Consider the following 56,379-nt stretch of genomic DNA (forward strand, 5'->3'; position numbering starts at 1 on the left):
GGAAATCTGCGAATTAGCCAGTGCTCCTTACTATTATGATGTTCAACAGCATCGTTTTATCTCCACAGGCGTAGTGGGGCAGCCACTGCAAGAGCCAGGTTTGGCCTACATTATGTTTACTTCGGGAAGTACCGGTACACCTAAAGGTGTCCAGATTGGCCGTGAAAGCGTCTGGAATTTTATGCAGTGGATTCGCAGTGATTTTTGTTTGCCCGCAACACCGGTACTCATGAATCATGCGGTATTCAGTTTTGATTTATCGCTGATCCCGCTACTGGGAAATCTGGCCACTGGCGGACATATCGTTCTTAATGCCAAAGAGGATATTACTGCGGATAGCTGGCTTGCCCATCTGAAGCAGCAAAAAATTTCCGTGTGGGTTTCTACCCCTTCATTCGCCTATCAGAAACTGCTCCTCGCTGAATTCCGTGCAGAATGTCTGCCTGATTTAAAGGTATTTATTTTTATCGGTGAAGTTCTGAGTAAAACGCTGGTAAAACATCTGCGCCGTTTGTTCCCTGATGCAAAAATACTCAACTCATATGGCCCAACGGAGGCAACGATTGCCACCACGGTGATTGAGATAAGCGACGAGATTTTGCAGGAAGAGGGCGATCTTTTGCCTATTGGCCAAATGATGCCACATTCAGAAATGGAAATTACCCCCAATAATGAATTAATCATCTGGGGAAAAAACGTTATGCGTGGCTATCTTGGCCTGGCTAAAGAAAATGCTGAAAAACTGTTGTGGGATGAAGATAAACAATGGCGTGGCTATAAAACCGGCGATTTAGGCCGTGCCACAAATGATGTTTTATACTGCCAGGGCCGAAACGACAGCCAGATTAAACTCAATGGCTACCGCATCGAAATTCATGAAATTGAAAACCGGTTGCTGGCGCTTTCTGGGGTCAGTGAAGCGGTTGTTTTACCGCTAACGAAGAAAGACGGTGCAGTTTTACGTCTGGCAGCTTTTTGCACATCAAAACTCTCTGAAAAAGAGATTAAAGCCAATCTCACACAAACTTTACCCTCTTACATGGTGCCTTCGCAGATTGTCATCATGGATACCTTACCGCTTAACACCAACGGCAAAATTGACCGTAAATTACTCGATGTCCAGGCTCGGACCTGCTGATAATCAAAGGGCATAAATATGGAACAGAAAGTCTTAGCGATATTTGAAAATGTGTTGTCACGCAAAGTAGCGATGAACGATGAGCTAATTGAATCAGATATTCTCGATTCAATTACTGCAGTCGATATCGTTCTGGAGGTGCAGGCAGAATTTGGCTGTGCTATTCCACCGACTGACATTGCAAATATTCTGAAAACACCAGCAATGTTAACGGCATGGCTTGAAGAAAACGTCTAAAAATTAGATTTTTTAAGTTTTGGCCCCGGTAATAACCGGGGTTTTTTATTTAATAAATTAAACGTGTTAGGCTCCCTCTAAATAACGGAGGGCAAAATGAATATCACTGACAAAGAGCTTTACGATGAGATGTGCCGTGTTGTCGGGAAGGTTGTGCTTGAAATGCGCGACCTGGGTCAGGAGCCGAAACATGTGGTGATAGCGGGCGTGATCAGAACGATGTCAGCTAACAGTAAAATTCAGCGTTCAGAACTGACAAGTGCGGCAATGGAAGAAGTGATTCGTGCTTTGGGCTTTGCAGCGAAGTAAAGAAGGCCACCCACGGTGGCCTTGCTAACTATTTACGGCTTACGCGCGACTAAAACGGCGCGGAGCGGGGCGGGGTAGCCTTCGATGGTTTTGGTCGGGTCGTTCGGGTCGAGGAAATCGGCCAGCGACTCGGTCGTCAGCCAACTGGTTTTGCGCTGTTCTTCGCTGGTGGTATAGCAATGGTCAACGATGCGAACATCGACAAAACCACATTTCTCAAGCCAGTTTTTCAACGCCAATGCTGACGGGATGTAATAGACGTTGCGCATTTGCGCGTAACGCTCACCCGGCACCAGCACGGTATTTTCGTCACCTTCTACGACCAACGTTTCCAGAACCAGCTCACCCTCTTTCACTAGTTGGTTTTTCAACTGATAAAGGTGATCGAGCGGAGAACGGCGGTGGTACAACACGCCCATCGAAAACACGGTATCGAAGATATTCAGCTCCGGGAGTTGCTCAATACCTAACGGCAGCACATGCGCACGTTGATCGTTACCCAGCAGTTTACGCACCGCTTCAAACTGGCAAACGAACAGTTGCATGGGGTCGATGCCTACCGCAAGGTGCGCGCCCGCGCCAATCATGCGCCATAAGTGATAACCGCTACCACAGCCGACATCCAGAATAGTGCGCCCGGCGAGCGGGGAGATGTGCGGCAATACGCGGTCCCACTTCAGATCAGAACGCCACTCAGTATCGATGTCTACGCCATAAAGGGAGTATGGCCCTTTGCGCCATGGCATCAGGTTGCGCAACAGTTTTTCGATACCCAGCTTTTGGCCTTCACTCAATGACTCTTGCGATTGCGCCGTCACGCTGTGCAATAAATCCAGGTGATGTGGCGTGAGTTCCGGCAAATACTCAACCGTGTTGTACCAGTGTTTGAACTGGCCGTGGAGGTTTTCTCGCTGCCAGGTCGCAATTTGTGCAGGCAGTGTTTCCAGCCATGGGGCCAAAGGGCTTTTCGCAATAAGCTGATAAAAATTACCAAAGTCGATCATGCAGATGTTCCTGATTTCAGTGCGACTAAAGAGCCAAAGTTAAAGCACTGGAACCATAATTCTGCGTGGTCAAATCCGGCTTGTTTGAGGCGTTTTTTATGTGTTTCGACAGAGTCGGTGAGCATGACATTTTCCAGCATGCTGCGCTTTTGGCTGATTTCCAGCTCGCTATAACCGTTTGCACGTTTAAAATCGTGGTGCATGTTGAACAGCAATTCACCCACTTCACCATCTTCGAAGCTGAATTTTTCCGACAGCACTAACGCACCACCAGGATTCAGGCCGCGATAGATTTTCTCAAGCAGCAACTGGCGGTCTTCGGGCTCCAGGAATTGTAGAGTGAAGTTCAGCACCACCATTGAGGCATTTTCGATAACGATATTGCGAATATCGCCTTCAATAACGTCGACCGGCGTTTGCGCTTTAAATGCATCTAAATGGCGGCGGCAGCGTTCGACCATCGCGGGGGAGTTATCTACCGCGATAATTTTGCAGTTCTCGTGATGAATATTACGACGTACAGATAATGTTGCCGCACCCAGTGAGCAGCCGAGATCGTAAACCTGGCTACCGGGTGCCACAAAGCGCTCTGCCAGCATGCCAATCATCGAAATAATATTGGAGTAGCCTGGCACCGATCGTTGAATCATATCGGGGAACACTTCAGCCACGCGTTCATCAAAGGTCCAGTCACCTAATTTGGCGATCGGGGCGGAAAACAATGTATCGCGGTCAGACATTACGTTAAATCCGGAATTTCGAAAGGGTGATATTTTGCGTTAATGCAAAGAGAAAACCAACTCCCATGGCATATACCATAGGTTAGCCAGCACCATCAGGATTAAAGAAGCCCAGGTGGCACTCATGCCAGAACGACGCCAACTGACTAAACGATGATGGAAACCATAAGAGTGCATCAGGCGTCCGGCAATCAGCAACAGCCCACAAACATGCACCATCCATGTTTCGGCACCGTTCATTTCCATCAGTAATAAAAGCAGTAACGCGATGGGAATATATTCTACTGCATTACCGTGAATTCGAATTGCGCTCTGAAGTTCGCTAAAACCGCCATCGCCATAAGAGACGCGGTATTGCAAACGCATACGAACAACATCAAACGAAAACTTAATCAGCAACAAAGCACCCAAAACGGCGTAGAGCGCGCTTACCATACCCACATCCTTTAGAGATAGTTCCAGCGCCGCCTATGATAGCAGCGCAACCTATCCGCTGTCGCTACCCCTAAAATAGGGAGTTTTGTTTGGGAATGGCCGGCTCGTTGCCTATTTCCGGGAATGCCTGTTGCAAACCAGGCCACAGGGTATGCACTAAATCCTGCACTTCTCCAATATCCGGCGTGTGCAAGAACAGATAAGGGACGGATTTAAGTTCCCATTTGGGCAGGGTTTTAAGCCAAACCTCGAAGAGCGCGAGGTTTTGTTGCATGTCGTCGCTGCCGATAAACCGCACCAGTGGATTGCTGGCTGTCATCAACGCATGAACCGGTACTTTAGGCTTTTTGCGTTGCGCATCGCGGATGGCTTCATTGTGAGGTTTCGCGCTATGCACCGGGCGGCTATCGAGAATGACGCGGTTGACACCGCGTTGATGCAGGCCGCGATTGAGTGTTTGTTCATCGACACTTTTATCGAAGAAAGAAGGGTGGCGAACTTCAACGCCGTAGGTGAAATCCTTTGGCAACGTATCGAGAAAATTCCACAGCGCGGGTAAATCTGCAGGCCCAAATGTGGCCGGAAGCTGCAGCCAATATTGCCCGATGCGGTTTGCCAGCGGAGACATTCTGTCGAGAAATTCGGCAGTCAGGTCTTTACACTGTCGCAGTGCGGCATTGTGCGAAATCGTTGCCGGGAATTTGAAACAGAAGCGGAAGTCATCGTCAGTTTGCTCGCGCCAGCGTTGCACAATTTCCGCTTTTGGCAGGGCGTAAAGCGTCGTGTTGCCTTCCACACAATTGAAGTGTCGAGCGTAATCTTCAAGGGAAGTAATACCCAGTCGCACCCATTTAGGGTGTGACCATTGGGGAAGGCCAATATAAGTCATCCTACCCGTCATCCTTCAAGTTGTAGGGGTGTTGGCTACGCTCGATTACCCGAGTCACTTACTTTAGTAAGCTCATCGGGATAATCTCCCTTGCCGCCTACCTACAACCTGAATGATATAGGGTAGGCAGTGGTTTACTTAGAGCGAGGAGAGAATCTCTTCGGTGCGACGAACGCGTCCAATACGCGGGAAGATATTCGTCATGCTTCCCTGATGTTGTTCACTGCTGGCAGCGCTGCAGGCATCTTCCGCGATGATCAGGTTAAAGCCCAACTCCCAGGCATTACGCGCGGTGGATTCCACGCCGATATTGGTGGAAATACCGCACAGCACAATGGTGTCGATCCCACGACGGCGCAACTGGAGTTCTAAATCGGTGCCGTAAAATGCGCCCCACTGGCGTTTAGTGACTTCAATGTCGCTCTCTTTTTTACCCAAGGCTTCCGGGTAAACCCACCAATTTTCCGGTAAAGCATGTGCGCCAGCTTGCGCATCGACCGGTTGTTTTAGGGCTTCAGCAAAATCTTTTGACCAGCCAACACGCACCATAATGACCGGCGCATTGTGAGCGCGGAATTTTTCAGCCAGTTTGGCCGAACGAGCCACCACATCCTGTGCACTATACGGACCGCCCGCAAACGGCAAAATGCCTTCTTGTAAATCAATGATGACGAGTGCGGTTCGGGAAGTATTCAGATCTAACATTGGGTGACTCCGGGTCAAAATGAGGTTATCGCGTAGTACCTTACGACGGAACGAGAGCACCACTGTTTACAAATTTTGTTAATTTTTGTGAGTTTTGCGCAAACAAGGGACTTTGAAACGCTTCATGCAGGTGTATCGGGCTTATCGCCGGGCATTATTTCCAGTATAATAGCCCCCTTTTTTCAACTATATCTGACATAGAAAATAGTGGCCACCGTTGCAGTGTGCGGCTAATTTAAGGGATATCTCATGCGTACAGTATATTGCGGGCAGCTCAATCAATCCCATGTGGGACAACAAGTAACACTATGTGGTTGGGTCAATCGTCGTCGTGACCTCGGTAGCCTTATCTTTATTGATATGCGCGATCGCGAAGGCATCGTGCAGGTGTTTTTCGACCCGGACCGTCAGGACGCGTTCCAGCTTGCTTCCGAACTGCGTAATGAGTTCTGCATTCAAATCACCGGCACCGTTCGCCCGCGTGATGAGAAAAATATCAACAAAGATATGGCAACGGGTGCTGTGGAAGTTTTCGCAACCGATCTGACCATCATCAACCGCTCTGAAGCGCTGCCGCTGGATTCTAACCACGTCAACACTGAAGAAGCGCGTCTGAAATTCCGTTATCTGGACCTGCGTCGCCCGGAAATGGCGAATCGCCTGAAGACTCGCGCTAAAATCACCAGCTTCGTGCGTCGCTTTATGGATGACCAGGGTTTCCTGGATATCGAAACGCCAATGCTGACCAAAGCCACGCCAGAAGGCGCGCGTGACTATCTGGTACCGAGCCGTGTTCACAAAGGCAAATTCTACGCACTGCCGCAGTCTCCACAGCTGTTCAAGCAGTTGCTGATGATGTCAGGCTTTGATCGCTACTATCAGATTGTTAAATGCTTCCGCGACGAAGATTTGCGTGCAGACCGTCAGCCTGAATTTACTCAGATCGACGTCGAAACCTCTTTCATGACTGCACCGCAAGTGCGTGAAGTGATGGAAAAACTGGTTCGCGAACTGTGGCTCGATGTGAAAAACGTTGATTTGGGCGATTTCCCAATCATGACTTTCGCAGAAGCAGAGCGCCGTTACGGCTCTGACAAACCAGACCTGCGTAACCCAATGGAGCTGGTGGATGTTGCTGACCTGCTCAAAGACATCGAATTCAAAGTCTTCTCCGGCCCAGCAAACGATGCTAAAGGCCGTGTTGCGGCACTGCGTGTGCCGGGTGGCGCACAGATTAGCCGCAAACAGATTGACGACTACGGCAAGTTCATTGAGATTTACGGCGCGAAAGGGCTGGCATACATCAAAGTGAACGAACGTGCGAAAGGCATTGAAGGCATTACCAGCCCAGTGGCGAAGTTCCTGAATGCAGACATCGTAGAAGCCATTCTGGCCCGTACCGGCGCACAAGACGGCGACATGATTTTCTTCGGCGCAGACAACAAGAAAGTGGTTGCCGATGCACTTGGCGCACTGCGTCTCAAAATCGGTAAAGACCTGAGCATCACCAATGAAAATGCGTGGGCACCATTGTGGGTTATCGACTTCCCAATGTTTGAAGACAATGGCGAAGGCGGCCTGACCGCAATGCACCACCCGTTCACCGCGCCTAAAGATATGTCTCCAGAACAACTGGCGGCAGACCCGGAATCTGCGGTTGCTAACGCATACGACATGGTCATCAATGGCTACGAAGTGGGTGGCGGTTCTGTTCGTATTCACAACGGCCAGATGCAGCAGACTGTGTTTGGTATCCTGGGGATTACCGAAGAAGATCAACGTGAGAAGTTCGGCTTCCTGCTTGATGCCCTGAAGTACGGCACACCACCGCATGCAGGCCTGGCGTTTGGTCTGGACCGTCTGACCATGCTGCTGACCGGTACCGACAACATCCGTGATGTTATCGCATTCCCGAAAACAACCGCAGCGGCGTGTCTGATGACTGAAGCACCAAGCTTTGCTAACCCGCAGGCTCTGGCTGAGCTGGGTGTGGCAGTGATTAAAAAGGCTGAGAAAGAATAAATGGCCTTTAAGCGTCCCGTCTCAGTGTTAGTGGTTATTTTTGCACAAGATACCGGACGGGTGCTCATGTTACAGCGGCGCGACGATCCTGAATTCTGGCAGTCGGTTACCGGCAGTATAGAAGAGGGTGAAACCGCGCTGTATGCCGCGCAGCGTGAAGTAAAGGAAGAGGTCGATATAGATGTTGTCTCAGAGCAACTGACCTTGATGGACTGCCAACGTTGTGTGGAGTTTGAGATTTTTACACATTTGCGTCATCGCTATGCACCGGGGATTACGCGCAACACGGAATATTGGTTCTGTCTTGCGCTGCCTCACGAACGCCAGATAACCATTTCGGAACATCTGGCCTGGGAATGGGCGGACGCACAAGCTGCGGCGGCTATGACCAAATCGTGGAGCAACCGGCAAGCGATAGAAGAGTTTGTAATTTAACTTAATGAGTTTTCCCAAGAATTTTAGTTCTCAGGAAGGCGGCAAGACCGAGAGTCACCCTGAGCTGACTTGAGTCAGTGATGGGTCTGAGCGGGTGCCGCCAACGCACCTGAGAGCTAAAAGACGAAGGGAATTGGAGATAATTTTATGGCAGGTCATAGTAAGTGGGCCAACACGAAACACCGCAAAGCAGCACAAGATTCTAAACGCGGCAAAATCTTTACCAAAATCATTCGCGAGCTGGTCACAGCAGCCCGTCTGGGTGGCGGAGATCCAGGTTCTAACCCGCGTCTGCGTGCTGCGATTGATAAAGCATTATCCAACAACATGACGCGTGACACCTTAAACCGTGCCATTGCGCGTGGTGTGGGTGGTGATGAAGACACCAACATGGAAACCATCATTTATGAAGGTTACGGTCCTGGTGGTTCAGCGGTCATGGTTGAGTGCCTGAGCGACAACCGCAACCGTACCGTGGCTGAAGTGCGCCATGCGTTCAACAAATGTGGTGGGAACCTGGGGACAGACGGCTCTGTAGCCTATCTGTTCACCAAAAAAGGCGTTATCTCCTATGCACCGGGCAAAGATGAAGACACCGTGATGGAAGCCGCTCTTGAAGCCGGTGCCGAAGACGTTGTTTCTTACGACGATGGTGCAATTGACGTGTTTACTGCCTGGGAAGAAATGGGTGCTGTTCGTGACGCACTGGAAGCCGCAGGTCTGAAAGCCGACGAAGCAGAAATCTCCATGATCCCATCCACCAAAGCGGATATGGACGCGGAAACGGCACCGAAGCTGATGCGCCTTATCGACATGTTGGAAGACTGCGATGACGTGCAAGAGGTTTATCACAACGGTGAGATCTCTGACGAGGTTGCGGCAACTTTATAATGAAGTTGTCTGAAACCGTAAACCTGTTTATGGGCGACGCGTGATGGCAATTATTCTCGGCATCGATCCGGGGTCACGCGTTACCGGTTATGGCGTGATTCGTCAGACCGGTCGGCAGCTAACTTATTTGGGTAGTGGCTGTATTCGTACTCAGGTTACCGACTTACCCTCGCGTTTGAAGCTTATCTACGCGGGGGTGAGCGAAATCATCACCCAGTTCCAGCCTGAATATTTCGCTATCGAATCCGTATTTATGGCTAAGAATGCCGATTCTGCACTTAAACTCGGACAGGCTCGAGGTGCTGCAATTGTTGCAGCGGTAAACCATGATCTTCCCGTTTTTGAATACGCAGCCCGTCAGGTAAAACAGACGGTGGTCGGTATCGGAAGCGCGGAGAAAAGCCAGGTGCAACACATGGTGCGCACCTTGCTGAAACTCTCAGCCAACCCGCAGGCGGATGCGGCGGATGCGTTAGCGATTGCCATCACGCATTGCCATGTCACGCAAAACTCGATGCAAATGAGTGATTCGCGATTAAATTTATCGCGAGGGCGATTAAAATAAATAGGGCTGGATATTCATCCAGCCTTTTTTATATGATAGACAAAATTTTTAGCGCAACCGTAGGAGCAGTATTGTGATTGGACGACTCAGAGGCATCATTCTGGAAAAACAGCCGCCGCTGGTACTCATGGAAGTCGGTGGCGTAGGGTATGAAGTCCATATGCCAATGACCTGTTTCTATGAACTCCCAGAAATCGGTAAAGAGGCGATTGTCTTTACTCAATTTGTGGTGCGTGAAGACGCGCAATTGCTCTACGGTTTCAACAATAAACAAGAACGCACGCTGTTCCGCGAGCTGATTAAAGTGAATGGTGTGGGCCCGAAACTGGCGCTGGCGATCCTCTCTGGTATGTCTGCACAACAGTTTGTAAATGCTGTTGAACGTGAAGAAATCGGTTCGCTGGTCAAGCTGCCGGGCGTGGGTAAAAAGACCGCAGAACGCTTGATTGTCGAAATGAAAGACCGCTTTAAAGGAATGCATGGCGATCTGTTCACGCCTGCAACTGATCTCGTTCTGACAGCACCTGACAGCGGTGTAACAGATGATGCAGAAGCGGAAGCGGTTGCTGCACTGGTCTCGCTGGGCTATAAACCACAGGAAGCGAGTCGGATGATCAGCAAAGTAGGGCGTGCCGGTGCTGATTGTGAAACGCTGATTCGCGAAGCACTCCGCGCAGCACTTTGAAGTCCTTAGAGGTAGAGTAACGGATGATTGAAGCAGACCGTCTGGTATCGCCAGACACCATCACCCCGGACGAATTAATTGACCGAGCGATCCGCCCGCGTTTTCTGGCGGATTACGTCGGCCAACCGCAGGTGCGTTCGCAAATGGAGATTTTTATCCAGGCGGCAAAACTGCGTGGGGATGCGCTCGATCATCTGTTAATTTTCGGCCCGCCAGGGTTGGGTAAAACCACGCTTGCCAATATCGTGGCCAATGAAATGGGCGTAAACCTGCGCACCACATCCGGCCCGGTACTGGAAAAAGCCGGGGATTTGGCCGCGATGCTGACCAACCTCGAACCTCACGACGTGTTGTTTATTGATGAAATCCATCGCCTTTCACCTGTGGTAGAAGAAGTTCTCTATCCGGCGATGGAAGATTACCAACTCGATATCATGATTGGTGAAGGTCCGGCTGCACGCTCAATTAAAATTGACTTGCCTCCTTTCACTCTGATCGGCGCGACAACGCGCGCGGGCTCTCTGACTTCCCCTCTGCGTGACCGTTTCGGTATTGTTCAGCGTCTCGAGTTTTATCAGGTCGCTGATTTGCAGCACATTGTTGGTCGTAGTGCCAGCGTGCTGGGGCTTGAGATGAGCGAAGAGGGCGCGTTGGAAGTGGCCCGACGTGCGCGTGGTACACCGCGTATCGCCAACCGTTTATTGCGCCGTGTGCGTGATTTTGCGGAAGTGCGTCATGACGGTACCATCAGTGCGGACATCGCCTCGCAAGCGCTGGATATGCTGAATGTGGATACCGAAGGGTTCGATTATATGGACCGCAAATTGCTTCTGGCGGTGATTGATAAATTCCTTGGTGGCCCGGTTGGGCTGGATAACCTTGCCGCAGCTATCGGTGAGGAACGTGAAACTATTGAAGACGTTCTGGAACCTTTCTTGATCCAGCAGGGATTCTTACAGCGAACCCCGCGTGGACGTATTGCGACCCCAAGAGCCTGGACTCACTTCGGGATTGTGCCACCTGACGCCTAATCGGAGATGGCGCTGCTGCGCCATCCAGGGACATTAAGCGGCTTGCTTCTTAGCCATACTTAAAACAAACAAAACCGCCGAACTCAGCACCACTGAAGGCCCCGCAGGCGTGTCATAAAACGCCGAAAACGTCAGCCCGCCAGTCACAGAAAGCATCCCGATAAGCACCGCAAAACCCGCCATCTGCTCAGGCGTGCGCGCAAAACGACGCGCGGTCGCGGCCGGGATAATCAACAGCGAAGTTATAATCAAAGCTCCAACGAATTTCATCGCCACGCCGATAGTCAATGCTGTCACCAGCATCAGCAACATCTTCACCCGTTGAAGGTTAACGCCATCAACATGGGCAAGATCCGGGCTAATGGTCATCGATAACAGGTTGCGCCATTGCCAAAGCAGTACGCCAACGACCACAGCAACGCCAAGGCCGATAGAGATAATATCCGGCATGGTCACTGAGAGAAGATCGCCAAACAGATACGCCATCAAATCGACGCGCACATTAGACATCAAACTCACGACCACGAGGCCGAGCGATAACGCACTGTGCGCCATAATGCCTAACAAGGTATCCAGCGCCAGATGTGGACGCTTCTCAAGCCATACCAGGCCTAACGCAAGCAACAGCGTTACCGCAATGACGGCATAAAACGGATTAATATTAAGCAATAACCCGAACGCAACGCCTAACAAAGAGGCGTGGGCGAGGGTATCGCCAAAGTAGGACATCCGACGCCAGACGACAAACGAGCCAAGCGGGCCCGCAGCGCATGCAAGCAAAATCCCGGCAAGCCAGCCGGGTAACAACAATTCAATCATGACTGGCCGTTCCCTCTGCGCAGAACAATACGTCCGGTAAGATCGTGACGATGATTATGATGATGACGATAAATTCCTAGTTGCTCAGCCCCACGCTGGCCGAACATTGAAATGAATTCCGGATGCATCGATACCACTTCTGGCGTACCCGAGCAGCAAATATGATGGTTGAGACACAACACATCATCGGTTTTTGCCATCACTAAGTGCAGGTCGTGGGAAACCATCATTACCGCGCAGTCGAGTTCATGACGCAATTGATCAATCAGGTTATACAGCGCCAGTTGCCCATTAACATCAACGCCTTGCGTCGGTTCATCAAGTACCAATAATTGCGGTTGATTAAGTAACGCCCGCGCCAGCAGAACGCGTTGATTTTCGCCGCCGGACAGTTTTTGCATCGGGGCTTCAATCAAGTGAGCGGCCTGAACGCGTTTGAGTGCGGGTAAGATATCCGCTTTTTTTACGCCAGGGCGCAGACGCATAAAGCGGCTTACCGTAAGGGGCAGGGTGGCATCCAGATGCAACTTTTGTGGCACATAACCGATACGCAAATCGCGGTCTCGCTTGATAACACCTTCATCAGGTGCTACCAGACCGAGCACCACGCGAACCAGCGTTGATTTTCCTGCGCCGTTTGGACCCAGCAGCGTCAGAATTCGGCCAGGCTTGAGGTCGAGTGAAATATCAGACAGCACACGTCGTTGTCCGAAAGAAACAGAGATATTTTCCAGTGATACCAGATTTGTCATGACGATTTCAGGGGTTGCAGAAGTTAGCGGATGTTATAATATCACACATCCAATATTCATAACGATGATAAGTCGCATTATGTTACATAAAAACGCATTTCTTTGCGCAGCTTTAACAACTGCTTTGACGGCCGCTGCAGCCGTGCCCGCGCAGGCGGCGGTTGTTGCCTCTATCAAGCCATTAGGTTTTATTGCCGCCGCGATCGCAGACGGCGTCACGCCAACGGAAATTTTACTCCCAGATGGTGCCTCAGAGCATGATTATGCACTTCGTCCATCTGATGTAAAACGCTTACAAAGCGCGGACTTAGTCGTATGGGTGGGCCCAGAAATGGAAGCCTTCATGCAGAAGTCGGTAAATCAATTAGCTGAACAAAAACAAGTGCAACTAGCGGCTTTGCCGGGTGTGCAACCGTTGCTCATGAAAGGCGATGATGATGATGATCATGGGCATGAAGGACATGACCATTCAGACGAAAATAGTGACGCAAATCACCATCATGGTGAATACAACATGCATATTTGGCTCTCACCAGAGGTAGCGCGGCTGTCAGCGGTTGCAATCCACGATAAATTAGTGGAACTTATGCCCCAAAATAAGGCCAAACTTGACGCCAACTTGCAATCTTTCGAGTTAGGATTAGCCAACATCGATAAGCAAGTTGGTAGCGTGCTCGCGCCGCTCAAAGGTAAAGGGTATTTCGTTTTTCACGACGCTTATGGCTACTTTGAAAAACATTACGGTCTGACGCCGCTTGGCCATTTTACCGTGAACCCTGAAATCCAACCCGGTGCGCAGCGTTTACATGACATCAGAACACAGTTGGTTGAGCAAAAAGCCGTGTGCGTTTTTGCTGAACCACAATTCAGGCCAGCAGTGATCAATGCCGTTGCCCGTGGTACTAACGTCCGTTCCGGAACGCTGGACCCACTGGGGATTGAGGTTAAGCTCGGCAAAGACAGCTACATGCAGTTTTTGAACGGGCTTGCGAACCAATATGCGAGCTGCCTGAAAGGAGATTAATGAGGAAGTGAATACGTGCAACAGATAGCCCGCTCTGTCGCCCTGGCATTCGACAATTTGTCCCGGCCCCACCGCGTTATGCTGGGGTCTCTTACAGTTCTTACACTTGCGGTCGCTGTTTGGCGACCGTACGTCTATCATCCTGAAGCCAGCCCTGTTATCAAAACCATTGAGCTTGAGAAAAACGATATTCGTTCGTTACTTCCAGAAGCCAGTGAACCGTTAGACCAGTCTCCGGACGCAGAAGACGATACCATTCCCCAAGATGAGCTGGACGATAAAACCGCCGGTGAAAAGGGTGTCCATGAGTATGACGTCTCTACCGGAGATACGCTGAGCAGCATCCTAAACCAGTACGGCATTGATATGGGTGATATCAGCCAGCTTGCTGCCGTGGATAAAGACCTGCGTAACCTGAAAATCGGTCAGCAACTTTCCTGGACGTTAAATGACGATGGTGAGCTACAGCGTCTGACGTGGGAAATGTCACGCCGTGAAACACGCACCTACGATCGTTCAGGTAGTACCTTTAAGCTCAGCAGCGAAATGCAGCAAGGCGAATGGGTTAACAATGTCCTGAAAGGCACTGTCGGTAATAGTTTCGTGAGTAGTGCGAAAGACGCAGGATTAACCAGCGCGGAAATCAGCGGGGTTATCAAGGCCATGCAGTGGCAAATGGACTTCCGTAAACTGAAGAAAGGCGATCAGTTCGCCGTGCTGATGTCACGTGAAATGCTTGATGGTAAACGCGAGCAAAGCCATTTGGTCGGCGTGCGTCTGCGCAGTAGCGGTAAAGATTACTATGCTATTCGCGCAGAAGACGGCAAGTTCTACGACAGAAGCGGTTCAGGGCTGGCGAAAGGTTTTATGCGTTTCCCTACGGCCAAACAGTTCCGTATTTCGTCAAACTTTAACCCTCGTCGCCTTAACCCGGTAACGGGCCGCGTGGCACCGCATAAAGGTGTCGATTTTGCGATGCCGCAAGGTACTCCTGTGTTGGCCGTCGGTGATGGTGAAGTGGTGATGGCAAAACGTAGTGGTGCGGCAGGTTATTTTGTTGCTATCCGCCACGGACGTTCGTATACCACTCGTTACATGCATCTGAAGAAACTGTTAGTGACTCCGGGGCAGAAAGTGAAGCGCGGTGACCGTATCGCACTGTCAGGGAATACTGGCCGTTCTACCGGTCCACATTTGCATTATGAAGTGTGGGTCAACCAGCAAGCGGTGAATCCGTTGACGGCGAAACTGCCACGTACCGAAGGGCTGACAGGCTCGGATCGTAACGAATATCTGGCTCAGGTTCGTGAAGTCACACCACAGCTTAGCCTGAATTAATCCGACGCTGTGAACGAAGCCGGTACTCAGTGACCGGCTTTTTCTTTGTCTGAAAGGCATTACCCCGCTAAGATACTTACAAATTCATGTCATCAATGATTTGGTGCTGTACTGAGAATATGCATGGAAAAAGCAAAAAAAAGTCACAGTGAGTTCATTCCTGAATTTCAAAAGGCCTTCTTGCACCCGAAATTTTGGGGCGCCTGGCTAGGCGTTGGCGCTTTCGCAGGACTGGCCATGTTACCGCCGTCTCTTCGCGATCCTCTTTTGGGTAAAGTAGGACGTATTGCGGGACGCTTTGGTAAAAGTGCCCGCCGCCGCGCGCAAATTAACTTGCTGTATTGTTTCCCTGAGATGTCGGAAGCCGCTCGTGAAGCAGTTATCGACGAAATGTTTGCCACCGCCCCTCAGGCGATGGTGATGATGGCGGAGTTGGCGCTTAAAGATCCGAAAAAGGTCATGCAGCGCGTTGACTGGCACGGCAAAGAGATTATCGACGGGCTTAAGCAACGTGAAGAAAATGTGATTTTCCTGGTGCCGCACGGATGGGGAGTGGATATTCCCGCGATGTTACTTGCGTCGCAGGGGCAAAAAATGGCCGCCATGTTCCATAACCAGGGCAATCCATTATTTGACTACATGTGGAACACAGTACGTCGCCGTTTCGGTGGCCGGTTGCATGCGCGTAACGATGGAATTAAGCCGTTTATCAGCTCTGTGCGTCAGGGGTACTGGGGATATTATCTGCCAGATCAGGATCACGGTGCTGAACACAGCGAGTTCGTCGATTTCTTCGGAACGTATAAAGCGACGCTGCCCGCAATCGGTCGTTTGATGAAGGTAGCACGCGCACGAGTTGTGCCTTTGTTCCCGGTGTATAACAGCAAAACTCACCGTCTGGATATTCATATTCGTCCACCGATGGACGATTTAGTCGATGCGGACGACAACACCATTGCGCGCCGTATGAATGAAGAGGTCGAGATTTTGGTGGGGCCGAATCTGGAACAATACACCTGGATTTTAAAATTGCTCAAAACTCGCAAGGAAGGGGAGACTGAACCCTATCGCCGCAAAGAACTTTATCCGAAGAAATAAAAAAGGGGCCATTTGGCCCCTTTTTTCATACTGAGGTTGAATTACTCAACACACAGGATGCGCGTTGTGTTGGTTGTACCAATGGTACTCATCACATCGCCTTGGGTAACGATAACCAGATCACCAGAAATCAGGTAGCCTTTATCGCGCAGCAGATTGACCGCATCGTTTGCTGCAGCAACGCCATCGCTTGGGCTATCGAAATGCACTGGGGTCACACCACGGTACAACGAGGTGAGGTTCAGCGTACGCTCATGACGAGACATGGCGAAAATAGGCAAACCGGAGCTGATACGGGACGTCATCAACGCCGTGCGGCCTGATTCTGTCATGGTGATAATTGCAGTCACACCTTTCAGGTGGTTTGCCGCATACATGGCAGACATCGCAATCGCTTCTTCAACGTTGTCGAACTGCACGTCCAGACGGTGTTTAGAGACGTTGATGCTTGGGATTTTTTCAGCACCCAGGCAAACACGCGCCATCGCCGCAACGGTTTCAGCCGGGTATTGGCCCGCTGCTGTTTCCGCAGACAACATAACCGCATCAGTACCATCGAGAACGGCGTTTGCAACGTCCATCACTTCGGCGCGCGTTGGCATTGGGTTGGTGATCATCGACTCCATCATCTGAGTTGCTGTGATCACCGCGCGGTTCAGTTTACGGGCACGGCGAATCAGGGTCTTTTGAATACCGACCAACTCAGGATCGCCGATTTCAACACCCAGGTCACCACGAGCAACCATGACCACATCAGATGCCAGGATAACGTCGTCCATCGCCGCTTCGTCGCATACGGCTTCAGCACGTTCAACTTTTGCGACAATCTTCGCGTCACAACCCGCATCACGCGCCAGGCGGCGTGCGTAGTTCAGGTCTTCGCCACAACGCGGGAAGGATACGGCCAGGTAATCAACACCGATTTTAGCTGCGGTAATAATGTCGGCTTTGTCTTTATCGGTCAGTGCTTCGGCTGACAGGCCGCCACCCAGTTTGTTGATACCTTTGTTATTCGACAGCGGGCCACCCACGGTGACTTCGGTGAAGACTTTCATACCCTGAACGTCGAGGACTTTTAACTGCACACGACCATCATCAAGAAGCAGAATGTCACCTGTGACGACGTCAGCAGGCAGGCCTTTATAGTCGATACCCACTTTTTCTTTGTCGCCTTCACCTTTACCCAGGTTGGCATCAAGCAGGAATTTGTCACCGATATTCAGGAAAACTTTACCTTCTTTAAAGGTAGAGACGCGAATCTTTGGCCCTTGCAAATCGCCCAGAATAGCGACATGGCGACCCAGTTTCGCAGCAATCTCACGAACTTTATCAGCACGGATCTGATGATCTTCTGCGGTGCCGTGGGAAAAGTTCATACGCACCACGTTTGCGCCAGCTGCAATAATCTTTTCCAGATTATTGTCGCGATCGGTAGCCGGGCCTAAGGTGGTAACGATTTTGGTTCTACGTAGCCGTCTGGACATGTATTACTCCGTTGACTGAAACAACTTTGGTGTTGCGTTAACAAAAGATTCGGTAAATCGGAATGCGTGGAAAAACGCAATGCAACAACTTAACCGAATGACCTAAAAAGTTACAGCTTTGTTATAAAATCTTACGTGCTTTCGCCAGAGACGAACATTCCCTTATCAAAACGCGATTCCTTGAGCGCTTCTTTGACTCGCTTCAAGTTATCTCTGAATTTCGCGCCGCGGCGTAAAGTAAAACCGGTCGCCAGTACGTCAATCACCGTCAATTGAGCCAGGCGGGACACCATCGGCATATAAATGTCGGTATCTTCCGGTACGTCCAGCAGCAAGGAGAGGGTTGCCTCGCGAGCCAGTGGAGAACCCTCTGAGGTGATTGCCAGCACAATGGCATCGTTTTCACGCGCCAGTTGCGCCAGCTCAACCAGATTTTTTGTGCGTCCGGTATGTGAAATCAGCACGACTACGTCTTCTTCACTGCAATTCATGCAGCTCATACGTTGTAAAACGACATCGTCGGAATAGATAACCGGCACATTAAAACGAAAGAATTTATTCATCGCATCATGTGCGACGGCGGCTGAAGAACCCAAACCAAAGAACGCTATTTTCTTGGCTTGCGTGAGCAAATCCACGGCGCGATTGACTGCAGCCATATCCAGTGATTGCCGCACCTGGTCAAGGCTTGCCATGGCAGATTCGAAGATTTTCCCGGTATACGCCTCAACGCTATCGTCTTCGTCAACATTCCGGTTTACATAAGGAGTGCCATTCGCCAGACTTTGCGCTAAATGTAATTTAAAATCCGGGAAGCCTTTCGTTTCAAGGCGGCGGCAAAAGCGGTTGACTGTCGGTTCGCTCACTTCAGCAATGCGGGCGAGAGTGGCGATGCTTGAATGAATGGCATCTTGCGGTGCGGTTATAATCACTTCTGCGACTTTACGTTCTGATTTGCTAAGGTGTTCCAGTTGGGACTGGATTTTGTCCAGCATATTCATAGGTGTCCGACACTCATGGATTTTGTCGATTTCTATAAAAGGAGAAATCGTGGCACGATTTAGCAAGAATATACGCCTGCCCTTCAGTGAAGGGGCAAGTTAATCGGTGTAATGATGTTGTTTTTTTTCATTACATGATCAGTGTCTAACTTTAGATATGTTCACCATCAACCATTAAACGTCATAAAATTCGGTTTAATCGTGGGAATAAGGCACTGATGAGCAAATTTCGCCCACTAATGCGATCAAATAATGGGCAAAGGTTTACCTGCATTCATTAAAAGCAGTACATTGCTCTGTAATAAAATTACAAGAGAATCTGGTACAAAATACCTGAATCGAGGAGATAAGACATGGCGGTAACACAGACAGCTCAGGCATGTGACCTGGTGATTTTCGGTGCAAAAGGCGACCTTGCGCGTCGGAAACTGCTGCCATCCCTATATCAGTTGGAAAAGGCGGGGCAGATCCACCCAGATACACGTATCCTGGGCGTGGGCCGCGCAGAGTGGGATAAAGAGGCGTATACCAAAGTGGTGCGTGAGGCGATCGAAACCTTTATGAAGGAAAAGATCGACGAAAGCCTCTGGGATAAATTGAGCGGACGTCTTGATTTTTGCAACCTGGATGTCAATGACACAGCAGCATTTACCCGTCTCGGTAAGATGCTCGATCAGCAAAACCGCGTCACTATCAACTACTTTGCAATGCCGCCAAGTACTTTTGGCGCAATCTGTAAAGGTTTGGGTAAGGCGAAACTCAATGCCAAACCTGCTCGCGTAGTGATGGAAAAACCCCTTGGCACCTCGCTTGTCACCTCTCAGCAAATCAACGACCAGGTCGGTGAATACTTTGAAGAGTGCCAGGTCTACCGTATCGACCACTATTTAGGCAAAGAAACGGTACTGAACTTGCTGGCGCTGCGTTTTGCTAACTCCCTGTTTGCGAATAATTGGGATAACAAAACAATCGACCACGTAGAAATCACGGTTGCTGAAGAAGTCGGTATTGAAGGGCGTTGGGGTTACTTTGATCAAGCCGGGCAGATGCGCGACATGATTCAAAACCACTTGCTGCAAATCCTGTGCATGATTGCCATGTCACCGCCGTCAGACCTTACGGCCGACCATATCCGCGACGAAAAAGTGAAAGTTCTGCAATCACTACGTCGCATCGATCGCAGCAATGTGCGTGAGAAAACAGTTCGTGGCCAGTACACATCAGGTTTTGTGCAGGGTAAAAAAGTCCCTGGCTATCTGGAAGAAGAGGGCGCGAACAAATCCAGCGGTACCGAAACGTTTGTGGCTATCCGCGTGGATATCGACAACTGGCGTTGGGCTGGCGTGCCGTTCTACCTGCGTACGGGGAAACGTCTGCCAACCAAATGCTCTGAAGTCGTGGTCTACTTCAAGAGCCCGGCGTTGAACCTGTTTAAAGATTCCTGGCAAGATTTGCCGCAGAACAAACTCACCATTCGTCTGCAGCCAGATGAAGGCGTGGATATTCAGGTGCTCAACAAAGTGCCAGGACTTGATCACAAGCACAACCTGCAAACCACCAAACTGGATCTGAGCTACTCCGAAACCTTCAACGAGTCTCATCTGGCAGATGCGTACGAGCGCCTGCTGCTGGAAACCATGCGGGGTATTCAGGCACTGTTCGTGCGTCGCGATGAAGTCGAAGAAGCGTGGAAGTGGGTCGACTCAATCACGGAAGCGTGGGCTGCTGATAACGATGCGCCTAAACCTTACCAGGCAGGTACCTGGGGGCCGGTAGCATCGGTGGCGATGATTACGCGTGATGGGCGTTCATGGAACGAGTTCGAGTAATACCCGTCGCCCTTCAAGTTGCAGGTGTGTTGGCTGCTCTCACTCACCCGAATCACTTACTAATGTAAGCTCATCGGGATTTGTTCGTTTGCCGCCTTCCTGCAACTCGAAGATGCTCGGGTATTAAAATGGTCAGGTTTCGTAAATAACGTGTAACAAAGAATTTGTATTTTACCGGTAACATGATCTAACACCAAAGAGGTGTAATTTTTTTAATATAAAAGCCCTGACTGGATTCACCAGCGGGGCTTTTTTATTTACACTAGCTGAAGCGATTTTGCCCTGATGGTGCGGATAGCCGCCTCACACAACGAAAATGAGCCGGTAATGTCGACCACCTGCCCAAAGCGACGGCAGCCACTTTAAAGAGGATCTGTTATGAATCCAATTTTGTTACGCGTAACAAAACGTATCGTTGAACGCTCTCTCCAGACCCGCGAAAACTATCTGGCCCGCATCGAAAAAGCGAAGTCCAACACCGTCCATCGTTCTGAGTTGGCGTGCGGGAATTTGGCTCATGGTTTTGCGGCTTGCCAGCCGGATGATAAAGCTGCGCTGAAGAGCATGTTGCGTAACAACATTGCGATCATTACCTCCTATAACGACATGCTTTCAGCTCATCAACCGTATGAGTATTACCCTGACCAGATCCGTAAAGCGCTGCATTCTGTTGGTGCTGTTGGTCAGGTTGCGGGCGGCGTGCCAGCCATGTGCGATGGCGTGACTCAAGGCCAGGATGGTATGGAATTGTCACTGCTCAGCCGCGAAGTTATCGCGATGTCTACGGCGATTGGTCTGTCACACAATATGTTCGACGGCGCGCTGTACCTTGGCGTATGCGACAAAATCGTCCCGGGTTTGACCATGGCTGCACTCTCATTTGGCCATTTACCTGCAGTATTTGTACCGTCAGGCCCAATGGCCAGCGGTTTAGCGAATAAAGAGAAAGTACGTATTCGCCAGCTTTATGCTGAAGGCAAAGTAGACCGTCTGGCATTACTCGAGTCTGAGGCTGCGTCTTATCATGCGCCAGGTACCTGTACATTTTACGGTACCGCCAACACCAACCAAATGGTGGTTGAGTTCATGGGGATGCAGTTGCCGGGCTCTTCATTCGTTCATCCAGATGCCCCATTGCGTCATGAGTTAACGGCGGCCGCGGCGCGCCAGGTGACACGTCTTACCGGTAATGGCAACGAGTGGATGCCTATCGGCAAAATGATTGACGAAAAAGTGGTCGTCAACGGGATTGTTGCTCTGCTGGCGACCGGTGGTTCCACTAACCACACCATGCATCTGGTCGCGATGGCGCGTGCGGCGGGTATCATCATTAACTGGGATGATTTCTCTGATCTTTCTGATGTTGTGCCGTTACTGGCGCGTTTGTACCCGAATGGTCCGGCTGACATCAACCACTTCCAGGCGGCGGGCGGTGTGCCTGTGCTGATGCGCGAATTGCTCAAGGGCGGTTTACTGCATGAAGATGTCAATACCGTCGCGGGTTATGGTCTGCATCATTACACCATGGAACCGTGGCTGGATAACGGGCAGCTTGCGTGGCGTGAAGGTGCGACAACGGCACTGGATACCGATGTTATCGCGGCCTTTGAAAAACCTTTCTCTAAACACGGCGGCACCAAAGTGCTGAGCGGTAATCTCGGTCGCGCCGTCATGAAAACGTCTGCGATCCCGGTGGAAAACCAAATTGTTGAAGCGCCAGCGGTCATCTTTGAAAGCCAGCATGATGTTTTACCTGCGTTTGAAGCGGGACTTCTTGACCGTGATTGCGTGGTGGTTGTACGTCATCAAGGGCCAAAAGCGAATGGCATGCCAGAATTACATAAACTTATGCCGCCACTTGGGGTATTATTGGACCGCTGTTTCAAAATTGCGTTGGTCACTGATGGACGGCTATCGGGCGCGTCAGGCAAGGTGCCCTCTGCCATCCATGTTACCCCAGAAGCTTATGATGGTGGGCTGCTGGCAAAAGTCCGCGATGGCGATATGATTCGCGTCAACGGTCAAACGGGTGAACTGACATTGCTGGTCGATGATGCCGAGTTGGAAAAACGCACTGCATACCATCCCGATCTCAGCGCGGATCGCGTTGGAACCGGGCGTGAATTATTTAGCGCGTTACGCGAACAGTTATCTGGCGCGGAACAGGGCGCGACCTGCATTAAATTTTAAGGACCAGATGCAGCAACTGCTGCACTGGAAATGAATGATAAAGTTGGTTGAAGAGGCTTTTAGATGAAAAATTGGAAAACTACTGCGGAACAGATCCTGAAAACAGGGCCAGTCGTTCCGGTTATCGTAGTAAACAAACTGGAACACGCAGTACCAATGGCTAAAGCATTAGTGGCTGGCGGCGTACGCGTTCTGGAAGTGACTCTGCGTACTCCATGTGCAATGGATGCTATCCGTGCTATCGCGAAAGAAGTACCAGAAGCGATTATCGGTGCGGGTACTGTTCTGAACCCACAACAACTGGCAGAAGTGACCGAAGCTGGCGCGCAGTTTGCTATCAGCCCAGGCCTGACTGAGCCGTTGCTGAAAGCAGCAACTGAAGGCACCATCCCATTAATCCCGGGTATCAGTACTGTTTCTGAACTGATGCTGGGTCTGGACTACGGCTTGAAAGAATTCAAATTCTTCCCGGCTGAAGCGAACGGCGGCACCAAAGCGCTACAAGCTATCGCAGGTCCATTCTCTCAGGTTCGTTTCTGCCCAACTGGCGGTATCTCTCCGGCCAACTACCGTGACTATCTGGCGCTGAAAAGCGTTCTGTGTATCGGTGGTTCATGGTTGGTTCCGGCTGATGCGCTGGAAGCGGGTGATTACGACAGAATCACCCAGCTTGCTCGCGAAGCCGTTGAAGGTGCAAAACTGTAATATGAAACGGCTCCCTGTAAAGGGAGCGTTTTTTTTACCCTTTAACGCTCACGGCTTTGGTTGCCGCAATGGCTCGCGCAATGGCATCTTCCACGCTCGTTCCTGTTGCCAGAGTGACACCCATACGACGTTTGCCGTTTATCTCCGGTTTGCCAAACAGACGCACCTGCAAGCCTGCACCGAGTGCTGCCCCCACGTTGCCGTACTGCACATTATCGCTGGTTAATTCTGGAAGGATCACCGCAGACGCAGCAGGACCATACTGGCGGATATCGCCAACCGGCAAGCCGAGGAAGGCACGCACATGCAAGGCGAACTCTGACAGATCCTGAGAAATCAGTGTCACCATGCCGGTATCGTGTGGGCGAGGGGAGACTTCGCTGAAAATAACCTCATCACCGCAAACGAATAGTTCAACGCCAAATAGCCCATAACCCCCTAGCGCGTTCACCACTTTCTCGGCGATTTCTTGCGCACGAGCGAGGGCGATATCGCTCATTTTCTGCGGCTGCCAGGATTCACGATAGTCACCGTCTTCCTGGCGATGACCAATCGGGGCACAAAAATGTACGCCATCGATTGCGCTGATGGTCAAGAGCGTGATTTCAAAATCAAAATTTACCACGCCTTCAACTATCACACGCCCTTTACCGGCACGGCCGCCAAGTTGCGCGTACTCCCAGGCTTGGGTTAACTGATCGGCGGTGCGGATAAAGCTTTGCCCTTTACCGGAAGAACTCATTACGGGTTTCACGATACAAGGCAGGCCAATCTCTTCGACGGCTTGTAAGAACCCGGTTTCGGTATCGGCAAAACGATAACTGGAGGTAGGAATCGCCAGTTCTTCTGCCGCCAGACGGCGAATGCCTTCGCGGTTCATGGTGAGTTGGGTGGCCCTTGCACACGGCACGACGTTCTGGCCTTGCTTCTCAAGCTCAACCAGCATGTCTGTGGCAATGGCTTCAATTTCGGGAACAATAAAATCGGGCATTTCTGCGGCAACTAGCTTTTTAAGCTCGGCACCATCCAGCATATTGATGACATGGCTACGGTGCGCGACATGCATCGCTGGGGCATCGGCGTAACGATCAACTGCTATGACTTCCAAACCCAGGCGCTGGCACTCAATGGCCACTTCTTTTCCTAATTCGCCTGAACCCAACAACATGACACGAGTAGCTGAAGGACGAAGCGCTGTTCCCAACATTGACATAATCTGTATACCCAAACGGAGAAAATAGACCGCAGAATTATAAACGAAAACGTTTGCGTACGCAGCGACTTTCCCACTTGCGATGAAAGGGTAATATTATTATACTGTTTAAATAAACAGTTAAACCGGAGCTGCAAAATGGCGGTTGAAATCAAATACGTTGTTGTACGAGAGGGGCAAGAAAAAATGTCATTTGCCAGTAAAAAGGACGCAGACGCCTATGACAAAATGCTCGATCTGGCGGAAGTGCTGAGTGACTGGCTTACGCACAGCCCCATTGCTCTGGAAGAAGGCCAAAATGACGTGCTGGCGATGTGGATGGCTGAAAACAAAGACGTGCTTTCTACCGTTCTGAAAAGCGGCAAATTGCCAGAGCTGGAAACCGTGACACCAGTGGAAGAGGTGTCTGAAGAGAAAATCGGGGAAGACGTCACAGATGATAAGGTGACCGAGCATCCGCGTAAGCGCACTAAAGCTGCCTGAGTTTTATCGCGTCGGGATACCGGCGCGTTTCTTTTCTCATCTTTAGTCTGATCAGACACTTCTTGACAGCCTTTCGCTTAACCTCAGTTGTTAAGTTCCGTTAAAAGGGTGTCTCTCATGAGCAATTGGTTACAGCAGCTTCAGTCGATGCTGGGACAAGCGACCCAACCCAGCCAGAATCAATCCGCACAGAATTCATTATCATCATCACAATCACCTCAAGGGCTGAGTAAATTACTGGTGCCTGGCGCACTGGGTGGTTTAGCTGGACTACTGCTGGCAAGTAAATCATCACGTAAACTACTGACAAAATACGGAACCAGCGCATTACTGGTCGGCGGTGGCGCTGTCGCCGGAAGCGTGTTGTGGAGCAAGTATAAAGATCGCGTCCGTGAAGCCCACCAGGGGGAACCTCATTTTGGGCAGCAACAATCGCCAATTGATGTGCGCACGCAACGCCTGGTGATGGCACTGGTATTCGCCGCCAAAAGTGATGGTCACATTGATGACAAAGAGCGTCAGATAATCGAACAGCAGTTACGTGATGCCGGTGTTGAAGAGGCAGGACGAACTCTGATCCAACAGGCCATCGATCAACCGCTTGATCCTCAGCGCTTGATACAAGGCGTTAATAACGAAGAAGAAGCGCTGGAACTGTATTTCCTTAGCTGTGCTGCAATCGACATCGACCACTTTATGGAACGCAGTTATCTCAATGCGTTGGGCGATGCCCTAAAAATTCCACAAGATGTGCGTGATGGCATCGAACAGGATATTCAGCAGCAGAAACTCAATCTGCCGGGTTAATCCCGGCATTTTCCTCAAAATCCCACGTTACGCTTGCAAGCCTGCCTGAATTTGCCACCCTTACAGGGTGTTAACTCAAAAATGAATACCGACATGCCACCTAAAGCTAAAAAAATACCGCATACCCTAACCACGCACGGTGATACTCGCATCGACAACTATTATTGGTTACGCGACGACGATCGCACCGATGAACAGGTACTTGATTATCTGCATCAGGAGAATGATTACGGTCGACAGGTAATGAGCTCGCAACAGGCGTTACAGGATAGCCTGCTCAAAGAGATGATTGACCGTATTCCGCAGCGCGATGCTTCCGCGCCCTATACGCAAAATGGTTATCGTTATCGTCAGGTTTTTGAAACCGGCAATGAGTATGCCATTTATCAACGCCAGTCAGTGATGCTAAGCGAATGGGACGAGTGGAGCGTGCTGGTCGATGGTAATCGCCGCGCCGCCCATAGCGAGTTTTACACCATGGGTGGTATGAGCATCACGCCAGATAATACCGTAATGGCGTTGGCCGAAGATTTTCTCTCACGTCGCCAGTACGGTTTACGTTTCCGCAACCTCGAAACCGGGAACTGGTATCCCGAAGTGCTGGATAATGTCTCGAGTAGTTTTGTCTGGGCGAATGATTCCGCCACGCTCTACTACGTCCGCAAGCACCCTAAAACGCTGCTGCCTTATCAGGTGTGGCGGCATACGGTGGGGCATCCTTCCACCGATGATGAATTGGTTTACGAAGAAAAAGACGAAATGTTTTATGTCAGCGTGCATAAAACCACCTCCAAGCACTTCGTCTTGATTTATCTGAGCAGCGCGACGACCAGTGAAGTCCTGTTGCTGGATGCGGAACTGGTGGATGCGCAGCCGCAGAGTTTTGCCCCGCGCCGAAAAGATCATGAATACACGCTCGATCATTTCCAACACAACTTCTACCTGCGCTCAAATCGCGAAGGTAAAAATTTCGGTTTGTATCGCACGAAAGTGCGTGATGAAAACCAATGGGAAGTGCTTATTCCGGCGCGCGAGCAGGTAATGCTGGAAGGGTTCACCCTGTTTACCGATTGGTTAGTTGTCGAAGAACGCCAGCAAGGGCTGACCAGCCTGCGCCAAATCAACCGTAAAACACGAGAAGTGACCGGTATTGCCTTTGATGACCCAGCCTATGTGACGTGGGTGGGCCATAATCCCGAACCGGAGTCCTCGCGTCTGCGTTACGGCTACTCATCCATGACCACGCCAGATACGTTGTTTGAGCTGGATATGGATACCGGTGAGAGGCGTGTGATTAAGCAAACTGAAGTTGCAGGATTTGATGCCAGCCACTATCGCAGTGAACATCTGTGGATAACGGTTCGTGATGGTGTACAGGTGCCCGTTTCTCTGGTTTATCACTGCGAACATTTCAAACGTGGGAAAAATCCGCTACTGGTTTATGGTTACGGTTCGTACGGCAGCAGCATGGACGCCGATTTTAGTAGCAGCCGTTTGAGTCTGTTAGACCGTGGCTTTGTATATGCGATAGCGCATGTGCGGGGAGGGGGGGAGTTGGGCCAGCAATGGTACGAAGATGGCAAGTACCTGAAGAAAATGAACACATTCAATGATTATCTTGATGTGTGTGATGCCTTACTCAAACTGGGCTATGGGGACGAAAACTTGCTGTATGCGATGGGCGGGAGTGCGGGTGGCTTACTCGTTGGTGCGGCAATCAATATGCGGCCCGAGTTGTTTCATGGCGTTGTCGCACAGGTGCCTTTTGTGGACGTATTGACCACGATGCTTGATGAGTCGATTCCACTAACAACTGGTGAATTTGAGGAGTGGGGGAATCCGCAGGATCCTGAGTATTACCACTACATCAAACAGTACAGCCCGTACGACCAGATAGCCCAGCAGGCGTATCCTCATTTACTGGTGACCACCGGTTTGCATGATTCACAGGTGCAATATTGGGAACCTGCGAAATGGGTAGCAAAACTTCGCGATACCCGTACCGACGATAATTTGTTACTGCTATGTACCGATATGGACGCAGGTCATGGCGGGAAGTCAGGACGCTTTAAATCTTACGAAGGTGTGGCACTTGAATTTGCTTTCTTGATTGCCCTGGCGCAAGGCACCTTACCAGGGCGTTCACACTAACTTTCGAGGTAATGCTTCAACGTCATGCGCAGGTCCGGAGCTAATTCTTTGATATTGCTTAACATCCAACGTAAATAGCCCGGATCTTGCTCTGCGATTTCAGCAATCGGTTTACCGCGATATTTTCCAAACGCCATGGTGGATACCAGTGCCGGACGGCCTGTTATGGTCACCATTTGGTCCGGTGTCCAGCCTGATTCATTCATGATCCGTAACAGTAAGGCGGCGGTAATGTAGCAATCAAACAGGGCGCGGTGATGATAAAGACCGGCAGGCGTTTCAACTTCCAGTTTGAGCGATTTATACAAACCCATGTTGCTATATTTGATGCCAGGCCATAAACGACGGGCCAGTTTTACGGTACAAATCCATTCGCTGTCAGGCATTTCAGGTAACATGCGTTGGTCAAAACTGGCATTATGGGCGACATAATACGGGCTACCGTAATAGCGCGGAATGACATCTTCAATCCACGGCTTGTCCGCCACCATCTCTTCGGTAATCTTGTGAATGGCCATCGCCTGGTGGCTGATTGGGCGATCCGGGCGCACCAGATCGCTCATGGGGTTAACAATCTCACCATTGACGATATCGACGGATGCCACTTCCACCACGCCACCCTGCAAACCACAGGTTTCCGTATCAATAATGCGCAGCATACTCACTCCATCAGAACTTCGCAGGTTTCGTTAACGCGCTAGCGTAATGGAATGATTTCGCCATGCCAACCTTTCTCGTCACGTCGACCAACAGCAAGTAATTCGCCATGATCGGCACGAACCACTAATTCCCCGCGATCGTCCCAACAGGCACTGCGCCCAGCGGAACGGTATTTTCCGGTTGAAAAAGCGTGATTCGCCAGCAATACGGGCAAATTGTATTTTCGCGCCCAGCGTTGCAGATACATCTCGTCATGTTGATAACTGATTTCGTTGATGAACTTACCGGTGGCGTATAGGCTCGCGCCCATTTCAGCAGCACTTCGCGGCCAGGTTTCTTCATCGCTGCCGGTACTAAATCCCATCGCAACGCTACGATTATGCAAACCAACCAGTGGTGTGTGCTGGTCTGGCAGATCAATATCGTTAGAAACGGGTTTGCAGCATGCAACACGTGAACCATCAGGCAAAAAGCCCACAGAACCGGGAGAAACACCTTTTTCACAACGCAGCGGTAAACCCACGACAATGGTCATTTTGTGTTCAATGGCAGCATTTTGTAGAGGATTGAGACATTCATCGGTGAAGGGTAGGGCACAGTCGGAAAGATTTTCTAGTTTGAAACCGGTGAGGGATAGTTCGGGAAAAATAAGGAGATCAATCTGTTCACGAACGGCACAACGAATAAAGTCTAAGTGATGTGAGATATTCGATTCGAGGTCATCGGGTGTGGCGCCGTACTGCGCCGCAGCAACATTCCAGACAGGCATATGGTCTTCCTTAATCAATCTACCCAACGGCCATCATCCTATGGCCGCAACAGGTAATTCCTGTGTATGTAGGTCGTATAAACAAGAAAAATCTTAACACCATTTGTGTAAGGAAATTTATGGGTGTGTATATTTATTTCACTTTGGGTTCATAGGGAAGTCGTGACAGATTAACTGACGCCAGGCGATGCGCAATTAAGCGTTCTCTGAACCAATCGCGCAGATGGGCAGGTTGTTCACGTTCGACCACTTCGGCAATCACCGGCATATTGTAGCGTTCCTTAAATGCCACGCCAGCCGCTGCAAGATCCACATTGATCTTATCCATTTCGTCCTGGGGTAACTCAGCAAGATTGTGATTCATATTGGTCTCCTGTTTTGTGTCGCAAAGGTACTTGCAGACGAAGTTGATGACAAGTCTTTACATTTATTGATAGCCGTTCTCATCTCGACTTAACCAGGGCTCGAGGTTATCCTTTCGCCGTCTGGAATAAGAAAAAGGAATAGTTGATATGGCTTTCACTCGATCTCGTCTCTTTACCCTCGCTACACTTCTCACGGCGCTTACCGTTTCCGGTTCAGTTTTTGCCCATGCGCATTTACAACATCAATACCCTGCGGCTGATGCTGCGGTAACCGCTTCACCACAGGCGATTACCCTCAATTTCTCGGAAGGTGTTGAGGCCAATTTTAGCGGAATCGCGCTGACCGGGCCACAGCAAGCCACGGTTAAAACCGGTAAAGCGAAGCGTAACGAAAAAGACGATAAGCAACTTATTATCCCGATTGAGGAAGCACTGAAACCGGGCGACTATCTGGTTGACTGGCATGTCGTGTCGGTCGATGGACATAAGACTAAAGGGAAATATCAGTTCTCGGTGAAATAACCCGGATGCTGCCTTCTCTCTATATCGCGCTGCGATTTATTCATTTTTCCGCCCTAATGGTGCTGCTTGGCAGCACCATTTCATGTTCAGTTCTGGCGCCACAGCCATTTCAGCCCGTCCTCATACGCCGCCTGAAATGGCTGTGGCAATCTGCTGTCTGGTTGGCAATGCTCAGTGCTGTATTGCTGCTTTGCGCTCAGGCAGGAATGATGGGCAGTGGATGGCCGGACACCATTAATCCGGAGATTTGGCTGGCCGTGCTTGGCACGCGTTTTGGTTCAGTCTGGATATGGCAAATTTTACTTGGCGTGGTGACGGTTGTCGTTCTGCTCTTAAAACCGCGCAACTTACAATCAATGATGCTGCTTTTTGCTGCCGCTCAACTTATTTTACTGGCAGGTGTTGGGCATGCAGCGATGCGCGAAGGATTCTACGGTGGTGTGCAGCGACTGAACCATGCCGTGCATTTATTGGGCGCGGGCTGGTGGGTGGGGGGGTTACTTCCGCTGATTATGTGCATGCGCATGGCAAGAAAACCCCGCTGGCGGGGAGCTGCTATTATCGCGATGATGCGTTTTTCCCGTTATGGGCATCTGGCGGTTGCTGCGGTGTTACTGAGCGGATTAATCAACAGCCTGATGATTTTGGGATGGTCATTACCGCTGGAAAGCGCCTATGTACGCTTCTTGTTGGTGAAGGTTGTCTTTGTAGCCGTGATGGTTATCATCGCATTGTATAACCGCTATTTTTTGGTGCCGCGATTTAATCGCTCACCAACGGCAACAAAACAGTTTATCCAGTTAACCTGGCTGGAAATCATTTTGTCTGTGGCGGTCATCCTTGCTGTTAGCATTTTCGCTACCTGGGAACCGTACTGAAGACATTATTAGCTCAAGAGATATTCATGAAAAAAAGCATTTTGACGTTGTTGTTGCTGGCTTGTGCGAGCAGTGCGTTTGCCGCACCGCAAATTATCACCGTGAGCCGTTTTGAAATAGGCAAAGATAACTGGGCATTTAATCGAGAAGAGGTGATGTTGAGTTGTCGCGTGGGCCATGCGCTATTTGCGATCAACCCAAGCACACTGATGCAATACCCACTCAATGATATTGCCCAGCAGCAAGTGGCGAGTGGCAAAACGACCGGGCAGCCAATCTCTGTGATTCAGATAGATGATCCGAAAACTCCGGGGCAAAAAATGAGTCTTTCTCCATTTATTGAGCGCGCCGCGAAGTTATGTGACTAAACTTTCTAACATATTCATATGTAATAAAAAACCGCAATCCCCGAGGCCCGGGCATTGCGGTTTTTGTCTTAAACGTCACCTGTAACACAGTTTTTTTTCGAACACTTTAGCGCCCGACTGGAAAAGCTGCGCCGGTAATCTATTCTTAGAAGGCAAGGCGAAGTCTGCCTGCATTAATGCCAACTTTTAGCGCACGGCTCTCTCCCAAGAGCCATTTCCCTGGACCGAATATAGGAATCGTATTCGGTCTTTTTTTATCTGTCATACAAACAACCACTTAGACAGCCATGTCCGAAAAAGACTGAAAATTGTTCGAAAACTAAATTTTGGTCTTTGGGGTTTCGCGTAACAGACTCATAACAACATAAACTCCTTTTTCCTCGAATCCAAATACTTTTCAGTCATTTTTTGGGACTGAAGGCCTAAAAGTTTCTGAGTAAATTCCTTCACTCGTCCAGCTTCATAAAATTTATTCCTCAATACATCCTCGCGCCACGGTCCGGTAACGAGGATCGGAACCATTGCGAGAGTAAACCATGCTGGTTGGTGCATAGGGTGTTAACGGTTCCCATTAAAGGGAGCCGTTAACTTGTCGGATGAAACATTTACATGGTGATTAAAAGTTATTTGTAGAGAGTTGCCGTTCCGTACACACCCTCGTGATTATCTATAGCAGAAGTGACGGTATAGGCCGTTGCGCCTTTTTGAGTGGCTGCGGCGGCTAGGTTGGCGTCCAGCTCATCAATGGTGCTACCCCTGGCTGAAACTGAGCCCATTTCTTGCTTTAGCGTGGTCCCGTTTGGCAACTCCTGGGCTGGAGCTGCTTGGGTGATTAAAGGGAGTGCTGCAAGGGTGACTACCGCAGAAAAAAACAATAATTTTTTCATCATCACGTCCTCAAAAACTTAAAAACAGATTAACCATTAAAAGTGTAGGTGCTATGGGGTGAGAGGAGGTTAGTTGGAAAGATAAGATTGAAAATAAATGCTCTTCAGATAGGACGAAGCACTCAGAAAACCCCTGTCCACGCGGTATCACGGTGTAGTAATGAGCCCTGAGCGAAGCTAATAGCAACGAGTATCAATTGTAAGTATCCGTTTAAACGAACCATACACTTTTAGATATTATCCGACATACTGATTATATTCCCGGGATAACCTGTTTACCGACCCTTTCAATGCAGGAGACGACCATTAGCGACTTAGTCTCTTTTGCAGTAATGCTTGCAACATTACTTATCTTTAGCTTGAACGATACTGCGTACGGAGCGGGCAAGAGCGCTGTGCCATCTGCTTTTTCGCAGAATTCAACCACTACGGATCCAGTTATTCTCTCCTTGCAACATTTCGAACAAATTCAATCTTACCAGGTGACGGTGCGTTCCGTGTCATCTCAGGATGGAACTAAAATCATCCGCTATAGCTACCGGAAACCTGGTTATGTACGGATGGATTTTACCACTCCACATTCCGGTGCGGTCTTAATCTATAACCCGGTCAATGGCAAAGTTAAATTGTGGCCATTCGGAGTGGGAACAATTCCTGTTTTGAACCTGTCGCCAACAGATTCATTGATACAAGATGGGAATGGTCATCGGGTGGATCGTTCAGATTTTAGCGTTTTGTTGAATAATATCCGTAGCCTGCAACATGGCGGGACAACAACCCGCATCGGTGAAGAGGTTATTGTGGGGAAATCGACATTACATTTATCCGTGGTTGGCCCCGCGGGAAAGGCAGTCGATGGTGTTCATCAATATGAAATTTGGTTAGATAAGCAATACGGATTTCCTGCCAAAGTAATCAGTTACGCACTGCATGGAAATATGTTGGAAACCGTTTTAATGGATGGAATGGTTATCAACATCCATTTTCCTCCTGATTTTTTCGCACCTTAATGGGAGCCTTGCTCTATGGCCGAGTATAAGTTTTCCACTATCTGGCGGGTTGAAGCTTCTATCCAGGAGGTGTGGGATATTTTATGCCATCCAGATCTTTGGCCCGAATGGTGGGGAAGTCTTGAGCAGATTATTGAGTTAAAGAAAGGTGATATTCAGGGGATTGGTGCCTTGCATCGTTATACGTGGAAAGGCGTACTCCCTTATCGAATAACCTTTGATATTCATGTATTAAATATTACGCCTTTTTGCCTTTTGGAAGGGGAAGCCAGTGGTGAGGTGGAAGGTCGGGGAGTGTGGTCTTTTTCAAACAATGGGGTGGATACTATCGTTAGGTATGATTGGAATATCCGGACTAACACCCGATGGATGAACTACCTCGCTCCGCTGGCAGCACCTGTTTTCCGTTGGAACCACCATATGGTGATGCGTGATGGAGCGAAAGGTTTAGCCCGAAAATTAGGTACACATGTCGAAGTGTATTGATTCGGTAAACCTGCGCCAACCTTTAACGTACTTAAAGCATATCAATGAGATGAGCCAACTCACTATTTAATGCTCAGTTTTGATAGCGAAGCTTATCATTGAGAAGATGCTGGGACATCGGCAATTGCACGTTGTCCTCAGGAGAGGTGAGTGGTGACATAAACCACTTGTTATAGAGTTCATCAAATCGCTTTGAAGCAAACAGGGATTTTATTTTACTATTGATGATCTCTTCCATTTCATCTGCATTTTTGGCTACAACTAAACCATATTCTAATGTAGTACCAAAACCCTCTTGGCTAACCCTGTAATCTTCTTTGTTTGGCATTTCAGCCAACTTGCCACGGATAATAACGTCATCAGTAATAAAAGCTGAAATATGTCCATCTGCAAGTAAACCAAAGCCTTCATTAAAATCGCGTACTAGCCTCACAGAAATTGAATAATTATAAATTTCATTCATTTTTGCCAATTCTAATGCAGATGTGCCACCACTGATTACACCGACATTATGTCCGCTCAGCAGCTCTTCATTCATAATCTGCGCTGGTTTTTTGGCCAGAAAATTCATTTTTGTATAAAACCATGGAATAGAAAAATTAACTATTTTATTACGTTGCACTGAGTTTGCTGCGACAGCACATAATATATCCGCATGATTATCGGATATGACTTCAAACCGTGCGGCTGCAGGGATTTTCATCCATTTGACCTTTAATTTCGTGTTGTAGCGTTTTTCTATGCTTTGCACGACATCAAGACAGATATCTATCGCCATGCCGGACGGTTTGTTATTAAACTGCCAGGAAATAGGTCTGGTGTTGTCGACCCATGCCAGAGTTATGCTGTGGGTGCTGAGTATTTTATTCAGTATCGGGTCAGCAAAAGTTTTTCCAGGAAATAGCATCATGGTCGTCAACAGGAAAGCACCAGTCGATTTACAATGCGTTAAGCAACTAAACAAACGATATTCCTCAAAAATTATACAGGCCAAAGCAAAATTATTATGGAGGTTAAAAAGGCCGCCAGTATTGTAAGGGCTTTTATGTTGGGATCCTACTAATAGTGTTTTTGAATAATAGGTATTAATCGACAATTTAGATGGAAGCCTTGTTTGCCACAGGCCTGTAAAAGGTGAAGTCCAGATCGTAGGTTGGGATTTGCATAGCAGCGATTCCCTGGAGTACCAGCTCTGCAAGACTGATCAATGCACAAGGTTAAACGAGGTGTTTTGACCAGAAAATGACAAAACTGTGAATCTGCCGTTACTTTTTGAAATTTAGGGCTGCTACATTAGTGCTAGTTCCAGAGTGAAACGGAGGTGCCAGAAAGTTTGAAACTGATCCTCGATAGTAAGCTGGTGGAGTGGGTGGCGTAACGTTTTGCCACGATACTCTTAGGTGTAAGCCGTATTTAACCGCTTGAAGAAGCGACAAAAATTTACCAGATAACTCGTATCACCTCTCTAAAGGCTGCAGATTTGCAGCCTTTTCTATTTTTATCTTCGGCTCAATTTTTCTTACCCGTTACAGAAAACTTTCCTTTCATTGCGCTTATTGTTTCGTGAGCGGTATAACGGCAGAATCAATAAAAAATGATTCGCCAAAATGACTTAGAAGGAAGTGAGCATGGTTAATGAAGCCCCTCGTCTGGAGACAGAGCGTTTAATTCTGCGACATTTTACGCTGGATGATTTTCCGGCTTTAGCCGCCTGTTGGGCAGATCCGGAAATGGTGAAGTTCATCGGTGGTGGCCAACCACAAGGGCCGGAAATGACATGGGCAAGATTGCTGCGTTACATCGGTCACTGGCAGGCCCTCGGTTATGGCTACTGGGCGGTTTTTGAAAAAGAGACCGATCGCTATGTGGGATCCTTTGGTTTTCAGGATGCTAAGCGTGAACTTATTCCAGCACTTGAACTTCCTGAAGCAGGGTGGTCGCTTATCCCGGCCGTACACGGTAAGGGCTATGCGCAGGAAGCATTAGCCGCGATTTTACATTGGGCTGACTGTGAATTGAGTACGCCGACTTGCTGCATTATTGATGATGATAACCATCGTTCCATTCATCTCGCCGAACGATTTGGCTTCCAGTTCGAACATAACGTTGAGTACCACGGCAAGCAGATAAAAATGTTCATTCGCCAGACTCGCTAACCATTGCCGCACACTGGTTTATAATTGAGCAATAAATAATCAGTGTGGGGTCAGCATGTATCAGCGAATTGACGGTGAGAACTGGCGGCATGTGTTTATTGTCGGGGATCTACACGGCTGCCTTGCTGAGTTAATCAGCCAACTCAAACTCCAGCATTTTGATTATCACCAGGATCTTGTTATCTCGGTGGGCGATCTTATTGACCGGGGAGCAAATAGCCCCGGATGCCTGGCTTTGCTTGGCAGCAAATGGTTTAAAGCTGTGAAGGGCAATCATGAAGCGATGGCTCTGGAAGCGCTGGATGAAGGTGAGGGGATGCTCTGGCAGATGAACGGTGGCGATTGGTATCGCGAGTTAGACGCACCACACCAGCAAAATGTGCAACTGGCTTTGCAACACTGTCGTGAATTGCCGTTAGTCATTGAGCTTCATACTCACGGTAAGACGTTGGTTATCGCGCATGCAGATTATCCTTCCTCACATTACAGTTGGAATCAGCCAGTAGATGAGCATTTGCTGGTCTGGAGCCGCGATCGACTCAATAAAAATTTACAGGGTCGAGGTGAGGATATTGACGGGGCAGATGAGTTCTATTTCGGCCATACGCCACTCAAGGAGGCCGGTCATTTTCACAACCAGTACTACATTGATACGGGCGCGGTGTTTGGTAACAAACTAACCATGGTGCAGGTGCAGTAATTTACAACGAACGGTATTCTTGAGCCGGGCGCCAGAAGCCATCGATAAAGTCTTCTATCGGGAAGCATCCACCAGAGCGTATCCGCTGGTCATCCATAGCCACCACACATTGCTGTTCGGTGTTAAACACCTCCACCACAATATCTTCGCAGTCACCGTCCAGGTAACAAACAAATAAAACTAACGCGAACATTAACGCCTCGGAGTTGCCCCGTTTGGCTTAATTGTAGGGGATGTCATGGGAAGAGGTGATAATCGGGACCGATTAATTAACCCGCCTGAGCGACGGGTTCATTTGAATCATGCAAGGCGCATGACCCAGGCATCAGATTTTTGGTCGTAACGTTGACGGTAGAGGACTGAATGTTCGCCATCAAGGACGGCGGGAATGCTGGTTTCATCATCCCAGGCATCAAGTTGCATGCACAGGTCAGGGTCAGATTTGCAAGGGATACTCAACGTTCGGTCCCCTTGTTGCTCGCCATGTAATTCTGCATCATCAATTTCGAAGATGCCTATTCGTACGCTGGTTTTCGTCATCTCGCTCTCCTTGGGTCTGGGTATGTGTGGTATGACCAGTGAGGCCTCCCACAATAGAGCGTAGACAAACGTACAAAAACTGCAAATCACATGGCGACGATATTTTAGTGTTTCAGTTCTTTGAGGCGAAAAGTTTTCCATCCCGGACCAATTCTCGCGGGTAACTGTTTTTCAGTCGTGATCCTACTTTCCTGGCCAGACCAAGGGGTTGACCTTGCCAGGTGACCACTACTTCGTTAAGTGACGGTGTCACGTCAGGGTAAATGTCGCGCCCGTGATACCATTCATCAGCTTCAAATTCTGTAAGAGCAAATGCCAGTGGGGAATCTCCGGGCACCAGCGCGATAATGGCTTCGTGCTGCCAGCGGTATCCTTTGTTGTACTGCTCTGCCAGACGCAGGCCAATTCGCGAAAAGCGAACCTTGCCGATTAAAGAAATAATCTCTTTTGGGAATAACCAAATTTCTTTGTCGCGCTGCCAGAGTTGTTGGTCATCTTGCCAGCTGATCCCTGATTTTTTAGCCGCAGCGGTGACTTCAGCCGCTTGTTTGCCATGCAGAGGGCTAAACGGGAAGTTACCCACTTTGTACCCCGGAGCTGGCAGGGCATCGACCGATGATGTTTTACGCAGTCGTGCAACGAAAAAACCTTCGCAATCATAAATCTGCGGGAAAACATGCAGATAGCCTTCAGCCGTAATGGCTTTTCCTGCCTCCGGGAACAAATCGTTAAGCGGCACGATTTCGACGGCTTCAGGCCACTCATCAAGCAACCATTGGCAAATCTGCTGATTTTCTTCGCGGTTTAGAGTGCATGTGGAGTAAATCAGTGTGCCACCCGGACGAAGTGCATGAAATGCACTGGCGATCAGTTCACGTTGTGTATCAGCGATACTGGCGGTGCTTTCGGGTGTCCAGTTACGTAGCGCGTCCGGATCTTTGCGCACCACACCTTCGCCTGAGCAAGGTGCATCGAGCAATATCGCATCAAAGCACTCCGGAAGGGCTGCGCCAAAGACTCTGCCATCAAAATGAGTCAGCGCGACGTTGCTGATTCCGCAACGGCTAATATTGGCGTGCAGTACTTTCACCCGGCTGGCGGAATACTCGTTGGCGAGGATCGCGCCGTGATTGCCCATGCGCGCAGCAATTTGCGTGGTTTTTGAACCGGGTGCAGCGGCGACATCCATAATGCGTTCCGGATGATTATCGTCAGCAAACAGGGCGGCAACCGGCAACATTGAACTGGCTTCCTGAATGTAAAACAGGCCGCTTAAATGCTCTGCCGTGGAGCCAAGAGGCAGACTTTCTTCGTCATCCCGCTCAATCCAGAACCCTTCTGCACACCAGGGAACGGGCGTCAGATGCCAGTCATAAGGGGCGACAAGGTCAAGAAAATCACTGACCGAAATCTTGAGTGTATTAACGCGCAGACTGCGGCGCAGGGGGCGCTGGCAATAATCGATAAAACTTTCGAGCGTTTGATCTGCCGGGAGTGCATCGCGAATAACATCAAGAAAGGCTTGCGGGAGAAAGGCGTTTTGAGAATGGGCCACGAAGGAAGTCCAGAAAAAAGAGAAGGGCGCAGTGTAGCACAAACGCCCCGGCGAGAAACCGGGGCGCTGGTGTTAACGTGGCAGCGCAGTGCCCCATTGGCGCCATTCTTTCGGTTCACTTTCCTCGAGCAAGAAGTGTTTACCGGTTTCGGCTTTCGGTGCCAGTGGTGTGCCTGGCGGCGTTGCGAATGCGATACCGCCACGAATGAACTGGCTGAAGGTGCCGGTTTTTACGACACCGCCTGTCAGGCCAAAATCAAGGCTGTAACCCGACGCAAGCCAGAACACTGAGCTATCGCGCACCAAATGCTGGAAGCGCTTACTGATTCGCAAACCGACCATGACGCGGTCAGAAAGATTGCCGAGAGTTAAACCGGTCACTGTACCGACTTCAACACCACGGAACAGAACAGGCGTACCAATGCTTAACGCACCCGCTTCAGGGACTTCCAGCACAATGCTCAGGCCGTCCGAGTAACGCGAGTCGGTGATAGAAGTTTCCTGCAACTCGAAGTCACGCCGTGGCGCGCCACGTCCTGGTTCGACGTTGATATAGGGCTGAAGAATGGTGTCGAGATTGTCCACACCTGAGGCTGAAATTTTCGGTGTCACAACGGAGAAGCGCGTACCGTTACGAGCAAACGTCTCCACAAATTCAGGATAAAGTACGGCTTTCGCTTCGACCTCGCTACGCGATTTCGTGAGATTGAGCGACTCAAGTTGCCCAATGTCAATTCCCAGATAGCGAATCGGCATGCCTGCAGACAGTTTCCCGGCATCAAAGGTGTGCAACAAAATTTGACTACCAACGGCACGTGCAGCCGTTTCGGACGCGTACAACATGCGTTTGTCACCCTTTTTCTGGCCGACACTTGCGCCACTGAGGTTGTCAAAGCTGATCGCCCCTTTAAGAGCACGAGAAAGTGGAGAGGCTTGTACTGTCAAACCACTGCCGTTGAGTTGTACACGTGCGCCGCCTTCAGCCCAAAACACGCTGTTGGCCGTCAGCAGATTGCGGTATTCCGGCTTGATATTCACGTCGATATCAAAACTATTAGCGCGCGGACGCACACTAATAATCTCGCCGACCTGGAATTTACGGTACAGCACCACGGAGCCAGCTTGAATGTCTGGCAAGCTGGCGGCGGTAAGCGTTAATGTCGTTGTCGGCAGGTCGCTCAGGCTATTTTCTACGGCTTTTTCCAGATTGGCGTATAGCGGATAGCTCTTTTTCATCTCGCCTTTGTTGCCCGGAATAATCCTGATACCGCCATTCACCCATTCACCGGCGCTGGCCCCCAAAAATTCGACACCGTCGATACCGACTTTGACATCAAAACGGCTGTTGACGACGAATTTACTGTCGCCCTGAATCAGCTTGCGATATTCGGGCTCAATGGCGGCTGAGAAGGTGACGCCTTTGGCAGACAGGGTACGTTCAAGAATTTGTCCCACTTGCACGCCATGGAGAATAATCGGCTGACCCGCATCAATACCGTAACTTTCAGGTGCTGTCAGGTTTAGCGTCAGAACGTTCGGTTGTTGTAGCGGCGTTTTATCGCTGGCGAATACCACAAAATGATTTTGTGGCTCACCTTCTCCCGGCACCAATTCAAAGGTACTGCCGGTTAACAAGCTGCTGAGATTGGGATTGCTGAGCGAAATTTTAGGGTTGCGTAACTCAATGCGCGTACCCGTGCGCATCAGGTTGACGACACTTGGGTCAACGGTCATTTGGCCGGTCACCGTGCTACCTGGATTGAGGGTGAGCTTAGTTAGCGTACCCACTTCCAAACCTTGATACATCAGCGCCGTCGAGCCCGCTTTTAAGCCGGTGCCATTAGGCAAATCCAGATCGATAATGACGCCGCGTTGGCTGTGCGCCAGATCTTCATACAGACCGAATTCATCTTCTGCTTTGGCCTCGGCGGAGTGTTCCGGGGAGTCAAAGGCAATAGCACCGTTCACTAAGGCCGCGAGGCTTTCTAACTGAACCTGAGCACCGGAGAGACTGAAATCGGCCTTCACGCCCGATACGTTCCAGAATCGGCTGCCTTTTTTCACCAGTTTAGTGAATCGACGGTCAATCAGTACATCAATGGTCACACCCTGGTTATTGTTGTTAATCGTGTAGTCATACACTCGACCCACCGGAATTTTGCGGTAATAAACCAGCGAGCCGCTATTGAGCGAGCCTAAGTCAGGCGCATGAAGATGAATCATCAGCTCGCCATTATTAAGGCGGTATCTTGGCTGGGTATCTAACGCGGTAAAGTGCTCTTGCGGTTTACCTTTGCCCGGCATCATGCCGATATAGTTACCACCAACCAGTGCATCAAGACCGGAAACACCTGCCAGAGATGCTTTGGGTGTCACCAACCAAAACTGGGTGTCTTCGCGTAACGCATCTTTCATGTCACTTTTGACACTGACCGTCACTTCTATTTTGCGCAAGTCTTTGCTGAGACTGATGCTTTGGACCGTACCCACTTCTACGCCTTGGTAACGTACAGGCGTGCGTCCGGCCACAATGCCGTCGGCTGAAAGGAAATCAATGGTCGCTGTGGTGCCGCGTTCTTCCCAGGTCGACCAGATGAGCCAACTGGCAATCATCAAAGCAATAATTGGCAACAACCAGAAGGGCGAAATTCGGCGTTTAGTTTTAATTCGCGCTTCAGTCGGTGAAGCGGGCATTTCCTGACTCATGTGCGTCCCAAAGTAGTCGGCTATCCAGCCATTCAACTGCAAGAATAGTTAAAATAACCGCTGCGCCAAAATAAAACGCAGCCGGTCCCATAGTGAATGCCAATAGCTGATCGCGATTAACCAGCGACATCGTAAGCGAAATAACAAAGAGATCGAGGATAGACCAGCGGCCAATCCAGGTAATAAACCGTAGCAATACGATGCGAGTTCTAAGGCCTCGCTCGCATTTGAAATGAATGCTGATTAACAATGAAATCAACACGATAACTTTGGTGAAGGGCACCAGAATACTGGCAATGAAAACCACTGCTGCCACGGCAACATTACTGTTTCCAAGGGAAATAATACCAGAAAGGATGGTGTCTTCCTGGCGCGAGCCATTGACGTAGAGAATGGAAATCGGCAACAAGTTGGCGGGCAGTAAAAGAATTAACGAGCCGATTAATGCCGCCCACGACTTTTGCAAACTATGGCGACGGCGTACTCGTAATGGCACATGGCAACGGGGACAACGCCCGCGTTTATCCGGTACGCCAGTGAAATTGCAAGCGAGGCACACGCGCAGTTGCGCATTCCAGGCGCGAGGAGGGCGTTGTGGATAGAATCGCGACCACAGTTGCTCCACGTTCAAGTGAATCAGGGTTAATAAGCTCAACACGACCAGCGCGATAAACGCCACTAAACCCAGGCCTGGCTGGATGAATGCGAATTCTCTGACTTTGATACAGGCCACGCCGATGGCAACCAGATAAATATCGAGCATGACCCATTCTTTGAGCTTCTCCAGCATCAGTAACACCGGGCGTAAGTTCATCCCCAGAATATTACCGAAATAGAGATAGATAATACCGGCGACAAGCGTGGCGGGAGCCCCTACGGCACAAAACATGACCATTGCGGCTGTCAGGGGATCGCCCTGACTGGTCATCTGCCAAATACCCTGAAACAGGTTGGCATCGATGCGTGTACCTAATAAATAGATACGGACCAGTGGCTCCGAAAAAGCAACGGGCATCAGTAACAACATCGCAATCGCCATCGCCGCCAGACGCGTGAGTGACCAGTCGCGGCCATGGAACACTTTTGCGTCACAACGGGGGCAATACGCGCTCTGTGACGATTTAACCAACGGTAATGAGAAAAGTGTATCGCATTGGGGGCAACGCTGATAACGTGCCTGCGGTACAGCATGGCTAATAGCGTGTATTTTCATGTGTCATCGTATGCAGGGAATACCGTTGGCGCATTGGTGCATCTCATCGGAAAACTAAATATTCGTTAAGCGTATATTAATTCATGGAATGATACACCTTGTGGCATAACGCATTTAATGCTTATTTTACTATGCTATGCAGTTAAGTAAGACAACAGACTATGGTTAATCAATGAACAAAGAACAATTTTACGCGGACCTGAACCGCGATTTCAGTGCGTTAATGGCAGGTGAAACAAGTTTTCTGGCAACGTTGGCAAATACCAGCGCATTGTTGTTTGAACGTCTTGAAGGCGTTAACTGGGCAGGGTTTTATTTACTGGAAGATGACACTCTGGTTTTGGGGCCTTTCCAGGGGAAAATTGCTTGTGTGCGCATTCCAGTCGGTAAAGGCGTATGCGGTACAGCGGTATCCACCCATAGCATTCAGCGCGTCGAGGATGTGCATGCTTTTGATGGTCACATCGCCTGTGACGCTGCCAGCAATTCTGAAATTGTTCTGCCATTAACAGTAAATGGCGAGCTGATTGGGGTTCTGGACATTGATAGCACTGAGTTTGGTCGCTTTACACCAGAAGACCAACTCGGCTTATCTCAACTGGTATCGCAGCTTTCGCTGACGCTTGCCGACACGGATTTTAAAAAATTCTTCACTCGATAGCATGATAAACAACGGATAACGTGGCATTTGCTGAGAGCGTCATTATAATGTCGCCTGTTCATGCCTGCGGATTGTTGGCAATTCCGTTGTAATCAGGAAATTTCATGGAAAATCAACCTAAGTTGAATAGTAGCAAAGAAGTCATCGCCTTTTTGGCAGAGCGTTTCCCACAGTGCTTTAGCGCTGAAGGTGAAGCCCGCCCCCTGAAGATTGGTATCTTCCAGGACTTAGTCGCACGCGTTGAAGGGGAGATGAGCCTCAGTAAAACTCAACTTCGTTCCGCGTTACGTCTTTATACTTCAAGCTGGCGCTACCTGTACGGTATCAAAGTCGGCGCGACCCGTGTTGATCTCGACGGTAACCCATGTGGTGAACTCGATGAGCAGCACGTTGAGCATGCTCGTAAGCAGCTTGAAGAAGCAAAAGCTCGTGTTCAGGCACAGCGTGCAGAACAGCAAGCGAAAAAACGCGAAGCGGCAGCGGCTAACGGTGAAACCGTTACCGAAAAACCTCGTCGTGATCGCAAGCCTCGTCCTGCTCCGCGTCGTCCAGAGACAACAGAGCGTAAACCACGTGCTGAAAAACCGGCTCCTCAGGCTCCGCGTGAAGAAAAACGCACTCCGGTTACGGACATTTCTGCTTTGCAGGTGGGTCAGGCAATCAAAGTCAAAGCGGGTAATAACGCGATGGATGCCACCGTACTGGAAATTACCAAAGATGGCGTCCGTGTACAGCTAACTTCTGGTATGGCAATGATCGTACGCGCAGAACACTTGCAGTTCTGAAACGGAGGCCAGACCCGGGCATGAACAAACTCTTTAAGCGTACGGCTGTCGCTAGTCTGTTGTTTCTTGCAGGTAGCGCACTGGCCGTCGAAAACATAACGCAAGCTTCTCAAATCCCGCAGTTAAAGGAAGAGACGCAGCATGCTACGGTGAGTGAGCGTGTCACTTCACGCTTCACTCGTTCGCATTATCGTCAGTTTGATCTGGATGAAAATTTTTCCGCAAAAATTTTCGATCGCTATCTCAATCTTCTCGACTTTAGCCACAACGTACTGCTCGCCAGCGACGTTGAGCAGTTTGTGTCGCGGAAAAAACAGATTGGCGATGAATTGCGCACCGGCAAACTGGACGTATTTTACGATCTTTACAATCTGGCCCAGACGCGTCGTTTTGAACGCTATCAATACGCGCTGAAGGTGCTGGAAAAGCCGATGGATTTCACCGGCAATGACACCTTCAATGTGGATCGCAGCAAATCGCCGTGGCCTGCAAGCGTTGCAGAGTTAAACACCCTGTGGGACAGCAAAGTTAAGTTTGACGAGTTGAGCCTGAAGCTAACCGGTAAAACCGATCAGGAAATTCGTGAAACGCTAACCAAACGTTACCAGTTTGCGATTCGTCGACTGGCGCAGTCCAACAGCGAAGATGTTTTCTCACTGGCAATGACCGCTTTTGCCCACGAAATCGATCCGCATACCAACTATTTGTCACCACGCAATACCGAGCAATTCAATACAGAGATGAGTTTGTCGCTGGAAGGTATTGGTGCGGTGCTGCAAATGGATGACGACTATACCGTTATCAACTCAATGGTTGCGGGTGGCCCTGCGGCGAAAAGCAAAGCGATTACTGTCGGTGATCGTATTGTTGGCGTAGGCCAAACCGGCAAACCTATGGTTGATGTGATAGGCTGGCGTCTTGATGATGTGGTTGCGCTGATCAAAGGACCAAAAGGCAGCAAGGTTCGTCTGGAAGTCTTACCTGCTGGCAAAGGGACTAAAACACGCATCGTCACGTTAACGCGTGAACGTATTCGTCTTGAAGATCGTGCGGTCAAACTCACCATTAAAACGGTCGGTAAAGATAAAGTCGGCGTGCTGGATATTCCAGGCTTCTATGTTGGTTTGACGGATGACGTCAAAGTGCAGCTGCAGAAGATGGAAAAACAGAACGTGAAGAGCGTGATCATCGATTTGCGTTCTAACGGTGGCGGTGCGTTGACCGAAGCCGTTTCACTTTCTGGCCTGTTTATTCCTGGCGGCCCAGTCGTTCAGGTTCGTGATAACAACGGCAAAGTGCGTGAAGACAGCGATACTGATGGCGTTGTGTATTACAAAGGTCCACTGGTTGTCATGGTTGACCGTTTTAGTGCTTCAGCATCTGAGATTTTCGCCGCTGCGATGCAGGATTATGGCCGTGCGCTGATTGTCGGTGAGCCGACCTTTGGTAAAGGCACTGTTCAGCAATATCGTTCACTGAACCGTATTTATGACCAGATGCTGCGCCCTGAGTGGCCTGCTTTAGGCTCTGTTCAATACACCATTCAGAAGTTCTACCGCATTAATGGCGGCAGTACTCAACGTAAGGGTGTTACGCCAGATGTCCTGATGCCAACCGGCACTGAAGAGACCGAAACTGGCGAGAAGTTCGAAGATAATGCGCTCCCATGGGATAGCATTAATGCCGCAACTTACGTCAAGTCAGGCGATCTGACTCCGTTTGAACCGCAACTGCTTAAAATGCACCAGGACAGAATTGCAGCCGATCCTGAATTCCAGTACATCATGAAGGACATTGCTCGTTTCAATGCCCTGAAAGAGAAGCGCAATATTGTCTCTCTGAATCTTGCTCAACGTGAGAAAGAAAACCAGGAAGATGATGCGACGCGCCTGGCTCGTATCAACGATCGCTACAAGAGAGAAGGTAAAGCGCCGTTGAAGAAACTGGATGACTTACCAAAGGATTATCAAGAACCTGATCCTTATCTCGATGAAACGGTTCATATCGCGCTGGATCTTGCAAAAATGCAGCAAGATAAATCCGCTGAGCAACCGACTCCTGCTAAGTAACTCCCCAACAGGCACAAATTTTTGTGCCTGTTTTTTTTACCTCTATCAAGCCGCGTAAACCAATCTCTTCTTGAATGTAAAGTTATGTATTATTAACGACTTGGTCACGATGAATGCTTGAAAATAGCAAGCTTGCCCCTACGATGTGGGGTAACGCAGAATGCGTATTTTTAACCGAGGTAAAAAGAAAATTATGATGCGTATCGGGCTTTTCCTGTTGACCAACCTTGCAGTCATGGTCGTTTTCGGGCTAGTGCTAAGCCTGACGGGGATCCAGTCGAGCAGCGTGCAGGGTCTGATGATCATGGCGGTGTTGTTTGGCTTTGGTGGTTCAATCATCTCGTTACTGATGTCCAAATGGATGGCGTTACGTTCAGTAGGTGGGGAAGTGATTGAGCAGCCACGTAACGAAACTGAGCGCTGGCTGATGGAAACGGTTCGTCAGCAGTCACAGCAGGCGGGTATCGCCATGCCACAGGTGGCGGTTTACCATGCGCCGGATATTAACGCCTTTGCAACCGGTGCACGCCGTAATGCCTCACTGGTCGCGGTGAGTACGGGTCTGTTGCAAAACATGAGTCGTGACGAAGCTGAAGCGGTTATTGCTCACGAAATTAGCCATATCGCGAACGGCGACATGGTCACGATGACGCTGATTCAAGGTGTGGTGAACACCTTCGTTATCTTCATTTCCCGTATCATTGCGCAGGTTGCTTCTGGCTTCCTGTCAGGTAACCGGGATGAAGGTGAAAGCAGCAACGGTAACCCGTTTGTCTATTTTGCGATTGCGACGGTACTGGAGTTGGTGTTCGGTATTCTGGCGAGCATCATCACCATGTGGTTCTCACGTCACCGTGAATTCCACGCTGATGCCGGATCTGCCAAATTGGTCGGTCGTGAAAAAATGATTGCCGCGTTGCAGCGTCTGAAAACCAGCTATGAACCGCAAGAAGCTAGCAGCATGATGGCGTTTTGTATTAATGGTAAGGCGAAGTCAATGAGCGAATTGTTCATGACTCACCCGCCGTTGGACAAACGTATTGAAGCGCTGCGTAACGGCGAATACCTTAAGTAGTCGTGAGCGGTAATAAAAAAGCGTGCCATCGCTGGCACGCTTTTTTTATGCCTGCGATGTAGCGGGTTGTGAAATCCGTAAACTGCTAATGATGGCCGCGACGGCGGCAAAACTACCGGCCAGTAATAAAGATGCGTGTGTTCCGTGAGTGGTGAAAAGGTTGAACATCAATGCCACCAGGGCTGCACCACAGCTCTGACCTAATAACCGTGCCGTACCCAACATGCCGCTGGCGCCACCGCTGCGATGGCGTGGCGCAGAAGAAATAATGGTGTGGTTATTAGGCGACTGGAACAAGCCAAAGCCGGCCCCACACAAAAGCATCCGCCATATAATGTCGATATCTGAAGGGTTATATGGCAAGAGTGCCAGTGCAAAGAGACCACATGCCATAATGGTCAGCCCGATCCCACCCAATAGACCTGCATGTACCCGCTCAATAAGATGACCTGCAATAGGGGCCATTATCATCGTCGCAATGGGCCACGGAGTGAGAAGCAGCCCCGTTTCAACTTCACTGCGGCCCAAGGCTGATTGCAAAAAGAAGGGGAGCGAAACCATCGCTAACATCTGTGCGGTAAAGGAACAGACTGAAGTTCCCATGGATAATGAGAATACGGGGATACGCAATAAATCCACAGGTAGCAATGGGAAAGGCAGCTGCAACTGGCGACGGATAAAGAAGAAGCCAATGACAACTAAGGCCAACAATTCAGAGAGGATAAGCCAGCCTGACTGTCCCTGAGCAAAGCCACTGATTGCAGAGATGAGCAAGCCAAACGTTAAGGCATTCATAATGGCGCTTGGAATATCAAAGCGTTGGCCCTGTGATTTTTGTTGATTTGGTGGCAGGAAACGCAAAGACAGTAAGAGTGCTACGATGCCAATCGGCACGTTAATCAAAAACAGCCATTTCCAGGAGGCCACGGAAAGAATGGCAGCGGCAATTGTTGGCCCGGCAGCTGATGAAACAGCAACAATAAACGAGTTAATTCCCATGCCGCGACCAAGGTATTTTTGCGGATAAATAAGCCGAATGAGCGCGGTATTAACGCTCATTAATGCCGCGCCGCCAAACCCCTGCAACACGCGAGCAAATGTCAGCATTGGTAACGAATTCGATAAGGCGCAAAAAAGGGAAGTCACACAAAATAGAATCAACCCGCACTGATATACCCGTCGATAGCCAAAAATATCACCCAGGAACGACATTGATAGTAACGAAATAATTATCGCAATTTGGTAACTGTTCACAATCCAGATGGACTCTGCCGGGCTGGCATTGAGTTCTCGGGCAATGGTGGGAAGGGCGACGTTTGCGATGACACCATCAAGCACTGCCATGGTAATACCTAGCGCAATAGCTAAAATAGCCCCATAGCGCAGCGGTAATGGCAGCCCATCAGCAAGAGTTTTATCCATAGGAAAGTAAGGCTTCACGGAGGCTATATTCGGGGAGAAATAATAATAGCACTAAATTTACGGGATATGTCGCAGATTCGTAACGAAATAGAATAGATCCGTTGCGATGACATGGTAGTCAATTTATACTAAAAACCAGTTCTGATTTTTATAAAACAAATGCGATCGAGGTGATTTAATGGCAATCGCAGATCTGGATAAACAACCTGATTCTGTCTCTTCTGTCCTGAAAGTTTTTGGCATTTTACAGGCTCTTGGCGAAGAACGCGAAATTGGTATTACTGAATTATCGCAACGCGTAATGATGTCAAAAAGCACCGTCTATCGCTTTTTACAGACAATGAAATCCCTGGGTTATGTTGCTCAGGAAGGTGAGTCTGAGAAATACTCGCTTACGCTCAAGCTGTTCGAGCTTGGCGCACGTGCGTTGCAAAACGTTGATTTGATTCGTAGTGCAGACATCCAGATGCGCGAACTGTCGCGTCTGACAAAAGAGACAATCCACCTGGGTGCGTTGGATGAAGACAGTATTGTCTATATCCACAAGATTGACTCAATGTACAACTTGCGTATGTACTCGCGCATTGGTCGTCGTAACCCGCTGTACAGTACCGCGATTGGTAAAGTGCTTCTGGCATGGCGTGATCGTGAAGAAGTCCGTGAAATTCTTGCTGAAGTGGAATACACCCGCAGCACTGAACGTACCATTACCAGCACTGACGAATTGTTAGACGTTCTGGATACTGTTCGCAAGCAAGGTTATGGCGAAGATAACGAAGAACAAGAAGAAGGACTGCGCTGTATCGGCGTTCCTGTATTTGACCGCTTTGGTGTCGTGATTGCGGGTTTAAGTATTTCTTTCCCGACGCTGCGTTTTTCTGAAGATCGTCTTCATGAATATGTCGCGATGTTGCATGACGCTGCACGGACAATCTCTGTGCAAATGGGTTACCACGAATATCCATTCTGATAAAAAACGCCGCTTAAACGCGGCGTTTTTCCTTCGTTTTCTACTGCCCGTCATCAATCACTTTGTCACTTTTACGCAATACAGGGCAATCGCTGAGTCCGATAATCCCGCTTTCACTATGAATGAATTGCGCAGTAGTAATATTTCGTGCTGTGAGATACTTGCATTGCAGCCCTAAACCCGCTGCATTTTGATGGCTCCCAATCAGCACGCCGTAGCCTGAAAGCAGTAAACCAATCCACAGCAGCATAATGACAAGAAAAGTGCGGATCACAATACGCATAAATCCCTCTTATTATTACTTTATTAGAGTGCTAAGCGTAGCGGGTAACGTTCAGGTATCAATATGATGATTCTGAAAGAATATATGCGTTGAGTGATGCCTGGTTTAGGTTGCTTATGCCAGACTTATCTACAAGAACTTATAATGTGGAGAATGCAGTGAAAAAGTACAGGTGGTTCATCTTAGTTGCGGTTTTTTTCGTCTGCTTGCTACTCTGGACTCAGATGGTCAACGTGATGTGCGATCAAGATGTACAATTTTTCAGCGGCATCTGCACCATTAACAAATTTATTCCCTGGTAGACTCTTTTTATCCGCATGATGCTTACCTTAAGGCGCGGCAGGTGTAGAATAGCGCGTTTTACTGAGGTGGTAAGATGAACGAATTAAGTGTTGGCGCGTTGAATATCGTGTCCCTGACAGTTTCCCTGGTGGTGCTGGTTATCGGCCTCGTAATGTGGTTCTTTGTTAACCGTGCGAGTAGTCGTAGTAATGAGCAGATCGAACTGCTTGAAGAGTTATTGGATCAACAGAAACGACAAAATGCGCTGTTACGCCGTTTGTGTGAAGCCAATGAGCCGGAAGTTGTGAAGGAAGAACCGCAAGAGATTAAGGAAGAAGACGCGCAGGACGATGATTTTATTCGTCTGGTGGCTGAACGTTAATCTTGACACACACGTTTGTGTCGCTATGGAGTGACTCATGCGTTGGAAGAATCCCTGGTTTGATCCCCTAAAATCTCATCATCAGATTGACGGTTTTCGTAATCTGGAACCTCACTTACGGAAATCGGGTGATGTTGAGCGTTGGCGAAGAGAGCGGAAAGAACAGGGATTGCCCCATCCACCTGATGGGGGCTATGCAGCCTTCATTAAAAAGTGGTGGCAAAAGGCTGAACTCAAAGGGCACGACAATCGTGTATGGTGGTTAGGCCATGCAACCGTCATGCTGCGCATTAATGGCCGATATTTACTGACTGATCCTGTCTTTTCCCGGCGAGCCTCGCCGCTCTCTTTTGCCGGCCCACAACGTAAGACTCCCCCTCCATTACGCATCAATGAATTGCACCAACTCGATGCGGTTCTGATTTCGCATAATCATTATGATCATCTGGACAGTGCTACCGTTCGTCAGATTGCCTGTCGTTTTCCACAGACGCATTTTTTTGTCCCCTTGGGCCTGAAGCAATGGTTTCTCCGCCGGGGTCTTCGCCATGTGACTGAGTTGGATTGGGGGCAGAGCTTCAGCTGGCAGTTGATGACATTCACCGCAGTGCCTGCGCAACACTGGAGCATGCGTTCGTTCTGGGACCGTAACCGCAGTTTATGGTGTGGCTGGATAATCGAATGCGAAAGTTTACGTGTTTGGTTTAGTGGCGACACCGGCTATACCGCAAGTCTGGCTGACATTGCACTGAGCAGAGGCCCTTTAGATGTTGCAATGATTCCGATTGGCGCTTATTCACCACGCTGGTTTATGAGTAGCCATCATATGGATCCGCAGCAGGCAGTTGCGCTATGGCAGCAGTTGAACAGACCTTTTGCGGTCCCTATCCACTGGGGGGTGTTTGAACTGGCCGATGAATCACTGGATATGCCGCCACAAGAGTTGTTGGAGGCTCTGGATAACAATGATGACCAAAGCCGGTTCTTTACACCTCTCCGTATTGGTCAAAGTTTACCCTTACTTAAAATAATAGTTTAAATATTATCCAGAAAGTTAAAGTATTATTTGTGACAAGCTAAGATAATTATTTTATATGACTAATATAGCGAAACGTTTTTATTGCCTCTTCGTGAAGCAGGGTGTCATTAAACGTTCATTATTTTGGTGCAATATAAATAGCTTACTGCTCAAGCTTTATTCATTCTTGCAATCGAGATATTTCATTCTCCTATTTCGATTTTTCTTGAGACGTACGCTATTGCTCGTTTTTTGAATAGCTATGCTAAAAAAATCATAAAGATAATGTCTACTATGTCGTCTTTTTCGCACTTCGTCTGGACGAATAGATAGGTTTGGGCTATGGTAAAAATGTTGTCTACGGTCATCGGCAGTAGGCTCTGAGTCACATTTGTTCGCTGTTAATTTTATGCACATTTTGTGCATTTCATATTCGTGAACAATATGTGTTTCAGAATCTGTGCGACAGATCGATACACACCGAAAAATGGCTTGCCATTGATTGCGTTGTATGTGATAACACTTTGGGTTAAACGAGGTACAGTTCTGTTTATGTGTGGCATTTTCAGTAAAGAAGTTCTGAGTAAACACGTTGACGTTGAATACCGCTTCTCTGCCGAGCCTTATATTAGTGCCTCATGCAGTAATGTCTCTGTTTTAGCTAAGTTATGCCTTCGGGCAAAGAAAACAATCTAAGGAATTTTGCAAAATGGCAAAGATTAAAGGTCAAGTTAAGTGGTTCAACGAGTCTAAAGGTTTTGGTTTCATTACTCCTGCTGACGGCAGCAAAGACGTGTTCGTACACTTCTCTGCAATCCAGGGTAACGGCTTCAAAACTCTGGCTGAAGGCCAGAACGTTGAGTTCGAAATCCAGGACGGCCAGAAAGGCCCAGCAGCAGTTAACGTAACTGCTATCTAATTCCGTTGAATTAGACCTGGCGCGAATAACGCCAAATTTTGATGAAAGCCCCGCTCTTGTAGCGGGGCTTTTTCATGTTTGAAATCTGATCACTCCTTTTCTATATGTTTCTACAACTCGCGCTCAGTTATGTTTTGTAGCAAAGCAGCGCATCTTGTAGCACTGTTCCTGTCCGGTTAATTTCACCATTATGTTTAAATTTTCAATCGCTTAGTTGTTGTTAAGGATTGAACGTGAGAAAAATTGCCCCTGGAATCATGGGTAACTTTATTCAGTGGCGTTTTACTCTACTTTGCATCGCAATTTTTATGTGTCTGATGTTTTTATTAGGGCGCGTAGCCTGGTTGCAAATCATCTCGCCAGATAATCTTGTGAAGCAGGAAGATATGCGTTCTCTACGTGAAGAACCGATCGTGGTTCCTCGTGGCATGATTGAAGACCGCACTGGCCGGCCATTGGCAGTCAGCGTACCGGTGAAAGCTATTTGGGCCGATCCCAAAACGGTGATGGAAAAGGGTGGCGTGCAAGTTAATAGCCGGTGGCAGGCGCTGGCAACGACGCTTAATATGCCGCTCAATGACATTGCTGCGCGTATTCGGCGAAATCCTTCCGACCGATTTATCTACCTTGCCCGTCAACTCGACCCACAACAAGCCCAGTATATTGAGAGCTTAAAACTGCCGGGGATCTCATTGCGTGATGAGTCACGTCGATTTTATCCCGCGGGACATGTCGCGGCGAATTTGCTTGGTTTTACAAATATTGATGACCAGGGCATTGAAGGCATTGAGAAGAGTTTCAACCGCCAGCTTACGAGCAGGGCAGGTGAGCGATTAGTCCGTAAAGACCGGCATGGTCATGTCATCGAAAATATTACCGAAAATCCGGCAAGCCCCGCGCATAACCTGATGCTAAGCATTGATGAGCGCCTGCAAACGGTGACTGAGGATGCGCTAAGCAACGCGGTATCATGGAATAAAGCCGAATCTGCCGCAGCGGTTATCCTTGATGTTAATACCGGTGAAGTGCTGGCGATGGCAAGTTGCCCGACGTTTAACCCGAATAACCGCGAAGGTGCTACGTTGAACGATTTTCGTAATCGGGCAATAAGTGACACTTTTGAGCCCGGTTCAACCGTCAAACCCATGGTCGTTATGACCGCGTTGCAACAAGGAATTGTGCAACCGGACAGCGTTGTCGATACCCACCCGTATACCATTGATGGGCATCGCATTCGGGATGTGGGTTTTTATCCGCAGCTGACTCTGACGGGGATCTTGCAAAAATCGAGCGACACCGGGGTATCACGTCTTTCTCTGGCAATGCCTATCCAAAAACTTCTGGATACTTATCAAAATTTTGGTTTTGGTTCAGCGACAGGGCTCGGTCTGACTGGCGAAAGCAGCGGGTTCTTGCCGCATCGTAAATTCTGGGGCGAGCTGGATCGAGCAACCTTTTCCTTCGGCTACGGTTTGATGGTCACACCGCTACAACTCGCCCATGTTTATGCAACTATTGGCAGCTACGGAATTTCCAGACCGCTGTCGATTACCCGCGTTGACCCTCCTGTCGTTGGGCAACGGGTTATGCCGGAAGTCATTGCTCATGAGGTTGAACATATGATGGAAAGCGTGGCGTTACCGGGTGGGGGCGGAGTGAAAGCGGCTGTTCGCGGGTATCGAGTGGCGATAAAAACGGGCACGGCCAAAAAGATTGGTGATGACGGTAAGTACATCAATAAATATATTGCTTACACCGCAGGTGTTGCGCCAGCCAGCAACCCGCGCTTTGCATTGGTTGTAGTGATCAATGATCCAGAAAATGGGGCTTACTATGGCGGGGCTGTGTCGGCTCCGGTATTTAGCCAGATTATGAGCGAGGTCTTGCGTCTGGAAAATATTAAACCCGATGGTTTACCCGAGGGTGACCCCAATTTAATGGTGTTAAATAAACCCATCGCAGATAACTCCGCCGGTTAGTGGCTTTTCGAAACAGGGCGTTTAGCGTTACACTTGCGCCCTTTATTATTGCCTGGAGTTCCCATGTCCTATCTTTGCCCGCTTTGTCATGCGCCGCTTGCAGCCGTTGGGAAGAGTTTTCTTTGCCCAGATGGCCATCAATTCGATAAAGCGAAAGAAGGGTACGTGAATTTGCTGCCCGTTCAGCATAAGCGCTCTAAGGATCCAGGTGACAGCAGCGAAATGATGCAGGCGCGTAGAGCATTTCTCGATGCCGGACATTACCAGCCTTTGCGCGAGGCAATTTGCCTGCAACTTGAGCAAGCCGTTTCGGTTACCTTGCTGGATATTGGTTGTGGAGAAGGGTATTACACAGCCGGTTTTGCGCAGGTTGTCGCAAAAAAAAGTGGCACCACATGGGGATTAGATGTCGCCAAAATAGCGATTCGTTATGCAGCGAAACGTTATCCGCAGGTACAGTTCTGCGTCGCATCGAGTCATCGTTTGCCGTTTGCAGATAATAGTCTGGATGCGGTAGTACGAATTTTTGCACCATGCAAAGCCGAAGAGCTCGCTCGCGTTGTAAAACCCGGTGGCATTGTCATCACCGCGACTCCTGGCCCACGCCATTTGATGCAGCTTAAAGGCCAAATCTATGACAACGTGATGCTACATAGCAGCGAAGCTGAAGCTTTGCCGGGCTTTGTCGTGGAACATGTGCAAAATATTGGCTGGACGATGACGTTGCAAGGTAGCGAAGTGGTTGCCTTGCTGCAAATGACGCCGTTTGCCTGGCGAGCACGCCCGGAAGTGTGGCAAGCCTTAGCGGCTGAAACGGCATTCAATTGCGAAACGGATTTTGTCGTTCGCGTCTGGCGACGCGAAACCTTAGCTTAAGGTACTGAAATGGCTGTACAGGATCTGGCAGCCAATCCCGATAAGCACCAGGCCGCCGAGGATTTCGGCGCGCTTTCCAAGCAGTGGGCCAATAAAGCGGCCCAGCATCATACCCAGCGTGGACATGATCATGGTCGCGCAGCCAATCGCCAGCGCAGTTTCGATAATATTGACTTGCAGGAAGGCAAGACCTACACCCACGGCCATTGCATCAAGGCTGGTGGCAATCGCGGTCGTGACTAGCAGCCAGAAACCGTGGCGCTGCAGTTTTGGCACATCTTCATCATCGTTACCACGCACACCTTCGTAGATCATTCGGATGCCGAGAAATACCAGCAATATGAAGGCGACCCAATGGTTCCATTCCAGCACGACTTTGCTTGCCAAAAGGCCCAGGCACCAGCCGATAAGTGGGGTGAGTGTTTCGATGACACCAAAGATAAGACCGGTACGTAAGGCTTCAGAGAATTTAGGTTTATGGAGCGAGGCACCTTTCCCGATTGATGCAGCAAAAGCATCCATCGACATGCCAAAAGCGAGAATAATTGTAGCGGAGAGATTCATGCAAACGCCTCAGTTGGGAATATCCATATACACGCCAGCCATCCCCAACTTAAATGATGGTAACGTGCCTATGGTCTCGCCTACTCAAATTCTGAGTCGTACATGCCACGTTCTTAGAACGAGTATGTTGACATGTACATTTTCACGGGCGTGAAAATCGGCTACTCCCCAACGACGGGCGCAACCTTAACATATTTTTCAAAGATAAAACAATAATTGAAAGCTATTATTCTTGACATTTAAATGATAACGATTTTCATTTGCTTTAATAGGTAAATAAAAGGTTAAAATAACAACAT

Annotated in this window: 60 protein-coding genes and 1 riboswitch (1 of these 61 cut by a window edge); of the genes, 37 read left to right on the top strand and 23 right to left on the bottom strand. The window is 49.3% G+C overall.

Annotation, left to right across the window (positions count from 1 at the left end; all coding sequences use genetic code 11):
- The 3 genes from OH773_RS08775 to fumD form a co-directional block, all read left to right on the top strand.
- Window positions 1–1,138, top strand: the 3' portion of a protein-coding gene (locus OH773_RS08775) for an AMP-binding protein (protein WP_270144896.1). The gene continues 299 nt to the left of window position 1, outside the view; 1,138 of the gene's 1,437 nt are visible here — the last part of the coding sequence; the start codon falls outside the window, past its left edge; its stop codon occupies window positions 1,136–1,138.
- A gap of 18 nt (window positions 1,139–1,156) precedes the next feature.
- Window positions 1,157–1,375 (top strand): acyl carrier protein, encoded by a 219-nt coding sequence (locus OH773_RS08780; protein ID WP_183269582.1) that lies wholly within the window; start codon window positions 1,157–1,159, stop codon window positions 1,373–1,375.
- Window positions 1,376–1,471: 96 nt separating this feature from the next.
- Entirely contained in the window at window positions 1,472–1,684 is a 213-nt protein-coding gene (gene fumD / locus OH773_RS08785; RefSeq protein WP_183269581.1) for a fumarate hydratase FumD, read from the top strand.
- Window positions 1,685–1,716: 32 nt separating this feature from the next.
- Here fumD and cmoB read toward each other — a convergent pair whose 3' ends face one another.
- The 5 genes from cmoB to OH773_RS08810 form a co-directional block, all read right to left on the bottom strand.
- Window positions 1,717–2,688, bottom strand: a complete 972-nt coding sequence (gene cmoB, locus OH773_RS08790; protein WP_270144900.1) for a tRNA 5-methoxyuridine(34)/uridine 5-oxyacetic acid(34) synthase CmoB — start codon at window positions 2,686–2,688, stop codon at window positions 1,717–1,719.
- Window positions 2,685–3,428: a carboxy-S-adenosyl-L-methionine synthase CmoA gene (gene cmoA / locus OH773_RS08795; protein WP_270144902.1), complete on the bottom strand. Its 744-nt coding sequence runs from the start codon at window positions 3,426–3,428 to the stop codon at window positions 2,685–2,687. The genes cmoB and cmoA overlap by 4 nt, the downstream gene beginning before the upstream one ends.
- 39 nt (window positions 3,429–3,467) lie before the next feature.
- Window positions 3,468–3,863, bottom strand: a complete 396-nt coding sequence (locus OH773_RS08800; RefSeq protein WP_183269578.1) for an MAPEG family protein — start codon at window positions 3,861–3,863, stop codon at window positions 3,468–3,470.
- A 70-nt stretch (window positions 3,864–3,933) separates the two neighbouring features.
- Window positions 3,934–4,752 (bottom strand): DUF72 domain-containing protein, encoded by an 819-nt coding sequence (locus OH773_RS08805; protein ID WP_270144904.1) that lies wholly within the window; start codon window positions 4,750–4,752, stop codon window positions 3,934–3,936.
- A gap of 138 nt (window positions 4,753–4,890) precedes the next feature.
- Window positions 4,891–5,457, bottom strand: coding sequence for a hydrolase (locus OH773_RS08810; RefSeq protein WP_270144906.1), 567 nt, complete (start codon window positions 5,455–5,457; stop codon window positions 4,891–4,893).
- Between the two features lie 249 nt (window positions 5,458–5,706).
- On the opposite strand from OH773_RS08810, the gene aspS reads away from it, so the two are divergent.
- The 6 genes from aspS (at window position 5,707) to ruvB (ending at window position 11,086) form a co-directional block, all read left to right on the top strand.
- Window positions 5,707–7,479, top strand: coding sequence for an aspartate--tRNA ligase (gene aspS / locus OH773_RS08815; RefSeq protein WP_270144909.1), 1,773 nt, complete (start codon window positions 5,707–5,709; stop codon window positions 7,477–7,479).
- Window positions 7,480–7,914, top strand: a complete 435-nt coding sequence (gene nudB / locus OH773_RS08820; protein ID WP_270144911.1) for a dihydroneopterin triphosphate diphosphatase — start codon at window positions 7,480–7,482, stop codon at window positions 7,912–7,914.
- Between the two features lie 147 nt (window positions 7,915–8,061).
- On the top strand, window positions 8,062–8,805 hold the full coding sequence (locus OH773_RS08825; protein WP_034496310.1) for a YebC/PmpR family DNA-binding transcriptional regulator: 744 nt from the start codon (window positions 8,062–8,064) through the stop codon (window positions 8,803–8,805).
- Between the two features lie 43 nt (window positions 8,806–8,848).
- Window positions 8,849–9,370 (top strand): crossover junction endodeoxyribonuclease RuvC, encoded by a 522-nt coding sequence (gene ruvC / locus OH773_RS08830; protein WP_270145773.1) that lies wholly within the window; start codon window positions 8,849–8,851, stop codon window positions 9,368–9,370.
- 73 nt (window positions 9,371–9,443) lie between these two features.
- Entirely contained in the window at window positions 9,444–10,055 is a 612-nt protein-coding gene (gene ruvA, locus OH773_RS08835) for a Holliday junction branch migration protein RuvA (RefSeq protein ID WP_270144916.1), read from the top strand.
- Window positions 10,056–10,078: 23 nt separating this feature from the next.
- A complete protein-coding gene (gene ruvB / locus OH773_RS08840; protein WP_270144918.1) occupies window positions 10,079–11,086 on the top strand; it encodes a Holliday junction branch migration DNA helicase RuvB in 1,008 nt (335 codons plus the stop codon).
- Window positions 11,087–11,119: 33 nt separating this feature from the next.
- Here the strand turns inward: ruvB and znuB are convergent, their stop codons facing one another.
- Window positions 11,120–11,905, bottom strand: coding sequence for a zinc ABC transporter permease subunit ZnuB (gene znuB, locus OH773_RS08845; RefSeq protein ID WP_183269571.1), 786 nt, complete (start codon window positions 11,903–11,905; stop codon window positions 11,120–11,122).
- Window positions 11,902–12,657: a zinc ABC transporter ATP-binding protein ZnuC gene (gene znuC, locus OH773_RS08850; RefSeq protein ID WP_270144921.1), complete on the bottom strand. Its 756-nt coding sequence runs from the start codon at window positions 12,655–12,657 to the stop codon at window positions 11,902–11,904. The genes znuB and znuC overlap by 4 nt, the downstream gene beginning before the upstream one ends.
- Window positions 12,658–12,736: 79 nt before the next feature.
- Between znuC and znuA the strand changes: the two genes are divergently transcribed.
- The 3 genes from znuA to lpxM all read left to right on the top strand — a co-directional run bounded on the left by znuA (window position 12,737) and on the right by lpxM (window position 16,117).
- Window positions 12,737–13,681: a zinc ABC transporter substrate-binding protein ZnuA gene (gene znuA, locus OH773_RS08855; protein WP_183269569.1), complete on the top strand. Its 945-nt coding sequence runs from the start codon at window positions 12,737–12,739 to the stop codon at window positions 13,679–13,681.
- A gap of 15 nt (window positions 13,682–13,696) precedes the next feature.
- Window positions 13,697–15,019, top strand: a complete 1,323-nt coding sequence (gene mepM / locus OH773_RS08860) for a murein DD-endopeptidase MepM (protein ID WP_270144924.1) — start codon at window positions 13,697–13,699, stop codon at window positions 15,017–15,019.
- A gap of 123 nt (window positions 15,020–15,142) precedes the next feature.
- Window positions 15,143–16,117 carry a lauroyl-Kdo(2)-lipid IV(A) myristoyltransferase gene (gene lpxM / locus OH773_RS08865; RefSeq protein ID WP_270144927.1) on the top strand — a complete coding sequence of 325 codons (975 nt, stop codon included), beginning with the start codon at window positions 15,143–15,145 and terminating at the stop codon, window positions 16,115–16,117.
- A 41-nt stretch (window positions 16,118–16,158) separates the two neighbouring features.
- On the opposite strand, the gene pyk is transcribed toward lpxM, so the two are convergent.
- The gene (gene pyk / locus OH773_RS08870; protein WP_183269566.1) at window positions 16,159–17,601 is read right to left on the bottom strand and encodes a pyruvate kinase; all 1,443 of its coding nucleotides are present in this window, start codon (window positions 17,599–17,601) and stop codon (window positions 16,159–16,161) included.
- 131 nt (window positions 17,602–17,732) lie between these two features.
- Window positions 17,733–18,602: a MurR/RpiR family transcriptional regulator gene (locus OH773_RS08875; protein WP_270144929.1), complete on the bottom strand. Its 870-nt coding sequence runs from the start codon at window positions 18,600–18,602 to the stop codon at window positions 17,733–17,735.
- A gap of 353 nt (window positions 18,603–18,955) precedes the next feature.
- Here OH773_RS08875 and zwf point away from each other — a divergent pair, with 353 nt between their 5' ends.
- The 3 genes from zwf (at window position 18,956) to kdgA (ending at window position 23,326) form a co-directional block, all read left to right on the top strand.
- A complete protein-coding gene (gene zwf, locus OH773_RS08880) occupies window positions 18,956–20,431 on the top strand; it encodes a glucose-6-phosphate dehydrogenase (protein ID WP_270144931.1) in 1,476 nt (491 codons plus the stop codon).
- A 378-nt stretch (window positions 20,432–20,809) separates the two neighbouring features.
- A complete protein-coding gene (edd, locus tag OH773_RS08885; protein ID WP_270144933.1) occupies window positions 20,810–22,621 on the top strand; it encodes a phosphogluconate dehydratase in 1,812 nt (603 codons plus the stop codon).
- A 63-nt stretch (window positions 22,622–22,684) separates the two neighbouring features.
- On the top strand, window positions 22,685–23,326 hold the full coding sequence (gene kdgA, locus OH773_RS08890) for a bifunctional 4-hydroxy-2-oxoglutarate aldolase/2-dehydro-3-deoxy-phosphogluconate aldolase (RefSeq protein ID WP_270144935.1): 642 nt from the start codon (window positions 22,685–22,687) through the stop codon (window positions 23,324–23,326).
- A 34-nt stretch (window positions 23,327–23,360) separates the two neighbouring features.
- On the opposite strand, the gene purT is transcribed toward kdgA, so the two are convergent.
- A complete protein-coding gene (gene purT / locus OH773_RS08895; protein ID WP_270144938.1) occupies window positions 23,361–24,539 on the bottom strand; it encodes a formate-dependent phosphoribosylglycinamide formyltransferase in 1,179 nt (392 codons plus the stop codon).
- Window positions 24,540–24,677: 138 nt separating this feature from the next.
- Here purT and OH773_RS08900 point away from each other — a divergent pair, with 138 nt between their 5' ends.
- The 3 genes from OH773_RS08900 to ptrB all read left to right on the top strand — a co-directional run bounded on the left by OH773_RS08900 (window position 24,678) and on the right by ptrB (window position 27,980).
- Window positions 24,678–25,022 (top strand): YebG family protein, encoded by a 345-nt coding sequence (locus OH773_RS08900; protein WP_270144940.1) that lies wholly within the window; start codon window positions 24,678–24,680, stop codon window positions 25,020–25,022.
- A 117-nt stretch (window positions 25,023–25,139) separates the two neighbouring features.
- The gene (locus tag OH773_RS08905) at window positions 25,140–25,829 is read left to right on the top strand and encodes a tellurite resistance TerB family protein (RefSeq protein ID WP_270144942.1); all 690 of its coding nucleotides are present in this window, start codon (window positions 25,140–25,142) and stop codon (window positions 25,827–25,829) included.
- Window positions 25,830–25,922: 93 nt separating this feature from the next.
- Window positions 25,923–27,980 carry an oligopeptidase B gene (gene ptrB, locus OH773_RS08910; protein ID WP_270144945.1) on the top strand — a complete coding sequence of 686 codons (2,058 nt, stop codon included), beginning with the start codon at window positions 25,923–25,925 and terminating at the stop codon, window positions 27,978–27,980.
- Here the strand turns inward: ptrB and exoX are convergent.
- From exoX to OH773_RS08925, 3 genes are all read right to left on the bottom strand, one after another.
- Window positions 27,977–28,639 (bottom strand): exodeoxyribonuclease X, encoded by a 663-nt coding sequence (gene exoX / locus OH773_RS08915; protein WP_270144947.1) that lies wholly within the window; start codon window positions 28,637–28,639, stop codon window positions 27,977–27,979. The genes ptrB and exoX overlap by 4 nt on opposite strands.
- A gap of 38 nt (window positions 28,640–28,677) precedes the next feature.
- Window positions 28,678–29,409, bottom strand: coding sequence for a carbon-nitrogen hydrolase family protein (locus OH773_RS08920; RefSeq protein WP_270144949.1), 732 nt, complete (start codon window positions 29,407–29,409; stop codon window positions 28,678–28,680).
- Between the two features lie 133 nt (window positions 29,410–29,542).
- Window positions 29,543–29,773: a DNA polymerase III subunit theta gene (locus OH773_RS08925; protein ID WP_034495983.1), complete on the bottom strand. Its 231-nt coding sequence runs from the start codon at window positions 29,771–29,773 to the stop codon at window positions 29,543–29,545.
- A gap of 148 nt (window positions 29,774–29,921) precedes the next feature.
- Between OH773_RS08925 and yobA the strand changes: the two genes are divergently transcribed.
- Genes yobA through OH773_RS08940 form a run of 3 tightly spaced genes read left to right on the top strand, consistent with a single transcriptional unit; the run spans window position 29,922 to window position 31,542 of the window.
- Window positions 29,922–30,296: a CopC domain-containing protein YobA gene (gene yobA / locus OH773_RS08930; RefSeq protein ID WP_270144954.1), complete on the top strand. Its 375-nt coding sequence runs from the start codon at window positions 29,922–29,924 to the stop codon at window positions 30,294–30,296.
- Between the two features lie 5 nt (window positions 30,297–30,301).
- Window positions 30,302–31,174: a copper homeostasis membrane protein CopD gene (copD, locus tag OH773_RS08935; RefSeq protein WP_270144956.1), complete on the top strand. Its 873-nt coding sequence runs from the start codon at window positions 30,302–30,304 to the stop codon at window positions 31,172–31,174.
- Window positions 31,175–31,200: 26 nt separating this feature from the next.
- The gene (locus OH773_RS08940; protein ID WP_270144958.1) at window positions 31,201–31,542 is read left to right on the top strand and encodes a YebY family protein; all 342 of its coding nucleotides are present in this window, start codon (window positions 31,201–31,203) and stop codon (window positions 31,540–31,542) included.
- A 623-nt stretch (window positions 31,543–32,165) separates the two neighbouring features.
- Here OH773_RS08940 and OH773_RS08945 read toward each other — a convergent pair.
- Window positions 32,166–32,429, bottom strand: a complete 264-nt coding sequence (locus OH773_RS08945; RefSeq protein WP_270144961.1) for a DUF1471 domain-containing protein — start codon at window positions 32,427–32,429, stop codon at window positions 32,166–32,168.
- Window positions 32,430–32,761: 332 nt separating this feature from the next.
- Here OH773_RS08945 and OH773_RS08950 point away from each other — a divergent pair, with 332 nt between their 5' ends.
- The gene (locus OH773_RS08950) at window positions 32,762–33,439 is read left to right on the top strand and encodes a LolA family protein (protein ID WP_333482180.1); all 678 of its coding nucleotides are present in this window, start codon (window positions 32,762–32,764) and stop codon (window positions 33,437–33,439) included.
- A gap of 15 nt (window positions 33,440–33,454) precedes the next feature.
- Window positions 33,455–33,925 (top strand): SRPBCC family protein, encoded by a 471-nt coding sequence (locus OH773_RS08955; RefSeq protein ID WP_183269551.1) that lies wholly within the window; start codon window positions 33,455–33,457, stop codon window positions 33,923–33,925.
- Between the two features lie 73 nt (window positions 33,926–33,998).
- Here OH773_RS08955 and OH773_RS08960 read toward each other — a convergent pair whose 3' ends face one another.
- Window positions 33,999–35,021 carry a transporter substrate-binding domain-containing protein gene (locus tag OH773_RS08960; protein ID WP_270144965.1) on the bottom strand — a complete coding sequence of 341 codons (1,023 nt, stop codon included), beginning with the start codon at window positions 35,019–35,021 and terminating at the stop codon, window positions 33,999–34,001.
- A 532-nt stretch (window positions 35,022–35,553) separates the two neighbouring features.
- Here OH773_RS08960 and OH773_RS08965 point away from each other — a divergent pair.
- Together OH773_RS08965 and OH773_RS08970 are read left to right on the top strand one after the other, a co-directional pair.
- Window positions 35,554–36,081, top strand: a complete 528-nt coding sequence (locus OH773_RS08965) for a GNAT family N-acetyltransferase (RefSeq protein WP_270144967.1) — start codon at window positions 35,554–35,556, stop codon at window positions 36,079–36,081.
- Between the two features lie 55 nt (window positions 36,082–36,136).
- Window positions 36,137–36,781, top strand: a complete 645-nt coding sequence (locus OH773_RS08970) for a metallophosphoesterase (protein WP_270144969.1) — start codon at window positions 36,137–36,139, stop codon at window positions 36,779–36,781.
- A gap of 1 nt (window position 36,782) precedes the next feature.
- On the opposite strand, the gene OH773_RS08975 is transcribed toward OH773_RS08970, so the two are convergent.
- From OH773_RS08975 to yebS, 5 genes are all read right to left on the bottom strand, one after another.
- The gene (locus OH773_RS08975) at window positions 36,783–36,974 is read right to left on the bottom strand and encodes a YebW family protein (protein WP_183269548.1); all 192 of its coding nucleotides are present in this window, start codon (window positions 36,972–36,974) and stop codon (window positions 36,783–36,785) included.
- Between the two features lie 107 nt (window positions 36,975–37,081).
- Window positions 37,082–37,321, bottom strand: coding sequence for a YebV family protein (locus OH773_RS08980; RefSeq protein WP_183269547.1), 240 nt, complete (start codon window positions 37,319–37,321; stop codon window positions 37,082–37,084).
- Window positions 37,322–37,433: 112 nt separating this feature from the next.
- A complete protein-coding gene (rsmF, locus tag OH773_RS08985; RefSeq protein WP_270144971.1) occupies window positions 37,434–38,876 on the bottom strand; it encodes a 16S rRNA (cytosine(1407)-C(5))-methyltransferase RsmF in 1,443 nt (480 codons plus the stop codon).
- Window positions 38,877–38,948: 72 nt separating this feature from the next.
- Window positions 38,949–41,582: a PqiB family protein gene (locus OH773_RS08990; protein ID WP_270144974.1), complete on the bottom strand. Its 2,634-nt coding sequence runs from the start codon at window positions 41,580–41,582 to the stop codon at window positions 38,949–38,951.
- On the bottom strand, window positions 41,551–42,795 hold the full coding sequence (yebS, locus tag OH773_RS08995; RefSeq protein ID WP_183269544.1) for a membrane integrity lipid transport subunit YebS: 1,245 nt from the start codon (window positions 42,793–42,795) through the stop codon (window positions 41,551–41,553). Before yebS ends, OH773_RS08990 begins: the two co-directional genes overlap by 32 nt.
- A 172-nt stretch (window positions 42,796–42,967) precedes the next feature.
- Between yebS and OH773_RS09000 the strand changes: the two genes are divergently transcribed.
- The 4 genes from OH773_RS09000 (at window position 42,968) to htpX (ending at window position 47,385) form a co-directional block, all read left to right on the top strand.
- The gene (locus OH773_RS09000) at window positions 42,968–43,456 is read left to right on the top strand and encodes a GAF domain-containing protein (RefSeq protein WP_270144976.1); all 489 of its coding nucleotides are present in this window, start codon (window positions 42,968–42,970) and stop codon (window positions 43,454–43,456) included.
- A 104-nt stretch (window positions 43,457–43,560) separates the two neighbouring features.
- Window positions 43,561–44,241 (top strand): RNA chaperone ProQ, encoded by a 681-nt coding sequence (gene proQ, locus OH773_RS09005; RefSeq protein WP_183269542.1) that lies wholly within the window; start codon window positions 43,561–43,563, stop codon window positions 44,239–44,241.
- 20 nt (window positions 44,242–44,261) lie between these two features.
- Complete coding sequence (gene prc, locus OH773_RS09010; protein ID WP_270144979.1) at window positions 44,262–46,310, top strand: carboxy terminal-processing peptidase; 2,049 nt, start codon at window positions 44,262–44,264, stop codon at window positions 46,308–46,310.
- 193 nt (window positions 46,311–46,503) lie between these two features.
- Window positions 46,504–47,385: a protease HtpX gene (gene htpX, locus OH773_RS09015; RefSeq protein WP_183270264.1), complete on the top strand. Its 882-nt coding sequence runs from the start codon at window positions 46,504–46,506 to the stop codon at window positions 47,383–47,385.
- A gap of 45 nt (window positions 47,386–47,430) precedes the next feature.
- On the opposite strand, the gene OH773_RS09020 is transcribed toward htpX, so the two are convergent.
- On the bottom strand, window positions 47,431–48,807 hold the full coding sequence (locus OH773_RS09020) for an MFS transporter (protein ID WP_270144981.1): 1,377 nt from the start codon (window positions 48,805–48,807) through the stop codon (window positions 47,431–47,433).
- A 178-nt stretch (window positions 48,808–48,985) separates the two neighbouring features.
- Here OH773_RS09020 and kdgR point away from each other — a divergent pair, with 178 nt between their 5' ends.
- Entirely contained in the window at window positions 48,986–49,777 is a 792-nt protein-coding gene (gene kdgR / locus OH773_RS09025) for a DNA-binding transcriptional regulator KdgR (protein WP_183269539.1), read from the top strand.
- 40 nt (window positions 49,778–49,817) lie between these two features.
- Here kdgR and OH773_RS09030 read toward each other — a convergent pair whose 3' ends face one another.
- Window positions 49,818–50,060 carry a YobH family protein gene (locus OH773_RS09030; RefSeq protein WP_270144984.1) on the bottom strand — a complete coding sequence of 81 codons (243 nt, stop codon included), beginning with the start codon at window positions 50,058–50,060 and terminating at the stop codon, window positions 49,818–49,820.
- Window positions 50,061–50,218: 158 nt separating this feature from the next.
- Here OH773_RS09030 and mgrB point away from each other — a divergent pair, with 158 nt between their 5' ends.
- The 7 genes from mgrB (at window position 50,219) to rlmA (ending at window position 55,516) form a co-directional block, all read left to right on the top strand.
- Window positions 50,219–50,362 carry a PhoP/PhoQ regulator MgrB gene (gene mgrB / locus OH773_RS09035; protein ID WP_121815636.1) on the top strand — a complete coding sequence of 48 codons (144 nt, stop codon included), beginning with the start codon at window positions 50,219–50,221 and terminating at the stop codon, window positions 50,360–50,362.
- 74 nt (window positions 50,363–50,436) lie between these two features.
- On the top strand, window positions 50,437–50,724 hold the full coding sequence (locus OH773_RS09040) for a YebO family protein (protein ID WP_183269537.1): 288 nt from the start codon (window positions 50,437–50,439) through the stop codon (window positions 50,722–50,724).
- 37 nt (window positions 50,725–50,761) lie between these two features.
- Entirely contained in the window at window positions 50,762–51,763 is a 1,002-nt protein-coding gene (locus OH773_RS09045) for an MBL fold metallo-hydrolase (protein WP_270144987.1), read from the top strand.
- Between the two features lie 531 nt (window positions 51,764–52,294).
- Window positions 52,295–52,438 carry a DUF2627 domain-containing protein gene (locus OH773_RS09050; RefSeq protein WP_074388558.1) on the top strand — a complete coding sequence of 48 codons (144 nt, stop codon included), beginning with the start codon at window positions 52,295–52,297 and terminating at the stop codon, window positions 52,436–52,438.
- A 13-nt stretch (window positions 52,439–52,451) separates the two neighbouring features.
- The gene (gene cspE, locus OH773_RS09055; protein WP_001062678.1) at window positions 52,452–52,661 is read left to right on the top strand and encodes a transcription antiterminator/RNA stability regulator CspE; all 210 of its coding nucleotides are present in this window, start codon (window positions 52,452–52,454) and stop codon (window positions 52,659–52,661) included.
- Between the two features lie 257 nt (window positions 52,662–52,918).
- Complete coding sequence (gene ftsI, locus OH773_RS09060) at window positions 52,919–54,640, top strand: peptidoglycan glycosyltransferase FtsI (RefSeq protein ID WP_270145778.1); 1,722 nt, start codon at window positions 52,919–52,921, stop codon at window positions 54,638–54,640.
- Between the two features lie 63 nt (window positions 54,641–54,703).
- The gene (gene rlmA, locus OH773_RS09065; protein WP_270144991.1) at window positions 54,704–55,516 is read left to right on the top strand and encodes a 23S rRNA (guanine(745)-N(1))-methyltransferase; all 813 of its coding nucleotides are present in this window, start codon (window positions 54,704–54,706) and stop codon (window positions 55,514–55,516) included.
- Here the strand turns inward: rlmA and mntP are convergent.
- On the bottom strand, window positions 55,508–56,080 hold the full coding sequence (gene mntP, locus OH773_RS09070; protein WP_270144993.1) for a manganese efflux pump MntP: 573 nt from the start codon (window positions 56,078–56,080) through the stop codon (window positions 55,508–55,510). The two genes, rlmA and mntP, sit on opposite strands and share 9 nt — an antisense overlap.
- Before the next feature lie 2 nt (window positions 56,081–56,082).
- Window positions 56,083–56,262, bottom strand: a riboswitch (yybP-ykoY riboswitch).
- Window positions 56,263–56,379 lie beyond the last annotated feature (117 nt).

The sequence above is a fragment of the Buttiauxella sp. WJP83 genome (genome assembly GCF_027594725.1).
In the GTDB taxonomy this organism is placed as follows: Bacteria; Pseudomonadota; Gammaproteobacteria; order Enterobacterales; family Enterobacteriaceae; genus Buttiauxella; species Buttiauxella selenatireducens.

Bases quoted from the DNA above. Each gene is read 5' to 3' on its own strand.
- OH773_RS08965 (WP_270144967.1), top strand. From the start codon at position 35,554: ATGGTTAATGAAGCCCCTCGTCTGGAGACAGAGCGTTTAATTCTGCGA.
- fumD (WP_183269581.1), top strand. From the start codon at position 1,472: ATGAATATCACTGACAAAGAGCTTTACGATGAGATGTGCCGTGTTGTC.
- OH773_RS08920 (WP_270144949.1), bottom strand. From the start codon at position 29,409: ATGCCTGTCTGGAATGTTGCTGCGGCGCAGTACGGCGCCACACCCGAT.
- OH773_RS09050 (WP_074388558.1), top strand. From the start codon at position 52,295: ATGTGTGGCATTTTCAGTAAAGAAGTTCTGAGTAAACACGTTGACGTT.
- OH773_RS09030 (WP_270144984.1), bottom strand. From the start codon at position 50,060: ATGCGTATTGTGATCCGCACTTTTCTTGTCATTATGCTGCTGTGGATT.
- OH773_RS08945 (WP_270144961.1), bottom strand. From the start codon at position 32,429: ATGAAAAAATTATTGTTTTTTTCTGCGGTAGTCACCCTTGCAGCACTC.
- lpxM (WP_270144927.1), top strand. From the start codon at position 15,143: ATGGAAAAAGCAAAAAAAAGTCACAGTGAGTTCATTCCTGAATTTCAA.
- ftsI (WP_270145778.1), top strand. From the start codon at position 52,919: ATGGGTAACTTTATTCAGTGGCGTTTTACTCTACTTTGCATCGCAATT.
- OH773_RS09045 (WP_270144987.1), top strand. From the start codon at position 50,762: ATGCGTTGGAAGAATCCCTGGTTTGATCCCCTAAAATCTCATCATCAG.
- OH773_RS09000 (WP_270144976.1), top strand. From the start codon at position 42,968: ATGAACAAAGAACAATTTTACGCGGACCTGAACCGCGATTTCAGTGCG.
- cmoA (WP_270144902.1), bottom strand. From the start codon at position 3,428: ATGTCTGACCGCGATACATTGTTTTCCGCCCCGATCGCCAAATTAGGT.
- OH773_RS08810 (WP_270144906.1), bottom strand. From the start codon at position 5,457: ATGTTAGATCTGAATACTTCCCGAACCGCACTCGTCATCATTGATTTA.
- aspS (WP_270144909.1), top strand. From the start codon at position 5,707: ATGCGTACAGTATATTGCGGGCAGCTCAATCAATCCCATGTGGGACAA.
- mntP (WP_270144993.1), bottom strand. From the start codon at position 56,080: ATGAATCTCTCCGCTACAATTATTCTCGCTTTTGGCATGTCGATGGAT.
- OH773_RS08975 (WP_183269548.1), bottom strand. From the start codon at position 36,974: ATGTTCGCGTTAGTTTTATTTGTTTGTTACCTGGACGGTGACTGCGAA.
- copD (WP_270144956.1), top strand. From the start codon at position 30,302: ATGCTGCCTTCTCTCTATATCGCGCTGCGATTTATTCATTTTTCCGCC.
- ptrB (WP_270144945.1), top strand. From the start codon at position 25,923: ATGCCACCTAAAGCTAAAAAAATACCGCATACCCTAACCACGCACGGT.
- OH773_RS08875 (WP_270144929.1), bottom strand. From the start codon at position 18,602: ATGAATATGCTGGACAAAATCCAGTCCCAACTGGAACACCTTAGCAAA.
- OH773_RS08955 (WP_183269551.1), top strand. From the start codon at position 33,455: ATGGCCGAGTATAAGTTTTCCACTATCTGGCGGGTTGAAGCTTCTATC.
- OH773_RS08990 (WP_270144974.1), bottom strand. From the start codon at position 41,582: ATGAGTCAGGAAATGCCCGCTTCACCGACTGAAGCGCGAATTAAAACT.
- cmoB (WP_270144900.1), bottom strand. From the start codon at position 2,688: ATGATCGACTTTGGTAATTTTTATCAGCTTATTGCGAAAAGCCCTTTG.
- ruvB (WP_270144918.1), top strand. From the start codon at position 10,079: ATGATTGAAGCAGACCGTCTGGTATCGCCAGACACCATCACCCCGGAC.
- OH773_RS08825 (WP_034496310.1), top strand. From the start codon at position 8,062: ATGGCAGGTCATAGTAAGTGGGCCAACACGAAACACCGCAAAGCAGCA.
- znuB (WP_183269571.1), bottom strand. From the start codon at position 11,905: ATGATTGAATTGTTGTTACCCGGCTGGCTTGCCGGGATTTTGCTTGCA.
- OH773_RS08905 (WP_270144942.1), top strand. From the start codon at position 25,140: ATGAGCAATTGGTTACAGCAGCTTCAGTCGATGCTGGGACAAGCGACC.
- OH773_RS08800 (WP_183269578.1), bottom strand. From the start codon at position 3,863: ATGGTAAGCGCGCTCTACGCCGTTTTGGGTGCTTTGTTGCTGATTAAG.
- proQ (WP_183269542.1), top strand. From the start codon at position 43,561: ATGGAAAATCAACCTAAGTTGAATAGTAGCAAAGAAGTCATCGCCTTT.
- yobA (WP_270144954.1), top strand. From the start codon at position 29,922: ATGGCTTTCACTCGATCTCGTCTCTTTACCCTCGCTACACTTCTCACG.
- purT (WP_270144938.1), bottom strand. From the start codon at position 24,539: ATGTCAATGTTGGGAACAGCGCTTCGTCCTTCAGCTACTCGTGTCATG.
- cspE (WP_001062678.1), top strand. From the start codon at position 52,452: ATGGCAAAGATTAAAGGTCAAGTTAAGTGGTTCAACGAGTCTAAAGGT.
- ruvC (WP_270145773.1), top strand. From the start codon at position 8,849: ATGGCAATTATTCTCGGCATCGATCCGGGGTCACGCGTTACCGGTTAT.
- znuA (WP_183269569.1), top strand. From the start codon at position 12,737: ATGTTACATAAAAACGCATTTCTTTGCGCAGCTTTAACAACTGCTTTG.
- OH773_RS08925 (WP_034495983.1), bottom strand. From the start codon at position 29,773: ATGAATCACAATCTTGCTGAGTTACCCCAGGACGAAATGGATAAGATC.
- OH773_RS08780 (WP_183269582.1), top strand. From the start codon at position 1,157: ATGGAACAGAAAGTCTTAGCGATATTTGAAAATGTGTTGTCACGCAAA.
- zwf (WP_270144931.1), top strand. From the start codon at position 18,956: ATGGCGGTAACACAGACAGCTCAGGCATGTGACCTGGTGATTTTCGGT.
- exoX (WP_270144947.1), bottom strand. From the start codon at position 28,639: ATGCTGCGCATTATTGATACGGAAACCTGTGGTTTGCAGGGTGGCGTG.
- OH773_RS09020 (WP_270144981.1), bottom strand. From the start codon at position 48,807: ATGGATAAAACTCTTGCTGATGGGCTGCCATTACCGCTGCGCTATGGG.
- prc (WP_270144979.1), top strand. From the start codon at position 44,262: ATGAACAAACTCTTTAAGCGTACGGCTGTCGCTAGTCTGTTGTTTCTT.
- OH773_RS08940 (WP_270144958.1), top strand. From the start codon at position 31,201: ATGAAAAAAAGCATTTTGACGTTGTTGTTGCTGGCTTGTGCGAGCAGT.
- OH773_RS08970 (WP_270144969.1), top strand. From the start codon at position 36,137: ATGTATCAGCGAATTGACGGTGAGAACTGGCGGCATGTGTTTATTGTC.
- OH773_RS08950 (WP_333482180.1), top strand. From the start codon at position 32,762: ATGCTTGCAACATTACTTATCTTTAGCTTGAACGATACTGCGTACGGA.
- rlmA (WP_270144991.1), top strand. From the start codon at position 54,704: ATGTCCTATCTTTGCCCGCTTTGTCATGCGCCGCTTGCAGCCGTTGGG.
- edd (WP_270144933.1), top strand. From the start codon at position 20,810: ATGAATCCAATTTTGTTACGCGTAACAAAACGTATCGTTGAACGCTCT.
- OH773_RS08900 (WP_270144940.1), top strand. From the start codon at position 24,678: ATGGCGGTTGAAATCAAATACGTTGTTGTACGAGAGGGGCAAGAAAAA.
- OH773_RS09040 (WP_183269537.1), top strand. From the start codon at position 50,437: ATGAACGAATTAAGTGTTGGCGCGTTGAATATCGTGTCCCTGACAGTT.
- znuC (WP_270144921.1), bottom strand. From the start codon at position 12,657: ATGACAAATCTGGTATCACTGGAAAATATCTCTGTTTCTTTCGGACAA.
- OH773_RS08805 (WP_270144904.1), bottom strand. From the start codon at position 4,752: ATGACTTATATTGGCCTTCCCCAATGGTCACACCCTAAATGGGTGCGA.
- OH773_RS08980 (WP_183269547.1), bottom strand. From the start codon at position 37,321: ATGACGAAAACCAGCGTACGAATAGGCATCTTCGAAATTGATGATGCA.
- pyk (WP_183269566.1), bottom strand. From the start codon at position 17,601: ATGTCCAGACGGCTACGTAGAACCAAAATCGTTACCACCTTAGGCCCG.
- kdgA (WP_270144935.1), top strand. From the start codon at position 22,685: ATGAAAAATTGGAAAACTACTGCGGAACAGATCCTGAAAACAGGGCCA.
- kdgR (WP_183269539.1), top strand. From the start codon at position 48,986: ATGGCAATCGCAGATCTGGATAAACAACCTGATTCTGTCTCTTCTGTC.
- nudB (WP_270144911.1), top strand. From the start codon at position 7,480: ATGGCCTTTAAGCGTCCCGTCTCAGTGTTAGTGGTTATTTTTGCACAA.
- htpX (WP_183270264.1), top strand. From the start codon at position 46,504: ATGATGCGTATCGGGCTTTTCCTGTTGACCAACCTTGCAGTCATGGTC.
- yebS (WP_183269544.1), bottom strand. From the start codon at position 42,795: ATGAAAATACACGCTATTAGCCATGCTGTACCGCAGGCACGTTATCAG.